Source organism: Pseudomonas sp. GW822-FHT07A10 (assembly GCF_058798795.1).
The window spans coordinates 1-51,487 of record NZ_JBXAKV010000025.1; the positions used below are offsets into that span (position 1 = coordinate 1).

Genomic DNA, 51,487 nt, shown 5'->3' on the forward strand with positions numbered 1-51,487 from the left:
GAGACAACACCGAGGAGCTTAGCTGCTCTCGCCGGGTGTTCGGCCAACATACAAGGAGCGAGGCTTGCCCGCGAAGGCCATCACCCGGTTTCAGGTCGGATCAGAAGAACCCCAGCGGATTGATGTCGTAGCTCACCAGCAGGTTTTTGGTCTGTTGGTAATGGTCGAGCATCATCTTGTGGTTCTCACGGCCGACACCGGACTTCTTGTAGCCACCGAACGCGGCGTGGGCCGGGTACAGGTGGTAGCAGTTGGTCCAGACGCGCCCGGCCTTGATCGCCCGGCCCATGCGGTAGGCGCGGTTGATGTCGCGGGTCCACAGGCCGGCACCGAGGCCGAACTCGCTGTCGTTGGCAATCGCCAGGGCTTCGGCTTCGTCCTTGAAGGTGGTGACACCCACCACCGGGCCGAAGATTTCTTCCTGGAACACGCGCATTTTGTTGTGGCCCTTGAGCAGCGTCGGCTGGATGTAATAGCCGCTGGACAAGTCGCCTTCCAGCCGCTCGGCCGCGCCGCCAGTGAGCAGCTCGGCGCCCTCCTCCTGGGCGATTTTCAGGTACGAGAGGATCTTGTCGTATTGCTGCTCGGACGCCTGGGCGCCGACCATGGTCTCGGTGTCCAGCGGGTTGCCGCGCTTGATCTTGACGATCTTCTTCATCACCTCGGCCATGAACGGCTCGTAGATCGATTCCTGCACCAGCGCCCGCGACGGACAGGTGCAGACTTCGCCTTGGTTGAAGAACGCCAGCACCAGGCCTTCGGCGGCTTTTTCGATGAACTGCGGTTCGGCGTTCATGATGTCTTCGAAGAAGATGTTCGGCGACTTGCCGCCCAGCTCAACGGTGCTTGGAATGATGTTCTCGGCAGCGCAATGCATGATGTGCGCGCCCACCGGGGTGGAGCCGGTGAAGGCGATCTTGGCGATGCGCTTGCTGGTGGCCAGCGCTTCACCGGCTTCGCGACCGAAGCCCTGGACGATGTTCAGCACGCCGGCTGGCAGCAAATCGGCGATCAGCTCGGCGAACACCATGATCGACAGCGGTGTTTGCTCGGCGGGTTTGAGCACGATGCAGTTGCCGGCAGCCAGGGCCGGGGCGAGTTTCCACGCGGCCATCAGCAGCGGGAAGTTCCACGGAATGATCTGCCCGACCACGCCCAGTGGTTCGTGGAAATGATAGGCGGTAGTCAGTTCGTTGATTTCAGCGGCACCGCCCTCTTGAGCGCGGATGCAACCGGCGAAGTAACGGAAGTGGTCGGCGGCCAGCGGCACGTCAGCGTTGAGGGTTTCGCGCACGGCCTTGCCGTTGTCCCAGGTTTCGGTGACGGCGAGGATTTCCAGATTCTGTTCGATGCAGTCAGCGATTTTCAGCAGCACCAGCGAGCGGTCCTGCGCCGAGGTTTTGCCCCAGGCATCAGCGGCGGCATGGGCGGCGTCGAGAGCCTTGTCGATGTCGGCGGCGCTGGAGCGCGGGAATTCGGCGATCACTTCACCGGTGACCGGTGAGGTATTGGTGAAGTACTCGCCATTGACCGGGGCGACGAACTCGCCGCCGATGAAATTGCCGTAGCGCGGTTTGAAGGAAACGATGGCGCCAGGTGTTCCGGGTTGTGCGTAGATCATGATGGGCCTCTGTCTGGGTCGATGCCTGTCAGGCCAACAGGCGATGAACCGATAGTAGAGAGCCCCGCCTGTCAGACGAATGCGCCGTTGGCAGGGGGACTCTCGTTATTTGGTAGTAGATGTCACACAACCCAATGTGGGAGCGGGCTTGCTCGCGAAGGCGGTGGATCAGACAACATCAATGTTGAATGTGAAGGCCTCTCCGCGAGCAAGCCCGCTCCCACAGGGGTTATGCGGTGACTTGGGGTTAGTGCTTGGCAACCAGGTCCTTCGGCAGCTTGAAGGTCCACAGCATGCCGCCCTGGTTGAAGTCCTTGACGCGCTTGGCCACTTCGCCGCCCCACAGCGGTACCGCGCCGCCCCAGCCGGAGAGCACCGATACGTATTGTTCGCCGTCCATTTCCCAGGTGATGGGCGAGCCGAGCACGCCGGAGCCGGTCTGGAATTCCCAGACTTTCTCGCCGGTCTTGGCATTGAACGCCTGCAGGAAGCCTTCAGGGGTACCGGTGAATACCAGGTTGCCCTTGGTGGTCAGCACCCCGCCCCACAACGGCGCGAAGTTCTTGTGGCGCCAGACTTCCTTGCCGGTTTTCGGGTCGATGGCGCGCAGCACGCCGATGTAGTCTTCATTCAATGGCTTGATGGTGAAACCGGCGCCGAGGAACGCCGCGCCTTTTTTATAGGCGATGCCTTCGTTCCAGATGTCCATGCCCCACTCGTTGGACGGCACATAGAACAGGCCGGTGTCGCGGTTGTAGGCCATCGGCATCCAGTTTTTCGCCCCCAGGAACGCCGGCGCTACAAACACCGAACTGCCTTTGGCCTCGGAGCCCGGTGCACCCGGACGGCTGTCTTCGTTGTAGATCGGCCGACCGTTTTTATCCAGGCCACTGGCCCAGGTGATCTTGTCCACGAACGGGAAGCCGCGGATGAATTTGCCGTTGGTGCGATCCAGCACGTAGAAGAAACCGTTACGGTCCGCAGTGGCTGCGGCTTTGATTTCCTTGCCGCCTTCGTTGTAGTTGAACGACACCAGTTCGTTCACGCCGTCATAGTCCCAGCCATCGTGCGGGGTGCTCTGGAAATGCCATTTGATCGTGCCGTCGTCCGGGTTCAGCGCCAGGCGCGAGGACGAATAAAGGTTGTCGCCAGGGCGCAGGTGCGAGTTCCACGGTGCCGGGTTGCCGGTGCCGAACAGCAACAGATTGGTTTCCGGATCGTAGTAGCCGCCCAGCCACGGCGCCGCGCCGCCGGTTTTCCACAGATCGCCCGGCCAGGTCTTGCCCGCTTCGCCGCCGGAAATGCCGTTCTCTACGGCCTTGCCGTCTTTGTAGACGTAACCCATGTGGCCTTCGACCGTTGGCCGGGTCCACAGCAGATCACCGTTTTTCGGGTCGTAGGCTTCGATCTTGCCCACCACCCCGAACTCGCCACCCGCCACGCCAGTGATCAGTTTGCCGTTGATCACCAGAGGCGCGGCGCTGATGGAGTAGCCTTCCTTGTGGTCGGCGACTTTCTTGCTCCATACCACTTTGCCGGTGTCTTTATTCAGGGCCACGAGCTTGGCGTCGAGGGTGCCGAAGATCACCAGGTCGCCGTACAGCGCCACGCCACGGTTGATCACGTCACAGCACGGACGGATGTCATCCGGCAGGCGCGCATCGTATTGCCAAAGCTTGCGGCCGGTGCGCGCATCCACGGCGAACACCCGTGAGTAGGAACCGGTCATGTACATCACGCCGTCCTTGATCATCGGCTGCGCTTGCTGACCGCGCTGTTTTTCACCGCCGAACGAAAAGGCCCAGACCGGGCGCAAGTCTTTTACGTTGTCGACATTGAGGGTGTCCAGCGGGCTGTAGCGCTGACCCTGGACGCCCAGGCCATTGGTGACGACCTGTTCCGGATTCTTCGGATCCTGGAGGATGTCTTGATCGGAGACTGCGGCCATTGCCTGGCCGGACAACAGCATGGCACTGAGCAGCACGCTCAAGACGAAGGGTTGGCGACGTGCGGGTTGGGTCATGACGGCTACCTCTGCGGTTTTTGTTATACCCGGGAAATTTTCCCGGTCTGGTGCAGATTCTTGGGCGCCGCCGCCCTTGCAACAATTGCCCGCAATGCGGAGATTTCTAGTTCCTTGGTAGCGGGTCGGAGGAGATGAACACAGGATTGATCGTTCCCATTGATCGTTCCCACGCTCCGCGTGGGAATGCCTCAACGGACGCTCCGCGTTCGGCTCTGGAAGGGACGCGGAGCGTCCCGGGCTGCATTCCCACGCAGAGCGTGGGAACGATCAGTTACTGATCCTTGCCGGAATCGACTCGGCTCATCTGCGCGCGCTCATAGCGCGGGTACAAATGGCTGACGCTACGGATCAGTTCATAGCGGCTCAGGTTGATCCCGGCGAAACGTTCGGGGATGGGACTGCGGATCATCTCGGCCATGTCGCTGCCGTTCGCCGCACCGTCGCGCATCAGTTGATCGAGCCATGAGAGGTAATCGCGCATCTGCTCGAACGGTTTGTTGTCCGTTGCCACGGGCCCATGCCCGGGCACAATCAGCGTCCACGGCAGCCCCTGAAGCGTGGCGATATCCGCCAGCCACACCGACAACCCCGGGCTATTCGGCGTGGTCAAGGCCCGCTGATAAAACACCAGATCCCCGGCAAACAGCACGCCGGTTTTCTGGTCGAGAATAGCCAGATCCGCGCCGGTGTGCCCACCCAGACTCAGCAGGCGCAAATCGTGGTTCCCAAAACTGTGCACGCCGGGCGTCAGGGTCTGCGTCGGCAACACCACTTCGGTGCCGCGCATCCAGTCGCCCACCAGTCGATACATGTTCTCGGCCATCGCATCACCCTGTTGATGCAACAGCTCGGTGGTGCCGGCCAGTGCAGCTATTGGTACGTCGGTGAAGGCCTGATTGCCCAGCACATGGTCGGGATGGTGATGGGTCAGCAACACCTGGATCACTGGTTTATCGGTGGTTGCGGCAATCGCTTTGCGCAGGGCCTCGCCGTAGCGCTTCGATGGCCCGGTGTCGATTACCACCACCCCTTGCCCGGTGACGATGAACGCGGTGTTGACGATGTTGCCGCCGTTGTTCCTGGCGAAATTATCGGTGCTGCCCTCCAGCAGCCAGGTGTCTTCGGCAATCTGCCGGGGCTTGAGGGCGTAATCGGGATCGGCCAGGGACGGCAGGCTCACACAGATGAACAACAACAGCATCCAGCGCATCACACGCTCCTTGGGTCAGGGTATGGCCGCATCGAATTGATTGCCGCTGTTGTCGCGCAGTATCAGGCGCGTCTGCCCCGCACCTTCGATGTCGAAAGCCAGGTTGGGGTTTTCGCTGACCGCCGGGAACAGCTCCAGACGCGCCAGTACCCGGTCGTCTGAGTCCCGCAGCTCGGCCTGGTTGAGGAAAAATTCCGGGATGCCGCTGACCATGCCGTTGTCCATCGGATGCGCCACTTGCAAACGCACGCGACTGAACTCACCACGGGGATAACGACCGCCGAGCACTTCGCCGATGTGTTCTTCCCAGCCCGGCTGGGTGCGCACCACGCTCGGCGCCGTGCAACCGCCGCCCGCTGCGTCGATCAGGGTCGAACCGACATGCCACAGCCCGTCGCGGGTCAACACCGCCGCGCGCAATGGCGTGGCCTGTTCAACGCGGATGCGGATCGACAGCCAGGGCAGCACACCGGTCAAAGGCTCGAAGTCGACGATTTTCGGCAGCGGGTTGAGTTCGGCCCAGGCAAGGATTCGCACCACTTCGCCCTTGAACGCCCGAGCGTCGATTTCCAACGGCACTTGCCGGGCGTCTTCGGCGAACGGCGGTGCCAGCAGCTTGACCCGCTCGTCGAACACGAACGGTGCGTCGCCAAGCATCTGCTTGTGATAGAACGCCCACATCACCGACGGCACCGGATCGACCTCAACCGCCTGAGCGGCCAAGGGCAACCAGCAGGCCAACAGCCAACGCGCGCGCCAGTTCATTGTTGATACATCTCAGGCACGTCATAGCGCAGGCCGTAATGGGCATAAATGCTTTTGACCGTGCCCTCGCGAATCAACGCCTCCAGTGCCTCTTCCACCGCATAGGCCAGTTGCCGGTTGCTTTCATGCACCGCCATGCCGATCTCCCAGCGTTGCTTGCCCATGTTCGGGTAGGCGTTTTCCGCCAGCGCCACTTGCGGGTCGGCGGCCTGATGCACCTGCCAGTCGATCTCGCCGCGCATCGCCATCACCGCGTCGACTTCACCGACCTTCATCGCGGCAAACGCCTGGGGCACACCGGGGTAATGGTGGGTCTTGGCGGCGAGCATGCCGTTGAACACCGAGGTCAGGTAAAACGAGGGCACGCTGTCGACTTCGACGCCGATCGGGTGCTGCTGGAACACCGCGACGCTGGCCACCGAATCCAGCCGGCGACGGTCATAAGCCACTTGCCATTGTTCGGTCTGGTACGGCCCGAACATCACCACATGGCCGTTTTCCAGTTCGCCCAGTTCATTGCGTTTTTGTGAGTAATCGCGGTCATAGGGCACGCGCATCATCAGGTCGGCCAGTTGCTGATTGTGCAACTGACTGGCCCGCCAGATGTAATCGCGCAAGTCGTCGTCGAGCTTCTCCCCGGCGGGTGCCCAGATCAGTCTCAGGCGTACCCCCATGGCCTTGGCCAGGGCCTCGGCCAATTCGACATCGACCCCGCGAGGCTGGCCGGCGTCTTCGAAACTGTAGGGGGCGAAATCCTTGTAGACCGCGACTTTCAGCTCGGCGGCGGCGATCATTTCGTCATAGGTTCGGACCTGTGCCTGCGCTGTCTGGCAGCACAACCACACAGCGCTGATCAACACCGCGAGCAGGCGCATGGGTCACTCCTCGACGTGCACGCTGTCCAGGTAGGTGCGCACCGCCCACAAAGCTTCCTGACTCAAGTAGTCGGCCATCTTCGGCATGTACACCCGGCCATCACGCACCGCGCCATGGCGCACCCGTTCGACGAACCACTCGTCACCGGCTTCGGCGACGTCGAGCTTGCGCAAGTCAGGGGCGATGCCGCCGGACTTGGCTTCCAGGCCATGACAGGCCGCGCAGTTCTGGTTGTAGGCCGAAGAACCGATTTCCAACGCTTTATCGTGCTCCGGGGAGGAACGATAGGGGTTTACCGCCGCCCAGCCATCGGCATCGACCTGCACACCGGCATCCTTGATCGGGGTCAGTCCCTTGGTTTCGACGGCTTGGGGTACCACGTTGCCGTGGGCCCAGACGGAACCTGTGCTGATGAAGCCGGCCAGTAGTCCAACGAGCAAGGCGTTGCGTTTTGTTGTCATTGTTATGCCCTCAAGATTGCACGCAAAACCTCTTTGAAGAGGCTATGGCAGCCATCTTAGGAACGACTTTGCAGCAACCCCATGCTGCTTTGGTGGCCGCGGCCTACTCCCTTGGTAGTAGCGCTTGTGGCGCAGCCCCCCCCGATACCGGTCGCGCGCCGTGAAGCTTGTCGATGCCGATCAGGGTCAGGATCAGCAACAACGGCAGGAGCAGTGCCTTGAGAATTCGCATGGTCAATCTCCCCCCCTTGAGTGATGGCCGTTGTAACCCATGCTAAAACCGCGCCGCCCGGGGTGAGTTACTACCTTGGTACTGGCCCATCGGTACTTTCTGCATATTTCCCCACCCGTCCAGGGTTCCTATGCTGGCGCTACCTGTGATGGAGTGCCTTATGCGCCAGCTCGCCCCTTATGCCTTGATCTACCTGCTGGCGATTGCCTGCGCCGCCGGGCTGGCGACCCAGAGTCAGGCGGCGGATGCACCGTTGCAGGTGCGGATCGGCTATCTGGGGTATCGCCCCGATCCCGGGCCATTGCTGTCGAACGTTATTCCTGAACCGACCGATGCAGGCCTGCGGGGCGCGGAACTGGCGATCATCGACAGCAACAGCACCGGGCGTTTCCTCAATCACAGCTACAGCCTGGTCAGCGCCTACGTCGACAATCCGGAGGCGCTGATCGAAGCGGCCAAAGCCCAACACGAACAAGGCCTGCGTCTGTTTGTGGTGAATGCACCGGTGCAAACCCTGCGCCGACTCAGCGCCGTGCTACCCGACAGCCTGCTGTTCAATGCCGGCAGCCCCGATGACAGTCTGCGCACTACCGACTGCCTGCCGAACGTGCTGCACAGCCTGCCAAGCCGCGCGATGCTGGCCGATGCGCTGGCGCAATTTCTGGTGCTGCGCAAATGGCAACGGGCGCTGCTGATCGTCGGCCCCACCGCCGACGATCAAGCCTATGCCGCCGCCCTGCGGCGGGCGGCGAAACGCTTCGGCCTGCAACTGGTGGCGGAAAAAACCTGGAGCTTCGATAACGACCAGCGCCGCAGCGCCCAGGCCGACATGCCGCTGTTCACCCAGACCGCCGAATACGACGTGGTGCTGGTCGCCGATGAACGCGGCGACTTTGGCGAGTACGTGCCCTACCAGACCTGGTACCCACGGCCGGTCGCCGGCACCCAGGGCCTGACCCCGGTGGGCTGGCACAAGACCGTGGAAACCTACGGTGCCGCGCAGTTGCAAAAACGCTTCGAAGCCCTGGCCGGGCGCTGGATGAACGATCGGGATTTCGCCGCGTGGATGGCCGTACGAAGCATTGCCAGCGCGGTGGGCAAACTGCGTCAGGTCGATGCGATGGCGATCCGTACGCTTGAAATCAGCGAGCAATTGCCGCTGGACGGCTTCAAGGGTCGCAAGCTCAGTTATCGGCCATGGAACGGTCAGTTGCGCCAACCGATCCCCATCGTGCAACCCCGGGCACTGGTCAGCACTTCGCCGCAAGACGGCTTCCTGCACCCCTTCAACGAAATGGACAGCCTGGGTTACGACAAAGCCGAGGTCAGCTGCCGCTTTCCCTGAAAGCTCTACCACCACAACAATAAGGAATCTGCCATGCGCCGCACCCTGCTTTCATGCGCTCTACTGCTCGCCGCCGGGCCTGCGGCGGCCAGCACTGCCTGGGTCTCCAACGAAAAGGACAACAGCCTGAGCCTGATCGACATGCAGACCCTGCAAGTCACCGACACCCTGCCCGTCGGCCAGCGCCCGCGCGGCCTGTTGCTGTCCCACGACAACAAGCTGCTGTACATCTGCGCCAGCGATTCGGACCGGGTCCAGGTGATGGACGTCGCCACGCGCAAGATCATCAAGGAACTGCCCTCGGGCAAAGACCCCGAACAATTCGCCCTACACCCCAACAATCGCTGGTTGTATGTCTCCAACGAAGACGATGCGCTGGTGACGGTGATCGACACCGAAACCTCCAAGGTGCTCGGGCAGATCAACGTCGGCGTCGAGCCCGAAGGCATGGCCGTCAGCCCCGACGGCAAGTGGGCGGTGAACACCAGCGAAACCACCAACATGCTGCACTGGATCGACACCGGCACCCAGACCCTGGCCGACAACACCCTGGTGGATCAACGACCGCGTTTCGTCGAGTTCAATCCCGATGGCACGCAGCTCTGGGCCTCGGCGGAAATCGGCGGCACGGTGACGATTCTCGATGTCGCCAGCCGCAAGATCCTCAAGACCCTGAGCTTCCAGATCAAAGGCGTGCACCCGGACAAAGTCCAGCCGGTGGGCATCAAGCTCAGCGCCGACGGCAAGTACGGCTTTGTCGCTCTCGGCCCGGCCAACCATGTGGCGGTGATCGACGCCAAGACCTTCGAAATCGTTGATTACCTGCTGGTGGGGCGACGGGTCTGGCAGATGGCGTTCACCCCGGATCAACGGCAATTACTGGCCACCAATGGCGTCAGTGGCGATGTGTCGGTGATCGATGTCGACACCCTCAAGGTCAGCAAATCGGTGAAGGTCGGGCGCTATCCATGGGGCGTGGTGGTGACGCCATGAACGCCCTCGAGGTCAGCGACCTGAGTTTCGCCTACGGCCCGCGCGAGGCCTTGCGTCAGGTGAGTTTCAGCCTGGCACCCGGGCGTTTTGCGGCGCTGCTTGGGCCCAATGGCGCGGGCAAATCCACCCTGATCGCCCTGCTCACCCGCCTCTATGATCTGCAACGCGGTGATATCCGCGTCGGCGGATGCTCGTTGCGCGACGCGGCACGCCCGGCGCTCAAGCAATTAGGGGTGGTGTTTCAGCAAAGCACGCTGGATCTGGATCTCAGCGTCGAGCAGAACCTGCGTTATCACGCCGCGCTGCATGGTCTGTCCCGACGCCAGACCGGGCTGCGGGTCGACGCTGAGCTGGCGCGTCAGGCCCTGACCGAGCGCCGTCGCGAGCGGGTCCGCGAACTCAATGGCGGCCATCGCCGGCGGGTGGAAATCGCCCGCGCGTTGCTGCACGAACCACGCCTGTTGTTGCTTGACGAGGCCAGCGTCGGCCTCGACCCGGCCAGTCGCCTGGCGCTCAATCAGCACATCCGCAGCCTGTGCCGCGAGCAAACCATCAGCGTGCTCTGGACCACTCATTTGCTGGATGAAGTGCAGCTCAGCGACGACTTGCTGATCCTGCATCAAGGCCGTTTGGTCGCCAGCGGACAAGCTGATGCGCTGAGCCTGGAACATGGCGGCGACCTCGATTCGGCCTTCGCTCGCCTGACCACCTCGACCCCTTCAGGAGCAGTCAGCAGATGAACGCTTACTGGCAATGTTTCAGCGGTATCGTGCTGCGCGAATGGCTGCGCTTCGTGTTGCAGCGCACGCGGTTTCTCAGTGCGCTGGTGCGGCCGTTGTTGTGGCTGCTGGTGTTCGCCGCTGGATTCCGCGCGGCACTGGGCATCGCCATCATCGAGCCCTACGACACCTACATTCCCTATGAGGTTTACATCATCCCCGGCCTTGCCTGCATGATCCTGCTGTTCAACGGCATGCAAGGTTCGCTGTCGATGGTGTATGACCGGGAGATGGGCAGCATGCGCGTGCTGCTGACCAGCCCCCTGCCCCGGACCTTTCTGCTGTGCAGCAAATTACTGGCGACGTCGCTGATTTCGTTGTTGCAGGTGTACACCTTCCTCGCGATTGCCTGGCTGTACGGCGTGCAACCGCCGGCCATGGGCCTGTTGCTGGCGCTGCCGGGGTTGCTGCTGGTGGCGTTGATGCTCAGTGCGCTGGGCCTGTTGCTGTCCAACGCCATCCGCCAACTGGAGAACTTTGCCGGGGTGATGAATTTCGTGATCTTCCCGCTGTTTTTCCTGTCGTCGGCGCTGTATCCGCTGTGGAAAATGCGCGAGTCCAGCGAGTGGCTGTATTGGCTGTGCGCCTTGAACCCGTTCACCCATGCGGTGGAACTGGTGCGGTTCGCGCTGTACGAACGCTTCAACCCCTTGGCGCTGGCGGTGTGCGCGGGGCTGACGCTGGTGTTCGCCCTGCTCGCCGTGCTCACCTTCAACCCGCAACATGCGGCCTTGCGCAAAACCGGCTGACTACTCCGGAACGTTCTCACGCAGAGCGTGGGAACGATCAACAGGACAAAATTACTACTTTGGTACTGGTTTACCTGTCTATCGTCGCATTCACAACGCATCGCTACTGGCATGTAATGGGTTCATAACTATAAGGACTGACCCCTATGCCGCGTGCCCGACGTGTTCTGTTGCGCCCTTCTCTCGCTGCGCTGTCGCTGAGCTTGTTGCTGGGCACCGCGCAGGCCGAAACAGCGCTGTTCTCCGCCGACGGCTATCGCATCGGCCTGTACCGCAGCCCGACCCCGACTCAGCTCCAGGGCGCGAGCATCATCGACACGCCCGCCCTGCAGAGCCTGCTCAAGCAGACGCCCCGGCCAGTGCTGATCGACGTCTACCGCCGACAATGGCTACAGGGCCGTTTCATCGAAGACCAGCCCCACGAAAACCTGCCCGGTAGCCATTGGCTGGCCAATACCGGTGACGGCGATCTGACGCCCGACTGGCAAGACTATTTTGCGCGTAACCTGAACACATTGACCGCTGGCGATCCCGCGCAACCGTTGGTCTTTTACTGCCGCTCCGATTGCTGGTTGAGCTGGAACGCGGTAAAACGCGCTGCTTCCATGGGCTATAAAACACTGTATTGGTACCGCGACGGACTGGATGCCTGGCAAGCGGCGAATCTGCCCGTGACGCAGGCGAAGCCCGAGCCTTTTCCCTGACTTGAGCACTTGCGTGTTGTTGCCACACCCTGAAAAAAATAATGAGGTGAAAGGCCATGTACAAAATTCTGATTGCCGACGATCACCCGCTGTTTCGCGAAGCCATTCATAACGTCATCAGCGACGGTTTCCCCGGCAGCGAGGTCATGGAAACCGCCGACCTCGACAGCGCCCTGGCCCTGACCCAGGAACACGACGACCTGGACCTGATCCTGCTCGACCTGAACATGCCCGGCATGCACGGCCTCAATGGCCTGATCAACCTGCGCAACGAGGCGCCGACCATTCCCGTGGTGATCGTCTCGGCCGAACAGGACAAGCAGATCGTGCTGCAAGCCATCACCTATGGCGCGGTGGGATTCATCACCAAGTCCTCGCCACGGGTGCAGATGACCGAGGCCATCCAGCAGATTCTCAATGGCAATGTGTACCTGCCCCCAGACATCATCCGCACGCAAAAAAGTGGCACCAGCCGGCGCATGAGCGAGACCCCGAGCTTCCCGCCGGAGCTGCTCCAGGCGCTGACCCGCAAACAGTTGCTGGTGCTTGAGCGCATGACCAAGGGCGAATCGAACAAACAGATCGCCTACACCCTGGAAATCGCCGAAACCACGGTCAAGGCCCACGTCTCGGCGATCTTGCGCAAACTCAATGTGCACAACCGGGTGCAGGCGATATTGAGTGCCGGGGATATTGATTTCGGGTCGTATCTTCGGCGTTGAGTTCGATCGTTCCCACGCAGAGCGTGGGAACGATCAATGGCGCCAGCGAAGACACCAGAAAGCTCAAGGCCTGCCGAGCAAATGACTCATCGCCGTCTTGAGCTTCATCGGCCGCACCGGTTTGTGCATCAGGGTGTGGCCCAGTTCGCGGATTTGCTGTTTGAGTTCATTGCTGTAGTTGGCGGTGATCATCATCGCCGGGATCGCCGAGGCACGACGGGCGTTGATGCGGGCCACGGCGTCGACACCGTTCTGCTCGTCATCCAGGTGATAGTCGGCGATCAACAGGTCGGCTTCGGCGTGATAATTGTCCACTTGCCGCGCCAGATCCTCCTCCGACAGTGCCGTGACCACCCGGCAGCCCCAACCTTCGAGCAAGGTGCGCATCCCGGCACAAATCGCTGCGTCGTTGTCCAGCACCCACACCCGCGCACCGCGCAGGCGCTCGAGCATCGGTTCACTCATCAACATACTCGGCAACGCCTTCGGCGCCGTGGCGCTCAAAGGCACTTCGACGGAAAACATCGAGCCCTGGCCCGGCCATGAACGTACGTGAATCCGGTGCCCGAGAATACGCGCGATTTTCTCGACGATCGCCAGGCCCAGCCCCAAGCCGCGATCCTGATCGGGGCGCTGCACGTCACCGCGTTTGAACTCCTGGAAAATCTCCTCCAGGCGGTTTTCGGCAATGCCCATGCCGCTGTCCCAGACTTCAATCGTCAACCGCTGGTGATGCCGCCGGCAACCGAGCACCACCCGCCCGCTGTAGGTATAGCGAATGGCGTTGCTCAGCAGGTTGCGCAGGATCCGCGCGAGCAACTGAATGTCGCTGCGCACCAGCGCCGAACACGGGATGAAATGCAGCTCGAGGCCTTCACTGCGGGCCACTTGGGTGTATTCGGCGGCGAGGTTTTCCAGCAATTCGCTGAGGGCGAACGGCGCAATGTCGGCCTTGATCACCCCGGCATCCAGTTTGGAAATATCCACCAGCGTGCCCAGCAGGTTTTCCACGTCTTCCAGGGAATTGCTGACATTGCGCACCAGATTCTCGTTGGCCACCGGTTCCCGGCGCTCCAGCAACGCGCTGGTAAACAATCGCGCGGCGTTGAGCGGTTGCAGCAGGTCATGGCTGACGGCGGCGAGAAATTTGGTCTTCGACAGGTTGGCCTGCTCGGCCTCGAGCTTGGCCTCGCGCAAGCGTGATTCCACGCGGCGGCGCTCGTCGATTTCGCGCAATAGCTGGTCATTGAGGGTGGTCAGTTCGGTGGTGCGTTCGCGTACCCGCAACTCAAGGTTCTGATAGGCCTGATGCAACGCCTCGGCGGTGCGTCGGCGTTCGGTGATGTCGCGGATTAACACGAAAATCCCCACCACTTCCCCGCTGGCCAGGCGATTGGGTACGTAGGAGCGCAGCATGTAGCGCTCCTGATTGTTGATGTTGGTTTCGGCGAACTCGAACGTCACGCTCTCGCCGGCCAGGGCCCGGGCCACATACGCCTCGAGGCGCTGATAATGCTGCTCGCTGTGCACTTCGCGCAGGCTCTGCCCGAGCATCACGCCCCGGGGCCAGCAGTACCATTCTTCATAGACTTTGTTGGTGAATTCGTAGACCAGATCGGCATTCAGGTAGGCGATCAGCGCCGGCACATGGTCGGTGATCAAGCGAATCCAGCGCTCGCTTTCGCTGAGGGCTTCGGCGTGTTGATAGCGTTCGGTGATGTCGGTGAAGGTGTTGACGAAGCCGCCGGTGGGCAACGGATGGGTGCGGATTTCCAGGACCCGGCCATCGTAGAGGCGCTGCTCGCATTCCTGCACGTACCGCCCGTTGGCATCGCGACTGGCCGGGGTCAGCAGGTTCAGTTCACTGTCGGCGATCACCTCGGCGAACGGCCGATGGGCCGCCACCGGAGCCAGGCCGCTGAGTTCCAGGAAGCGCCGGTTCCACAGTTCCAGAATGCCCTCGGCATTGACCATCGCCACCCCTTGGGACAGGTTGTCGACCGCCCGTTGCAACAGGTGCGACTTCTGCGCCACGGCCTGCTCGCGGCGCAGGGTTTCGCTGAGTTTGACGTCGGTAATGTCGGTGAACAGGATCACCCGCCCGCCTTCCTGGGTCGGCCGCTCGCTAACTTGCAGCCAACGGCCATTGTGCAGGCGATAGAGCAGGCTTTCGTCGACATGCGACCGGGGTTCTTCACTGAACAACCCGGTCGAAGTCATCAACCGTTTGACCTCACTCAGGCGCATGCCCGCGTTGATCCGTACCCGGCTGTTACCCCAAAACGCCTTGAAACGGCTGTTGAACAGCACAATCCGCTGCTCGGCATCGAACAGCACAAAGGCGTCGGAGATGCTTTCGATGGCGTCGATCAAGTGTTGATGGGCGGTTTCGGCCCGTAGCCGCGCTTCGCTGAGCAAATGGTTGCCAGCCTTGAGTTCGGCCATGGCCTGGTTCAGGGCGTCGGTGCGCTCACGCACCTGTTCGGCCAGCACCACCGAATGCTGGAACGCCGCATACGGGTCGTTGCCCCGGGTGATTCCGGACTCGATGCGTTCGATCAGCGCGTCATTGATGCGCTGCAATTTTTGGTTTTCGTGCCGCAGGCTGGCGATTTGCGCCTGAAGGTCAGCGCTGTCCAGGGGCGCGTCCTCGGGCAATGGCAACCCCGGTGAAGGTCTGGTTGATGTGCATGCCATTGAACTGTTCTCCGTAGGTGTTGAAACCCATCACCCGCTGGTCCCGCAAAAACGCGCCGATCTGCTCGAGACTGCCGGCGTCCTCCAGTTCCAGGCGCCGGAGAAAACAGTCACAGCCGATGGTCAGCAACAAGTCCCCGAGACGCTCGCGCAAGCCCTCGAACAGGCCTTGCAGATTCGGCAGCATGGGGCCGGGTTTCATGACGGTGAGGACGATGCCGTTTTCCACCGCACAGTAGAAACTCAGGCTCAGGTCTGGATGAACCTGCTGGATCGCCCGCACGTAATACTGATCGTTGATCCGCACCGCCAACGGGTGTGCGGCAAAGGTCCGGTAATCGAGGTCGGCCACCGCCACGCCGATATGCCGGGCGTACTCCTCGGCGGCCGGTTCGGCGTTGAGCTCGAATACCCGGCGCGAAGTGCTGTCGGCAGCGGTGACCACCAGTTTTTCGGCCCTGGGCAGGATGTGGTGGGTGGTGAAGACTTCAAAGTCCAGCCAGGTATTGACCAGCACCACCACCGCCGCGCCGCTGTGAAACTCGCCGCCGAAATAAACATGGGTGTGGGTCAGGTAATTGTCGTCGCCGGCCGAACCGCCGAAATGCGGAATATCGCCCAAAGCCGCGCTCAAGGCAGCAAGCACCATTTCTTCACGACTGGACAAGCCATCGAGCAGGGTCAGGGCAAAGCTGTTGCCCTTGATCGGCGCCAGGGTATTGCTGCGACAACCGCTGACCAGGCGCTCGACCATTTGCTGGGCATCGATCAGGCTGAAATGCTCCATCTCGTCGATCAATTCGGTGGAGATGGAAAAGTGTCGATGATCGAAACCCACGGCCGTCACGCAACTACGGCCATAACCTTGAGGAGTGATTTCGCCGGCACTGGTGCAGCCCACCAGGCGAATGCCGCCGAAGCTCTGTTGCAACGCCTGGCCCAGCGCCTGCAAGTCGTACTCGGCGGAACAGAAGAACAGCACGAAGCCCAAATGCGGGTGCAAGAGTTGTCGCGCCAGATCCTGCGCCGCTTGCTGGGCATCGATGGCCTGGGACATGGCACTGACCACACCGTCACTCTGAACCTGCTGCATCGTCGCCCCTCGCCTGTATGAGGCTCGAGTGTACGAAGCCTGCGGGTGGTGACGAATGCTACTTGGGTAGCGGGTGGGTGGTTCGATGGGATGAGAGGGGGATTTGCACGATTGCGTGGCTGGAGCTTTTGTGGCGAGGGGGCTTGTCGGAACACCGCATCGCCCCGTTGGACTGCGCAGCAGTCCCCGAAACTGGCCGATGCGCGACCAGAATCGGGGCCGCTTCGCGACCCAACGGGGGCAAGCCCCCTCGCCACAGCAAGCTCCCTCGCCACAGGCAAGTCCCCTCTCCACAGAAAGCGCTCTCGCCACAAGGAGTGGTTAGTCAGCCCCTACCAGGTCAACACCGCCCCCACCGCAAACGTATCGGTGTTTTCATTCTGGGCGCTGGTGTCGTGGCCGTTGATTTCGAACTGGTTGTACTCGGCCACCAGCTTGAGGTTGTCGTTGACGTCATGGAACAGCGCAACGCCGCGAGTCTCATAATCGGCGCCGCTGCCGACCACGCCGTTACCGTCGTCCTTGGTCTTACCGTAAGACAAGGCCAGGCGGTTCTTGCCCAGTTTGTAGGAGCCCTGCAACAGGTAACCGTTGCTGTCGACATTACGCAGAGTCGGTTCACCGGCATTGTTGGTGAAGAACGGGTTAATGCCTTTGGCCTGGAAACCGGAGCCGGTCAGCGACAGCCCGCCCATCTTCGCCTGCACACCGTAACCGACACCTTTGGAGGTGACGGACTCGACGTTGGAGTCGGTGTTGTCCGAGGTCTGGTAGCTGCCGTTGAGCCAGCTGTAAATCTTCGCTCCGCCGAGGTCGAACTGATAGGTGATCTCGCTCTCGGTACGCGGGTTCTTCTGGTAGGCCTTGCCGGTTGCGCTGCTGTCGTTGGTATCGACGGGGTCCATGATCCCCACCGCGACCCGCAAGCCGTCCATCATTGGGGTGCGATAGGTAATCTGCGACGTCGGGAACGGGTACGGATAGCCGCTGCCGATATTGCCGAACGACACCCCGCCGCCGTCCACCAGGCCCAACGTATCGCTGACCTGACCGTAACCGGCGAGCAGTTCATCGAGCAGGATGTTGGAGCGGGCAAACAGGCCGAAATCCTTGCCGATCAGCACCTCGCCCCACTCCGGGTTGGCCACCGTACCGTAGAACTGCCGCACGTCGATGGCGGTGTCGGTGCCGTTGGTTTCGCTGTCGTTGATGGTCACCCAGAACGAGGCCCGGGCGCCGAGCTTGAGGTCATCGACCTGCTTGCCCATGTTGAAACCCAGATAGTTAGGTAAAAAGCCCATCTTCACCCGCGCCTGGCGCCGGTCGTACTGATCGCCGGCCCGGTCCACGTTGCTGTTGACGTAGAAGGCGTTGATGTAGCCATCGGTGGAGAATGTGGTCTGGTCCTTGTCGTACAGCATGATCTCGGCCTGGGCCATCGAGCTCAGGCCCAGGGATGACAGACTAACGATGAAAGCCGGCAAGAAACGATGCTTGAAATTCTTATTGTTGTGCATGACGCGCTCCGCTACGGGGACTTGATGTCGGAGGCGATTATCGAAAGCGGACAGGCGGCGTCATACGCTGCCTTGGGGGCGGTTGTCAGGTGCTTTGGGCTGGCCGGTAGCGCGCGGCAAATTCGGCGTAAGACCGCCCGTCGGCCAGGCCCGGAACTTAGGGTGTAAGCCTGCGGGCCACACAGGCGTCCACAGGAACCGGTGCGCGCTAGGCGAGCGCTCTAAACAGCATGTAAACGGCTACCACCACGCAGACGCTGGCAAAGCCGATCTGCAACCCTCGGGCCGGCACCCGCGCGCAGAGTTTTCGGCCAAGGATCATCCCGACGATGCTGGCGACAATGAACGACACGCCCAAACCATCGATCCGCACCCCGGCGTGAAACGCGCCAATCACCCCGATGATCGAGATCAGGCTGATCACCATCAACGACGTGGCGACGATCCCGCGCATCTGTACATCGGTCAGTTGCTTGAACGCAGGCACTATCAGAAAACCGCCACCGACCCCGAGCAACCCCGAGACGACGCCGGTGACCGCGCCGAGCGCGGCAAGGGTCGCGGTGCATTTGGCGGTCCAGGAAAAACGCCCGGTCTGCTGATCGAGCATGCAGTTTTTCTGGCCCCAGTTGGCGTGGCCGTGATCGCTCGGGCCGGCGTCGAGCTTTTCCGGGCGCAGCATCCGCCAGGCCACCATGACCATCAGCAGGCTGAACAGAATCATCAGGATCTTTTCCGGTAACTGATGGGCGAAGTAGATGCCCACCGGCGAAAACACCGCGCCGAGCAAAGCAATCAACAACGCCGCGCGATAGCGCACCAGGCCATGGCGCAAACCGTCGATCGCACCAACCGCCGCCGCACTGCCCACCGCGAACAAGGCGACGGGCGCCGCTTGGGTCATGCTCAGACCCAGCCCGAGTACCAAGGCCGGCACCGCAAGAATACCGCCACCGGCTCCGGTCAAGCCGAGCACCAGGCCCATGACCAGACCAAAAAAACTTGCCAACAACATAGAGTTTTCTCTTCAGTCGTTCCTGTCGACACGGCGCCGGGATCAGCCCCAGCTTTTCAGCACCGCTCCGCAGTACAGCCCGGACAGCGTCTTCATCACCTGAATCACTTCGTGACTGGCTAAACCATAGAATATGTACTTGCCTTCACGACGGGTCGCGACCAATCCCTCGTCGCGCAGGATGCCCAGCTGTTGGGACAGTGTGGGCTGGCGCACGCCGGTCATTTTCTCCAGCTCGCCGACGTTGCGCTCGCCCTGGGTCAGCTGGCAGAGAATCAGTAAGCGGTCCTCGTTGGCCAGGGCCTTGAGCAGCGCGCACGCCTTGGAGGCCGAGGCCCGGAGCTGGGCGACTTCACATTCGGTCAGACTGGATTGCATTTGCAGGATGCCTTCGACGTCACTTAAGCTGCGGACATTATGTTTAAACATAAAGTGTTGCAACCGGTTATTTTCCTCCTGCCCTTTCCACAGGTTCCTGCCCATGTCTGCGCTGATTGAAGCCTTCCTCGACCCTGCATCGTCGACCTACAGCTACGTAATCTACGAGCACGATGGCGGGTACTGCGCGATTGTCGACCCGGTGCTCGATTACAACGCCGCCGCCGGGCGCACTTCGACCGTCCAGGCCGACAAGATCATCGCCTTCGTTCGCCAACACCAGTTGCAGGTGCAATGGCTGCTGGAAACCCATGCCCACGCCGACCACCTGTCGGCCGCGCCTTATCTGCGTCGGGAACTGGGGGGCAAGATTGCGATTGGTCAGTCGATCAGCAAGGTTCAGGGGGTGTTCAAGACGCTGTTCAATCTTGAACCGGGGTTCAGGGTCGACGGTTCGCAGTTCGATCACCTGTTCGCGCCGGACGAGTCATTCCGCATCGGCAACCTCAAGGCCACGGCCCTGCATGTGCCAGGGCATACTCCGGCAGACATGGCTTATTTGATCGACGGCGATGTGATTCTGGTGGGCGACACGTTGTTCATGCCGGACGTCGGCACTGCGCGCTGCGACTTCCCCGGTGGCAACGCCAATCAGATGTTTGCCTCGATCCGCAAACTGCTGGCCTTCCCCGCCAGCGTGCGCCTCTTCGTCTGCCACGATTACCCGCCCGAGGGCCGCGCCCCGCAATGCCAGAGTACGGTTGGCGAGCAGCGCAAAAGCAACATTCATATTCACGACGGCGTCGACGAAGCCTCCTTCGTCGCGATGCGCACTCAGCGTGACGCCGGTTTGTGCATGCCGACGCTGTTGCTGCCGGCGATTCAAGTGAATGTGCGGGCGGGGAATTTGCCGCCCGCGGAAGACAATGGCGTCACTTACCTGAAGATCCCCCTGAACCAACTCTAGCCCCGTAGCAGCTGTCGAGCACCGCGAGGCAGCTGCTACGGCCGCTACAGCCGCTACAGCCGCGATCTTCAATTGGCCAGAGTCAGACCATTCGCCGGCAACGGCAGCGCCGTCTTGTAGCGCACTTGCTTGAGCGCAAAACTCGAACGAATGTTCGCCACCCCCGGCACCTTGGTCAGAAAGTCCATCATGAAGCGCTCCAGCGACTGGATGGTCGGCACCAACACACGGATCAAATAGTCCGGGTCGCCGGCCATCAGATAGCACTCCATCACTTCCGGGCGATCCGAAATCGCCTCTTCGAAATGCTGCAATGCCTCTTCCACCTGCTTCTCCAGGCTGACGTGAATGAACACATTCACATGAAGCCCCAGCAAGTCGGCATCCAGCAACGTCACCTGCTCGCGAATCAACCCTAATTCTTCCATCGCCTTGACCCGATTGAAGCATGGCGTGGGCGACAGGTTCACCGAGCGCGCGAGGTCGGCGTTGGTGATGCGCGCGTTCTCCTGAAGGCTGTTGAGAATGCCGATGTCGGTACGGTCCAGTTTGCGCATGAGACAAAAACACCTGTTTTTTATGTTTATGCAGATTTTTTATCCTCAAATGGCCTCCAGCGCAACGAAACACAGAGAAATATTCTTCTTGGCCCGGCCTATGATTGTTGTAGGACAAGAATTCTTTTACCGAAGAATGACTGCCAGCTCACTACAAGAAATTCACAAGATCGAGCGTAGAAGCCATGAACCAAGCGTACGAACCGCTGCGCCTGCACGTTCCCGAACCTTCGGGCCGTCCCGGCTGCAAAACCGACTTCTCCTACCTGCATCTGACCGATGCCGGCACGGTGCGCAAACCCCCAATCGACGTAGAACCGGCCGATACCGCTGATCTGGCCAGAGGCCTGATTCGCGTGCTCGACGACCAGGGCAATGCCCTCGGCCCATGGGCTGAAGGCGTACCCGTCGAGATCCTGCGCAAAGGCATGCGCGCCATGCTCAAGACGCGGATCTACGACAACCGCATGGTGGTCGCCCAGCGCCAGAAAAAAATGTCGTTCTACATGCAGAGCCTCGGCGAAGAAGCCATCGGCAGCGCCCAGGCCCTGGCCCTGAACATCGACGACATGTGTTTCCCCACCTACCGTCAGCAAAGCATCCTGATGGCCCGCGAAGTGCCGCTGGTGGACCTGATCTGCCAACTGCTGTCCAACGAGCGCGATCCGCTCAAGGGCCGTCAGCTGCCGATCATGTACTCGGTCAAGGAAGCCGGTTTCTTCACCATTTCCGGCAACCTCGCCACCCAATTCGTCCAGGCGGTGGGCTGGGGCATGGCCTCGGCGATCAAGGGCGATACCAAAATCGCCTCGGCCTGGATCGGCGACGGCGCCACCGCTGAATCGGACTTCCACACCGCCCTCACCTTCGCCCACGTGTACCGTGCGCCAGTGATCCTCAATGTGGTCAACAACCAGTGGGCGATCTCGACGTTCCAGGCGATTGCCGGCGGTGAAGCCACCACCTTTGCCGGACGCGGCGTCGGTTGCGGCATCGCCTCCCTGCGGGTCGATGGCAACGATTTCTACGCGGTCTACGCTGCATCCGCCTGGGCTGCCGAACGCGCACGGCGCAACCTCGGCCCGACCATGATCGAATGGGTCACCTACCGTGCCGGCCCGCACTCGACCTCCGATGATCCTTCCAAATACCGTCCTGCCGACGACTGGAGTCACTTCCCGTTGGGTGACCCGATTGCTCGCCTCAAGCAGCACCTGATCAAAATCGGTCAGTGGTCCGAGGAGGAACACGCCGCTGTCAGCGCCGAACTGGAAGCCGAAGTGATCGCCGCGCAGAAAGAAGCCGAGCAGTACGGCACCCTCGCCGGCGGCCAGATTCCGAGCGCCGCGACCATGTTCGAAGACGTCTACAAAGAGATGCCGGAGCACTTGAAGCGCCAGCGTCAGGAGTTGGGGATCTGACATGAACGATCACAACAATAATATTCAGTTGGAAACCGCCATGACCACGACCACCATGACCATGATCCAGGCCCTGCGCTCGGCCATGGATGTGATGCTTGAGCGTGACGACAACGTCGTGGTGTTCGGCCAGGACGTCGGATATTTCGGTGGTGTGTTCCGTTGCACCGAAGGCCTGCAGACCAAGTACGGCACCTCCCGGGTGTTCGATGCGCCGATCTCCGAGAGTGGCATCGTCGGCGTCGCCGTGGGCATGGGTGCTTACGGTTTGCGGCCGGTGGCCGAGATCCAGTTCGCCGACTACGTGTACCCGGCATCGGACCAGATCATTTCCGAAGCGGCGCGCTTGCGTTATCGCTCGGCCGGTGAGTTCACCGCGCCGATGACCCTGCGCATGCCTTGCGGCGGCGGCATCTATGGCGGCCAGACTCACAGCCAGAGCATCGAGGCGATGTTCACCCAGGTCTGCGGCTTGCGCACCGTGATGCCATCCAACCCTTACGACGCCAAAGGCCTGCTGATCGCCTCCATCGAAAACGATGACCCGGTGATCTTCCTCGAGCCAAAACGCCTGTACAACGGCCCGTTCGACGGCCACCACGACCGCCCGGTAACCCCGTGGTCGAAACACCCCGCCGCGCAAGTGCCGGACGGCTACTACACCGTACCGCTGGATGTTGCCGCCATCACCCGTCCGGGCAAGGACGTGACCATCCTGACCTACGGCACCACGGTTTATGTGTCGCAAGTCGCCGCTGAAGAAACCGGCATCGACGCCGAAGTCATCGACCTGCGCAGCCTGTGGCCGCTGGACCTGGAAACCATCGTCAAGTCGGTGAAGAAAACCGGACGCTGCGTAGTTGTTCACGAAGCGACCCGTACCTGCGGATTCGGCGCCGAGCTGGTCGCGCTGGTGCAAGAGCATTGCTTCCACTACCTGGAAGCGCCAATCGAGCGTGTGACCGGTTGGGACACCCCCTACCCGCACGCGCAAGAGTGGGCGTATTTCCCTGGTCCGTCCCGTGTGGGCGCGGCTTTGCATCGGGTTATGGAGGTCTGAATGGGCACGCACGTTATTAAAATGCCGGACATTGGCGAAGGCATTGCAGAAGTTGAGTTGTCTCAGTGGCACGTCAAGGTCGGCGACATGGTCGTCGAAGATCAGGTGCTGGCCGATGTCATGACCGACAAGGCGATGGTCGACATCCCCTCGCCGGTGAACGGCAAGGTGATTGCACTGGGTGGACAGCCGGGCGAAGTCATGGCGGTCGGCAGCGTGCTGATCAGCATTGAAGTCGAAGGCGCAGGCAACGTTAAGGAATCGACTGCGCCAACGGCGGTTATTAAAGAAGCACCTATGGCGGCGCCGAAAGTTGAAGCCGTCGTAGAAAGCACACCGGCTGCAGCGGCCCCGCGTCCGGCTGCCGCTTGCCAAGGACCGATGGTCGCCCGCGAAGCCGACGAACGTCCGCTGGCCTCCCCGGCCGTGCGCAAGCATGCGCTGGACCTTGGCATTCAACTGCGCCTGGTGCGTGGCAGCGGCCCTGCCGGGCGGATTCTGCACGAAGACCTCGAAGCTTATCTGGCTCAGGGTCAGTCGAACGCATCGACGGCCACCGCCGCTTACGCCCAGCGCAACGACGAACAGCAAATCCCGGTGATCGGCATGCGCCGCAAGATCGCCCATCGTATGCAGGACGCCACCCAGCGTGCCGCCCACTTCAGTTACGTCGAAGAAATCGATGTCACCGCCGTCGAAGAATTGCGTGCGCACCTGAACGAAAAACACGGCGCGGCCCGTGGCAAGCTGACCTTGCTGCCGTTCCTGGTGCGCGCCCTGGTCGTGGCCCTGCGCGACTTCCCGCAGATCAACGCCCGTTACGACGACGAGGCCCAGGTCATCACCCGCCTCGGCGCAGTGCATGTGGGCGTCGCCACGCAAGCCGACATCGGTTTGATGGTGCCGGTAGTGCGTCACGCCGAAGCCCGCAGCCTGTGGGACAACGCCGCGGAAATCTCCCGTTTGGCGACGGCTGCACGCACTGGCAAGGCCAGTCGCGATGAGCTGTCCGGCTCGACCATCACCCTGACCAGCCTCGGCGCATTGGGCGGCATCGTCAGCACGCCGGTGCTGAACCTGCCGGAAGTGGCGATCGTCGGCGTGAACAAAATCGTCGAACGGCCAATGGTGATCAAAGGCCAGATCGTGATCCGCAAGATGATGAACCTCTCCAGCTCTTTCGATCACCGCGTGGTCGATGGCATGGACGCGGCGCTCTTCATCCAGGCCATTCGTGGCTTGCTCGAACAACCCGCAACGCTGTTTGTGGAGTAAGAAATGCAAACTCTGAACACCACGCTGCTGATCATCGGCGGCGGCCCTGGCGGTTATGTGACGGCGATCCGTGCCGGTCAGTTGGGCATTTCGACCATTCTGGTGGAAGGCCAATCGTTGGGCGGCACCTGCCTGAACATCGGCTGCATTCCGTCCAAGGCGTTGATCCACGTCGCCGAACAGTTCCACCAGACACAGCACCACAGCCAGTACTCGGCGCTGGGCATCAACGTATCGGCGCCGACCCTGGACATCGGCAAAAGCGTCGAGTGGAAGGACGGCATCGTTGATCGCCTGACCACTGGCGTCTCGGCGCTATTAAAGAAACACAAGGTCCAGGTCATTCACGGCTGGGCGAAAGTGATCGACGGTAAAACCGTTGAAGTCGGCGACACGCGGATTCAGTGCGAACACCTGGTGCTGGCCACCGGTTCGACAAGCGTCAACCTGCCAATGCTGCCAATTGGCGGGCCGATCATCTCCTCCACCGAAGCCCTGGCGCCGAAAAGCGTGCCGAAACGACTGGTCGTGGTCGGTGGCGGTTATATCGGTCTGGAGCTGGGGATTGCTTATCGCAAGCTCGGCGCCGAGGTCAGCGTGGTCGAGGCGCAGGATCGTATTCTGCCGGCTTACGATGCCGAACTGACCCATCCGGTGCACGAAGCACTCAAACAACTCGACGTGAAGCTTTACTTGAAGCACAGCGTTGAAGGCTTTGATTATCAAAGAAATTTACTTCAAGTTCGCGACCCGAACGGCGACATCCTGAATCTTGCAACCGATCAGGTGCTGGTGGCCGTCGGTCGCAAACCCAACACCCAGGGCTGGAACCTCGAAGCCTTGAACCTGGACATGAACGGTTCGGCAATCAAGATCGACAACCGTTGCCAGACCAGCATGCGCAACGTCTACGCCATCGGCGACCTCAGCGGCGAACCGATGCTCGCCCACCGGGCCATGGCCCAGGGCGAGATGGTTGCCGAACTGATCAGCGGCAAACACCGCGAATTCAACCCGACCGCCATTGCCGCCGTGTGTTTCACCGACCCGGAACTGGTGGTGGTCGGCAAGACCCCGGACGAGGCCAAGGCTGCGGGGCTAGACTGCATCGTGTCCAGCTTCCCGTTCGCCGCCAATGGCCGGGCGATGACACTGGAGTCGAAAAGCGGCTTCGTGCGGGTCGTGGCGCGGCGTGACAATCATCTGATTGTTGGCTGGCAGGCGGTGGGTGTGGGTGTTTCGGAGTTGTCGACGGCGTTCGGTCAGAGCCTGGAAATGGGCGCCCGGCTGGAAGACATCGCCGGCACCATCCACGCGCATCCGACGCTCGGCGAGGCAGTGCAGGAAGCGGCGTTGCGTGCGTTGGGGCATGCCCTGCACCTTTAAAGACTAACGCAACCCTTGGTAGCAGCTGTCGAGCACCGCGAGGCAGCTGCTACAACGAGGTGCATCGATGGTCGCGGAGTTCGTAATCCGGGCTGCGATTTAGGCCCGGAATGAAGTATTGTTGTCCCCATCCAGAAAAATGTCAGAAGCCTTGAACCGTTTCGACGGTTGTTAAGTGATAGAGGGTGTCATGGGTAACGAAAGCATCAATTGGGACAAGCTGGGTTTTGACTACATCAAGACAGACAAGCGCTATCTGTCGCACTGGCGTAATGGCGAGTGGGACAAAGGCACCCTGACCGAAGATAACGTGCTGCACATCAGCGAAGGCTCGACTGCCCTTCACTATGGCCAGCAGTGCTTCGAAGGCCTGAAGGCCTACCGTTGCAAGGACGGTTCGATCAACCTGTTCCGCCCGGACCAGAACGCCGCCCGCATGCAACGCAGCTGCGCGCGCCTGCTGATGCCGCAGGTGTCCACCGAACAGTTCATCGAAGCGTGCAAGGACGTGGTCCGCGCCAACGAGCGTTTCATCCCGCCTTACGGCACCGGCGGCGCGCTGTACCTGCGCCCATTCGTGATCGGCGTGGGTGACAACATCGGCGTGCGTACCGCACCCGAGTTCATCTTCTCGATCTTCTGCATCCCGGTCGGCGCCTACTTCAAGGGCGGCCTGACCCCGCACAACTTCCTGATCTCCAGCTACGACCGTGCCGCCCCACAAGGCACCGGCGCGGCCAAGGTCGGTGGCAACTACGCCGCCAGCCTGATGCCAGGCTCCCAGGCCAAGAAGGCGCACTTCGCCGACGCCATCTACCTGGACCCGATGACCCACACCAAAATCGAAGAAGTCGGCTCGGCCAACTTCTTCGGGATCACCCACGACAACAAGTTCGTCACCCCGAACTCCCCTTCGGTGTTGCCGGGCATCACCCGTCTGTCGTTGATCGAACTGGCCAAGACCCGTCTGGGCCTGGAAGTGGTTGAAGGTGACGTGTTCATCGACAAGCTGTCCGACTTCAAGGAAGCCGGTGCATGCGGTACTGCCGCGGTGATCACCCCGATCGGTGGCATCAGCTACAAGGACAAGCTGCACGTGTTCCACAGCGAAACCGAAGTCGGCCCGGTCACCCAGAAGCTCTACAAAGAGCTGACCGGTGTACAGACCGGCGACATCGAAGCGCCAGCGGGCTGGATCGTCAAGGTTTGATCTGACCGGACCTGCTCTAAGCGGCACATAGCCCATCCATCGCTTTGGCGGTGGGTGGGTTTTTTATTGCGCAAAGTATGACTCTCCGGGATCGATATATACCCATTTCCATATCTCAATTGCTACACTAACCAATTTTTCAGAACCATACGGCTAGGGGCGGCGCTGTGAATTTAGAAACGTTAACGATGCATTGGAGAACGGAAGTTTCAAACAAGAAAAAACCGGGAAGCCGCATCGGTCTGATAACCAATATTTTCAAACGAACCAGAAAAAACAACACACTTAGATACTTATTTTTATATCGATTTGCGCAGTATTTAAATGCTCGAAAAGGGTTGGCACGCGCTTATGCGAAACGAATGGAGAGGAAGATCAATCTTAAGTACGGGGTTGATATAAGTATTGATGCCCAAATAGGGCTAGGTTTTCGTATTGGCCATTTGCCTGGAGTCGTCATCACCGGCCATGTTCGTATCGGCCGAAATTTCTTTATCCGTCAAAATACCACCATTGGAATAAAGACTATGGGACTACCTAAGTATGACCTCATGATCGGAGACAATGTCAGTATTGGAGCAAATAGTTGCATCATCGCAGACACCCTCTCAATTGGTGATAACGTCACTATCGGCGCCATGTCATTCGTCAATAAAAACATCCCTGAAGGCGCCATTTTTTATAACGCTCGATAATCGTGAGGCTTCCAGTTGGTATCCCGGTCTATCTGAGCGAACATCCAGTCAATAAAGACTTGGGGTATCCGGCGCCGCATCCTGCGAGATGCCTGTCAAGAGAAGGCACAGGTCGGACAGCGCTCAGATCGGGTACCCGTGCAATAGATCTTTTCCCTGCAACGAAGCTGATACGTCACTAGACTTGCCACGTGCAACCGCCATCAACAGGTGCCACCAAAACCATGAGTAAATTCTGGCGAAAGTATCTGGCCTTGCTGGAAACAGACTTCACCACGCAAGTGTTCGACAACATCAAGAACCTGCTGGTGTGCGCCCTGCTATTCGCGGCGGGCACCAACGCGTTGCACGGCGGTCATCAACTGTTTATGGGAATGCTCGCCTCAAACCTCGCCGGCTGGGGATTGATTGCAACGTCAGCACTGCTGATGCTGCTCAGTGTCAGCGATGGCTTGCGTCGGCTGTCCAGGTTGCCGTATCACATGGCGTTCCAGATCATCCTGGGTCTGGTTTACCTGGTGCTCGCGGTGCGGGTGGTGGAGATCGTCTGGGACTTCAGGGCGTAGCGGTCACGGCACGAGGTGTCTGCCAACTCAGCTCATCCTGAGCGATCCGGGCAAACAACCACTCCACAAAGATCCGCGTGTGCGCCGTCACGTCCGGCGCAACACCGTAGTAATAACGCGGCAACGGCATGCGCAACTCGGGTAACGGGCAGGTCAGGCGTCCGCTCGAGATGTGGCTGCCCAGTAAAGAGGTCGGGCACAGGGCAATGCCCTGTCCATCCACAGCGGCCTGAAGCACCAGGTGCATGTGATCAAACTGCCGGGTTACCTGAGTGGCTGACTGGGATTGACCGAAGTGCATGGCCCAATTGTGCCAGTCTTCGCGACGTGCCTTGGCGGTCAGTAATGTATGCCGACTCAGGGACGTGAGGTCTTCAAGTGGCAGGCGCTCGATCAGCGATGGCGCCGCGACCAGCAACAGTTCGTCTTCGAACAGCGCTCGCGCCTCAATCGCCGGAGCCCAATCGTCACGACCACGGCGAATGACGATATCGAACCCGTCGCGTGCCTGATCGGGGGCCTGGGTCTGGGTGATCACCTGCGGCTCGATGCCCGGGTGCTGCGCAACGAAATCCGCCAGCCTGGGCGTCAGCCAAAGCATGGCGAAGGACGGACGCACATTGATCTTCACGGTAGGTTGCGAGGCATGTTGCTTGAGCGCAGCGGCGGCGTTGGCGATCTGCGACAGCCCGGCGCTGACCTGTTCATAGAAGCGCTGGCCGGCCGGCGTCAGCACCGATTGACGGATACGCCGCTCAAACAGCAGCACCCCCAGGTATTCCTCGAGCAATTTGATGTGCCGGCTGACGGCACTGTGGCTGACATGCAGCTCTTCGGCCGCCAGGCTGAAGCTCTGATGACGAGCGGCAACGGCGAAGGCGCGAACGGCATTAAGGGGCGGTAATAGATTTATCATGTGTCTAATTTAGTCACCTATGCGCTGCAATTAAAGCGTTTGTCACACTCTCGCCGCCACGCCAATCTGCCAACACGCAGCCAACGCCACTGACGGAGCAAGCCATGAACAGTTACGGACTCTTTGTACTCTTCGCCACCCTGACCATTTTGAGCCCGGGGCCGGGCGTGGTCCTGACCCTGTCCAACGCGGTGCGCCACGGTTGGAGGGGCGCCGTGCCGGGCATTCTGGGGATCGCGTCGGGGGCATTTGTCGTCGCTGCCATCAGCGCCACCAGTGTTGGCCTGATACTCAGCACCTCCGCGAATGCCTTTACCGCATTGAAATACGCAGGGGCTGCCTATTTGTTGTACCTGGGCTACAAAAGCTGGCGCTCGGATCGTTTCAGCACGCTGCTTGAAACGCGCCCCTCAAGCCCGGGTTATCGCTTCCTTGAAGCGGCTTCGATGCAGCTTCTGAACCCCAAGGCGGTGTTTTTCTTTTTGGCGGTGTTCCCGCAATTCATCGACACTTCGGCGCACTTCTACAGCCAGTTCATCAAGCTGGTCGCCTCCTACGGCGTACTGGTAATCCTGGTGCACGGCAGCTATGCCTTGCTCGCCAATTCCGCCAAAGGCTGGTTGTCGAGCCCGAAAGGTTCATGGCTGACCGCGAAAGTTTCGGGTGTGACCTTCGCCGGTTTTGGCGTACTCATGGCCTCGACCAGTCGCTAAGTCGCAGGACTGGCAATCACGCGGCGCCTGTTCTCGGTGGATGTGAGTGGCGCTGTCGCTCCCTGAATCGGCAGTTCAACGGCGAACCGGCGACCGAGTTCCTTTCGCCCCACTGCCGTCAACGCCAACGCCCGACTGTCCAGATCCTGCGTCACCCATTGGCGTTTGATCGCCGTTTGCAGCAACGCCGCGCCCAAGGCACCGCCCAGGTGCGGCCGACGCATGCTCCAGTCCAGGCACGGGCAGGCAAAGCGGCGGCGCAAAGTACCGAGGTCTATGACGTCGATGCCCAATCCTTCGAACAACGCTTCACCGCTGTCGCTCAATCGATAAGCCTCATCGGTTTGCAGCAACCACCCTGCGTCGATCATCCGGTCATGCAGCACCACCGCCAGCGTGCCGGCCATGTGGTCGTAGCAGGTGCGGGCGAATTGCAGGCGGTCCGGGGTGCGCGGGTTGAACGTCGGTGCGGCGTTCTGGCCGATCACCATCAGTGCTTCGAGTGCCTGGGCCACGCGTTTGTCCGCGAGGCTGTAATAGCGGTGGCGGCCCTGAACATGCAAACGCACCAGCGCCAGCTCCTTGAGCTTGGCCAGGTGTGCGCTGGCGGTCGAGGCGCTGACTTCGGCAACCGCCGCCAGCTCGGTGCTGGTGCGGGCGTGGCCGTCCATCAACGAACAGAGGATTTTCGTCCGCGCAGGCTCTGCAATCGCTGCGGCCACTTGAGAGACGCCAACGTCATGTTGTTCTGCGTTCATATTTCGCTCCCGGACGAATCAAGGCCCTTTCGGACTGGTGATAGTAGCAACACTTTTCAACCATCGATAAGGCTGCGACCCATGGACCCGATCATCGCTGCGACTCACGCCGATCCTTACCCCTACTACGCGCAACTGCGTGCCGAGGGTGGATTGGTTTTTCATCAGGGACTGAAACTGTGGGTGGCCAGCAGCGCCCGAGCGGTTGCTGCCGTGCTGGCGCATCCGGATTGCCATGTGCGGCCGGCGCATGAGCCGGTGCCCAAGGCAATTGCTCAAGGCATGGCCGGCAAGGTGTTCGGTCAGCTGATGCGGATGAACGAGGGTGAGCGGCAGCGTTGTCCGAGGGCGGCGATTGAGCCGGAGCTGGCGCTGATTGATGTGAACGACGTCAACTCACGGGTCAGCGCTCGGTTGATTACCCCTGGAGCCGATGGGTTGTACACGGCGATGTTTCGCGGGCCGGTCTGTGTAGTGGCGGCGTTGCTGGGCTTTTCTCCGGCTCAGGGCCGGGCCATCAGCGAGCTGACCGCTGACTTCGTCGCCTGCCTGTCACCCCTCAGCGACCAGGCCCAACTGGACGCTGCCCATGTTGCGGCAGAACAGCTGAAGGGATATTTCATCGAGCTTCTGGCTGATCCGAACAATCGAAGCACCCTGCTCGCCGGTATCCGGCAGCGCTTCACGGCCACCGCGACCGACCCGCAAACCTTGATCGCCAACCTGATCGGCCTGTTCTCCCAGACCTACGACGCCACCGCCGGGCTGATCGGCAATGCGCTACTGGCGTTGAGCCGAAACCCGCAGATCGACTCGACTCAAGTCAACGACCTGATCGCAGAAGTGCAGCGCTTCGATCCTCCGGTGCAGAACACCCGCCGCTTCGTCGCCGCACCGTGCGAAATCGACGGCGTGAACCTGAACCCCGGCGACGTGATTCTGGTGCTGCTGGCCTCGGCCAATCGTGATCCGCAGCTTAATGACGATCCCGATACGTTCCTGCTCGAGCGCCCAAACCGCCGCAGCTTCACCTTCGGCGCCGGCCGTCATCAGTGCCCGGGGCAGGTGCTGGCCTTGAGCATCGCCCGCGCGACGCTGACTCAGATCCTGATGATGAAACCGGCTTTGGATCGGTTGACCTGGCACTACCGCCCTTCCCTTAACGGGCGCATTCCGCTCTTTGCCTGAAAAACACCTCAAGCGTTGCGATATTCGACCGTCAGGTGAGACAACTCATGAACCGGCGCCAGACGTTCGCGGATGGCGTCTGTACTGACGCTCGCCGTAGCCACGACACTGACAATTGCGGCTCGCGCCTGGGGCCCGACTTGCCAGACATGAAGGTCACTGATGCGAACATCATCCGTCGATTCAAGCAGCTCACGAATTTCGGCGGCGACGTGCTCGTCAGTGGTGTCGAGCAATACCGCGGCGCTGTCGCGCATCAAGCCATAGGCCCATTTCGCGATAACAAGGGCTCCGACGACGCCTATCACCGGGTCCAGCCAGACCCAACCCAAATAGCGCCCGGCCAACAATGCCACGATAGCCAGTACCGACGTCAATGCATCGGCCAGCACATGGACATACGCCGAGCGCAGGTTGTTATCGTGATGATGGTGACCGTGGTTATGGTTGTGATGATCATGGCCGTTATCCCCATGGTTGCCCGCCAGCAGCAATGCGCTGACGACATTCACCACCAGCCCCACCACCGCAATCACCGTCGCTTCGGTGAAAGCCACGGTGATAGGTTGAAACAGCCGCAGGATCGATTCGCCGGCGATGCCGATCGACACCAGGCCCAGCACCATGGCAGAAGCAAAAGCCGCCAGATCCCCGACCTTGCCGGTACCGAAGCTGAAGCGCGAATTGTTGGCGTGTCGCCTGGCAAAACTGTAGGCCGCCGCGGCAATGCCCAAGGCCACGGCGTGGGTCGCCATATGAAAGCCGTCCGCCAGTAACGCCATGGAGCCGGTGATATAACCAGCGGCAATCTCGCCAATCATCATCACGAACGTCAGCGCCACCACCCACAACGTGCGGCGAGCATTTTCATCGTGGGCGGCACCCAGAAACAGATGGTCGTGGGTAAAGCGCGAAGCCTGAGGTGTCAGTGTCATGGGGCAGGCCTCTATTTCGAGTAACGGCGGATGGCTTGCAACAAGTCTTCCACGCCTTCGGCGCGTGCTTCGTCGCTGAGGCCGGGACGTGCCACATGTTCACGGGCGTGGGCGTCGATGAACTGGTCCATCAGACCATTGACCGCACCGCGAATTGCCGCAACCAGGTGCAGGGTTTTGGCGCAATCGGCATCGGACTCCAACGCCCGCTCCACCGCCTGGACCTGACCGGCAATGCGCCGGACGCGATTGAGCAAATCGTCTTTGTGTTCGTGGATGTGCGACATACCTATACCCCCTACCCCTATATAGGCGGGCATAGTTACCGATATTGCCAGGGCTGGCAAGTCGGGTTGACTGCGTCATGGCTCAACAAAATAAAAAAACGCCATATCTGTGAGAAGTGATGGCGGTTTTTTCCGACTGAGCCAAGTGCATAGCGACAAGCAGCTTTTGTAACAACGGCCAGAATTTCAGACCGGTCCTACATCTATCAAATGCCCTTTGATATAGCGTCCGCATCGCTTTCAAAAAATGAAACAGGGACGCTCATGGCTCGCAAAACAGACATACCTCGGGTTCAAAACCCACCGTCGGGCGACGGACACCTCATCACCAGCCGCTACATGACCGCCACTGAACTGGCAGAGCGCGAAGCCAGACAAAAATCCTATGACGACATGTTGGCCCGACAGCAGGCATATGAAGACCGCTTTATCAGACAGCCTCAACAGCTGGGCCAATCCAACTCCATAGGTTGTGTGTTCGCCAAAAGCTGCAACCTCCCCGACGGCGTAATCAACCGCGACAGCCCAGCCGGTTTTGTCCCTGTCGAGAAACTGACCGACTACGGAAAATTCTCCCTGCTGGGTGGCCGCGAAAGGGATGCAGCGGGAAACATTCCGCTCAAAAAAATCAGTGCCGGGGCGTTACCTGCTGCGCTGGGGACGCTACTTCTAGGTGGAGTTGGCACTACTGGCACTGGAACGGGTGCGGCTGGTGGTGCAGGTGTCGTGACGGCTGGTGTTGCTGCTGGCGCATTGGTCGGAATGGTCGCATTGCTGTGGCCGTCGAGCTTGGGCGACAGCTCCCTGTACACAGAAGAACAGCTCAAATCGCTCAAGGAAGGTAGAACACGGGTTCGACTGCATGTCGAGCAACAAGCTGATGGCACCTTGAAGGGTTATGGCTACAACACCCAGAAGCGCCGCGATTGGGAAATGATTCCTGTCGTCCGGTTCAAGAGTCAGGGTTCTCAGCAGGTGGCTGACTTTGGTGATGGGATAACTCTGATATGGACGCCAGCGGTTGACCTATCCAGCACCTCAGGGATTCCCCCGCTAGAGGCGGCACCACAAGCGCCTCAGATCTGGATTTATCCGCCTACCGAACAGGCAGATAACATCATCGTCAACCCGATCTACCCGCCTGAGTACAAGGACTTCATTCTTGTATTTCCGGCCGACTCCGGCATTAAACCTCTCTATATAGTTTTGACCCTGGAGTTCGACGCAGCCAGTTACCATGGCAAGACTGACACACCGGTAAAAAGTAAGGGGCCTGTTAACGGACAGGAGGCACTGGATAATTCAGTACAGGTAAAACCTACCTCACCACGTCGAATCGGTGTCGACCCGGACACAAAAGAGATCGTTGTCTTCGATCGTACCGGAGGGGACGTTTACCATGGACATGTCAGACCATGGGATAAACTCCATCAAGATATGAAAAATGCTCTGATCAAGGCAGGAAAAACCGATCACAAAGGCAACATTCAGGGAGTTAAAAAGTGAGCCTTCTCTACCAAGATCCAACAATGAGCCACGAGGAAGCGACGAGACTTCTAGCTAGCAACGTAGAAACCAGCGTTGTTGCTGCATTGATTTCTATTGGCCTGAATGAACAAGACAAGACCTGGGCTCGGAACACCTGTCTGAAGTACCTCGAGAGTGAGTCCGAATCGGTTGCAGCAGCTGCCATCACCGCGCTCGGTCACATAGCCCGCAGACATGCTGATCTGGACGTGGGTGCTGTCATCCCGGCCCTTGAGAAGGTGAAGGAAAAATTTCCATCCCTGGAAGGGATTGTGGCGGACACCCTTGACGATATTGAGACATTCACCTGATTCGCCGTTTAGGCAAAAGAACATTTTTTCCGCGAACCGAACACTGAATTGTGGCGAGGGAGCTTGCTCCCGCTCGGGTGCGCAGCAGCCGCAAAACTGGCGAGTGGAGATTCCCTGAAACGCCGCATGCACAGGTTTCAGGGTCGCTGCGCAACCCAACGGGGGCAAGCCCCCTCGCCACAGCAAGCTCCCTCACCACAGATAGCAAAAACCCCGCTCTCTCCTCTCAGAAACAGCGGGGTTAATCATTTCAATTCACTCGCCCATCAATCATCCCGCGTCAGCACTTCCAGCAATTCAATCTCGAAAATCAGATTCGAATTCGGCGTAATCGCCCCCATCGAGCGCTCGCCGTAGGCCAGGTGCGCCGGCACCAGCAGCTTGCGCTTACCGCCGACCTGCATGCCCATGATTCCCTGGTCCCAGCCCTTGATTACCCGCCCGGTGCCAATCACGCACTGAAACGGTTTGCCCCGGCTGTAGGAAGAATCGAATTCGGTGCCGTCTTCCAACCACCCGCGATATTGGGTAGTGATCAGCGCGCCTTTGACGGCGGCTTTGCCGTCGCCCACTTCAAGGTCGATTACCTGCAATTCATCATTCATTACATTCACTCTATCTGTGCGCTTGCCCGAGCGGGCTTGATGGGCGCCGTTTTCCCAGAAATGCAGGCTATTGGCAACCATTTCGCTCTGCATCCGGCAGTGGTCGTGAACTGGGCACTGTACGAAAACTGCCTGATCGCAACTCGGCGACTTTTCGTACAGACCCTAATTTACACAACAGGACTTATGTAACCCGACAATACGCCGATACCGTGCAGCGGCACGGAAGCACCGAAGCAGCACTTACTCCATAGAAGGCAGGAGCCTGAACAATGTTTGAACACATCTGGCGCAGCATCCATTCCCCGGGCTACTTCCCCAACGTACTGGAGTGGATGATCAATATTCTCCTCAACCCGTTCATGGTGATTATGTGCCTGATGGTCGGAGCGCTGGCCGGTAAATGGTGGAGAGCCATCCCCTACGGCAGCCTCATTTGTTATGTGGTGTTCCTGAGCCGGTCGTCATTCTATCGGTGGGGAAGCATTTTCCCCGAAGCCGGCCTGCCTGCGCTGTTGATTGACGGCGCACTGCTGGCCCTCCTCGGCTTCTATTTGAAAGGCGTACTCAGAACCCGCTCAGAAGCAAAACCCGAAGGCCATTGGTTGCGCTGGCTTTATCAAAGCCTGAAGGTCGTCATGCTGACAGTCATGGTGATGTTCTGGGTACTCGTCGTGCTGGTTGTCGTGACCTTCACCGTCTCGGTCGCGACGCAACCGTCAGTGGTGAACTGACCCACCTCCTGCTTGCCAGGGTCTGTACGAAAAGTCGCCGAGTGTCGATCAGGCAAGGCAAATACAGGCGAAGAAGCGGAGTTTACGGGTTGTAAATGAGCATTCCGAGCCTGTTTTTAACGCATCATGATCGACACGCAGGCAGTTTTTCGTACAGAGCCTTAATATACCCGCCACCTCCCCCACGGTTCGATACGCCATGAGCGCAATTCCTCAATGAGTCAGCTCTGGACCGACGTCACCATCGGCTCGCTGACCCTTGCCCTGATCGTCGCGCTGATTTGGCGCGATCGTTCGCTGCAAAAGCAGTTGGCCGAGTGCCGTGCGCTGATCGATAGCCTCACCGAGGGACAAAGTATCCACCAGGAAGGCGACGCCGAGCGCTTCAAACGCAGCCAATACTTCGCCCGCATCGGCACCTGGGACTGGGAGGTTGATACCGACAAACTCTATTGGTCGGATGCAATCTACGGGATGTTCGGATTCAAGATCGGCGAGGTGACGCCCTCCTACGCCCTGTTCTGTTCCTGTGTGCACCCGGACGACCGGGTCAAGGTCCGCGCCGGTGAATTGCGTTGCCTGGAAACCGGCGAAAACCACGACGAGGAATACCGCGTGGTCTGGCCGGACGGCAGCATCCGCTGGCTGCGGGAGACCGGCAATGTGGTCAAGAATGAGCATGACGCAACGATCAAGATGATGGGCGTGGTCCGCGACATCACCGAGGAAAAAGCCTCCGCCAGCTACCTGCAACACCTGGCCCATTACGACCCGCTGACCGGCCTGCCCAATCGCCTGGTGCTCGAAGAGCGCCTGTCCGCTGCCCTGGAACACGCCCGCCTCAGCGCCACGCGGGTGGCACTGGTATTTGTCGACCTCAATGGTTTCAAGGCGATCAACGACCACTATGGCCATGCGGCCGGCGACCGCGTGCTGATCACCACCGCGACACGCCTGAAGAAGATCCTGCGTTCAACCGACACCGTTGCCCGGATCGGCGGCGACGAGTTCGTGGTCATCCTCCAAGGCCTTCCCCAAGGCAACAGCCTGCAAGACGAAGCCCGCAGCATCTGCCAGAAAATCTTCATCGAACTCGCACCGCCGGTGACCATCGGCAACGACCAGCGCCACATCGGCAGCAGCCTTGGGGTTGCGGTGTTCCCGGACCATGCGCCGAGCATGGACCGGTTGATTCACATTGCCGACCTGGCGATGTATGAGGCCAAGCGCAGCGGGAATAATCAGTATCGGTTGGGGAACATCAGCCCGATACGCGTACACAGCGAATAGCCTTGGGTAAACGCCGCGTCTCTGGGTCGGCAGCATTGATCCGCTTCATGCATCAATACATACCAACTATGCAATTAACATATCGATGTCCCTGCTCCACTATCCACCCCAATAAGAACCGTGCACCGCGTCCAGGCAGTGCACGTCATAAAAGCGGTGGAGTACACGTCAATGACAGCATCAATCCATTCCGGTCGCTCCCGGACCAGTGCGATTTTCCGAGTGACCTCGGGCAACTTCCTCGAGCAATTCGATTTCTTCCTTTTCGGCTTCTATGCCACGCAGATCGCTGCCGTATTTTTCCCTGCCAGCAGCGAGTTTGCGTCCCTGATGATGACGTTCGCGGTGTTCGGCGCCGGCTTCCTGATGCGTCCGTTGGGCGCCGTGATACTGGGCGCATACATCGATGATGTGGGGCGCCGCAAAGGGCTGATCGTCACCCTGTCGATCATGGCCAGCGGTACGATTCTGATTGTGCTGGTGCCCGGATACGAAACCATCGGGCTGTTCGCCCCGGCCATCGTGCTGATCGGCCGATTGCTGCAAGGCTTCTCGGCCGGTGCGGAACTGGGCGGTGTATCGGTGTACCTCGCGGAGATCGCCACTCCCGGCAACAAAGGTTTCTTCACCAGTTGGCAATCCGCGAGCCAGCAAGTGGCGATCATCGTCGCGGCGGCTTTGGGCTATGGTCTGAACCAATGGATGGCGCCGACGATGATTGCCGATTGGGGATGGCGGATTCCGTTTTTCGTCGGCTGCATGATCGTGCCTTTCATCTTCTTCCTGCGCCGTAACCTGGAAGAAACCGAAGAGTTCACCGCCCGTAAACACCGGCCAAGCATGGGCGACGTGTTCCGCACCCTGGGACAGAACTGGGTCATCGTGTTCGCCGGGATGATGATGGTCGCCCTGACCACTACCGCGTTCTATCTGATCACTGTGTACGCGCCGACCTTCGGCAAAACCGTGCTGCACCTGAATACCTCCGATGCGCTGTTGGTGACCTTGCTGGTGGGCGTTTCGAATTTTTTCTGGTTGCCGATTGGCGGCGCGCTTTCAGATCGCATCGGTCGTCGCCCGGTACTGATCGCCATGGCGTTACTGACGTTGGCCACGGCCTACCCAGCGCTGACCTATCTGGTGCAAGCACCGAGTTTCATCAACATGCTGTTGGTGCTGCTGTGGCTGTCGTTCATTTATGGCTTGTACAACGGCGCAATGATCGCCGCACTGACGGAAATCATGCCGGTCGAGGTTCGGGTCGCAGGTTTCTCTTTGGCATATAGCCTGGCGACGGCGGTGTTCGGCGGTTTCACACCGGCCATATCGACCTTCCTGATCCAGTACACCGGCGATAAGGCCGCACCCGGTTACTGGATGAGTTTCGCCGCGTTCTGTGCCCTGTGCGCGACGCTGTTTCTCTATCGCCGTGCCTCTGGCCGCCTGCAACCGGCCGTGTCGTGAACCACCCAACCTCTAACTGCGAGAGCTATTTGATGAAAAGGTTTTTCAACTTTACCGCCCTGGCCCTGGTGGCCAGTCTCGGTCTGAGTTCGATCGCCCAGGCTGAAGAAATCCGTGTAATGACGTCCGGTGGTTTCACGGCGGCCTACAAAATCCTCGGTCCGAAATTCGCCGAGTCTAGCGGCAACACCCTGGACACCGCCCTCGGTCCATCCATGGGGAAAGCCCCGGAAGCGATTCCCAATCGTCTGGCCCGCGGTGAGAAAGCCGACGTGGTCATCATGGTCGGCTATGCCCTCGACGACCTGATCAAGCAAGGCAAAGTCGATCCCGCTTCACGGGTCGAACTGGCGGATTCGCGGATCGGCATGGTGGTGCGTGAAGGTGCGCCGAAACCGGACATCAGCTCGGTGGAAGGCCTGAAAAAAACCTTGCTCGATGCCAAGTCAGTCGCCTACTCCGACAGTGCCAGCGGCGTGTATATCGAGGATCAACTGTTCAAACGTCTGGGCATCGAAAACCAGCTCAAACCCAAATCGAAGATGATCCCGAAAATCCCGGTGGGCTCGGTGGTTGCCACCGGCGATTATCAACTGGGCTTCCAGCAGGTCAGCGAATTGCTACCGGTGCCTGGGGTGAGTTTCGTGGCGAAAATTCCGGAATCGGTGCAATCGGTCACCCGTTTCGCCGCCGGTATTCCAGTCGATGCGCAACACCCGGCCGAGGCCAAGGCGCTGCTTGAGTACCTGGCCTCCACCGCAGCCCAGCCGGACGTAAAAGCTACAGGGCTGGACTCAGTCAGTCACTGACCGAAGGTTGCTGGACTTTCATTTCCACTACAAGACGCTCCAACGCCAATGCCGCCGGGGTTAACGTACGACCCCGGCGCTTGATCAACCCAACATTGCGCATCACCTGCGGATCGGTCAACGGTACCCGCGTCAGAATCGGGTGGTCCGCCGCCGGCATCGCCATCAACGGCACGGCAGCCACGCCCAACCCGGCCTCCACCAGACCGATCATGGTCGTCACATGACGGGTTTCGCAGATGCTCGGCCGCTGCGGCACCACGCCAGCCAGCGCTTGATCCAGCAAAAAGCGATTGCCCGAAGTCTTGTCCAGCGAGATGTAATCCTGCTGATAAAACTCATCCCATGTCACGCTGCTGCGTCCTGCAAGGGGGTGATCTCGTCTGCACGCCACCACATAACCTTCCTGCACCAGCGGCTCGAATTCGACTTCGGCCTCCAGGGTGCCCATGAAGCTCAGGCCAAAGTCCGCTTCACCGTTGACCACGGCACTCAATACCTCGTGAGCACTGGAGTCGAGCACCTTGACCTTGATCCGCGGAAATTGCCGATGGTAGTGGGCGATCACACGCGGCATGAAGTAGTACGCCGCCGACGGCACACAGGCGACGGTGACATGCCCGAGCCGGGTCGAGGCGACTTCGCTGATGCCCAGTAGCGCCACGTCCAGGTCATCCAGCAGGCGTTCGACGCTGGGCATGAAACCACGCCCGGCCTGAGTCAGGCTGACCCGGCGAGTCGTGCGTTCGAACAATTTCACGCCCAGAGCGTCTTCGAGCTTTTCGATCCGCCGGCTGAGGGCTGGTTGGGAGATGCGTACGGTGTCCGCAGCCTTGCGAAAGCTGCCCTGCTCCACCACGGCACGAAAGGCTTGCAGATCGTTAAGGTCGAAGTTGATGGTCATGGTGCGCACTCGGGAACGAACAGTTTGATCAGCTTATCCTATGAATGTCACTAATTGATGCTAAATGTAACGACATCTTGGGTGCCTGCAAAATTGCCATCGCGAGGCCCAAACATTTTCGTTCATGGCTGACGCATCCGGCTCCAGCCTTTATCCTTATCGCCCCCGCCGTATCGAGTTTTTGGAGTTTCACATGCCCCATGAAGGCAACCTGTTACAAGCCGCAGTCGTCTTTTTGTTCGCGGCGGTGCTCGCCGTTCCCTTGGCCAAGCGCCTGCAACTGGGGGCGGTGCTCGGCTATCTGTTTGCCGGGGTGATCATCGGGCCGTCGGTGCTGGGTTTGATCGGTAATCCACAAAGCGTCAGCCACATCTCCGAACTCGGGGTGGTGTTGTTGCTGTTCATCATCGGCCTCGAGCTGTCGCCGCGACGTTTGTGGGTGATGCGCAAATCGGTGTTCGGCGTGGGCCTGGCACAGGTGCTGCTGACCGGTTCGGTGATTGGCGTGCTGGCGTTGTTCGTGTTCGGCCAGTCCCTGAACAGCGCCATCGTGTTGGGCCTGGGTCTGGCGTTGTCGTCCACCGCGTTTGGTTTGCAGAGCCTGGCCGAGCGCAAGGAATTGACCAGCCCCCATGGGCGGTTGGCGTTCGCGATTTTGCTGTTCCAGGACATCGCCGCGATCCCGTTGATCGCGATGGTGCCGTTGCTGGCCGGCGGTGATCACACCAGCAGCGCGGCCGAAGATTTGAACCATGGCTTGCGGGTGCTGGGCAGCATCGCGGTGGTGGTGATCGGCGGGCGTTATCTGTTGCGCCCGGTGTTTCGCGTGGTGGCCAAGACCGGTCTGCCGGAGGTGTCCACCGCCACCGCATTGCTGGTAGTGATCGGCACGGCGTGGCTGATGGACCTGGTCGGCGTGTCCATGGCACTCGGCGCGTTCCTCGCCGGTTTGCTGCTGGCGGACTCCGAATACCGTCACGAACTGGAAGCGCAGATCGAACCGTTCAAGGGCCTGCTGCTGGGGCTGTTTTTCATCAGCGTCGGCATGGGCGCCAACTTGAGTCTGCTGCTCAGTGCGCCGGTCGTGGTGCTGGGGCTGACCGTGCTGCTGATCGCCATCAAGCTGCCGCTGCTGTTTGTGGTCGGTCGACTGGCCGGAGGGTTGGGCAAGGTTAATGCGATTCGTCTGGGGATCGTGCTGGCGGCCGGTGGTGAATTTGCTTTTGTGGTGTTCAAGATCGGCCGGGATCAGGGCTTGTTCGAACCGCGCCTGTACGACCTGCTGGTGCTGACCATCACCCTGTCGATGGCGCTGACGCCGCTGTTGCTGCTGGCCTGCGCAAGACTGGTCAAACCCAAGGTGCAACCGGTGGAGGTGCCGCAGAAGTTCCGTGAAATCGACGCCGACACGCCCCGCGTGGTCATTGCCGGCATGGGTCGTATGGGGCAGATCGTGGCGCGGATTCTGCGGGCGCAGAACATCAAGTTCATCGCCCTCGACACCTCGGTGGAAACCATCGAACTGTCCCGCAGCTTCGGTGGCGTTCCGGTGTTCTACGGCGACCCGATGCGCCCGGAAATCCTCAGCGCCGCCAAGGTCGAGCAAGCGGAGTTCTTTGTGATCGCCACCGATGATCCGGACACCAACATCAAGACGGCCGAGGTGGTGCACAAGCTTTATCCGCACATCAAAATCATCGCCCGCGCCCGTAACCGTCAGCATGTGCACCGCTTGGTGGATGTCGGGGCGCAGGCGGTGCGGGAGACCTATTACTCCAGCCTGGAAATGACCCGGCGCACCCTGGTTGGACTGGGGCTGACACAAGCCCAGGCGGATGCGCGGATCAAGCGCTTTACCCATCACGACGAACAAGTGCTGGAGGCTCAGCACGCGGTGTATGACGATGCCGCCAAGGTAATGCAAACGGCGCAGGAAGCGCGGGCGGAACTGGCGAAGTTGTTTGAGTCAGATCAGCTGGAGGAGCAAGCAGGTAAGGTTTGAGGTGACAGTGATGGCTTCATCGCGAGCAAGCTCGCGATGAATGATGACGCAGCGTTCGAGGCAACCCTAACGTCCAGGGAAACTTATCGCTGACGCTCGTTGACACCCGCACTAAATCCCTTGGGCAACATGCGCGTGAGCGTGTTGTCGCGAACCCAGTAGTGATGGACCAACCCCGCCGCCGCGTGCAAACCGATCAGCCAGTAACCGGCACTGCCGAGCCACTCATGCCAATGCTTGAATTGCTTGGCCAGCACGGGATCAACCGCCACGGGCGCCGGCAGGAAAAACTCGAAATACGGCATCGGCTTGCCACCGGCGGCCAGCATCAACCAGGCCAATAGCGGCGTTGCAATCATCAGCACATACAGCGCCAGGTGCATGAGGTGCGAGACGCCGGTCTGCCAGGTTGACAGGGCCGGGGTAATCGGTGGCCGGGGCGTGAGGCGCCCGAGCAGGCGGACCCAGACCAACGCAAAAATGCTCAATCCGAATAAGCCGTGAAGCCCCAGGAAAAGGCCCCTCGAATCACTTCCACGGGGCAGTAGCCCTTTGATCTCGATGCAGCCATAAACGCCGACGAACAGCGCCAACATCAGCCAGTGCAAGGTGATCGAGAGTTTTCCATACCGGTGTACTGCTGAATCTGGGGTCATACAGAACCTCGTGTAGATCGGTGGCGGCTGCCGACTCATTTCGTGCAGCCTGGATCCGGTTTCGTCGAACCGACCGGCGCCACCCTGCCTGTCCAGTCTTAAGACAATCTGAAGATAACCTTCAGACTTCGTTAAGAATCGCCTTTGATACTCCCCCCAAACTGACTCGGGGAGGCGTTCTTGCCCATGCACGATTTTGACTGGAACATCCCTCTGCCCCTGCACTTCGGTCAAGCCGAAACCTCGCAGATGAGTCTGGCCAGGGCCTTGCCGGACGATACCCAGCGACCCGTCTTCGAAGCTTTTATCCAGCAGCGTTTTCGCAAGGCCCATGGCGCCGATATCCGCCATTTCATGCCGCAACTGTTCGGCCTGAGCGATGAGTCCGACACGCTGTGTGCGGTGGCCGGCCTACGACTGGCCAGTACCGAACCCTTGTTTCTGGAGCGTTACCTGGACGAGGCGATCGATCCGCTGATCAGCGCCGCTGCCGGCCAACCGGTGGACCGGGCCGGGATTGTCGAGGTCGGTAACCTCGCCGCCAGCGATACCGGCAGCGCGCGGCTGAGCATCGTCGCCATCACCTATCTGTTGGCCATGGGCGGGCTGGAATGGGTGGCGTTCACCGGCAACATCGGGCTGGTAAACAGTTTTCATCGCCTGGGTTTGAAGCCGGTGACGCTGTGCGCCGCCGATCCCGAGCGGTTGGGCGACGACCGTCACCACTGGGGCAGTTATTACGAGAGCCAGCCATGGGTGCATGTCGGCAACATCCGCGCCGGTTTCATTCATCTGCGCAACATCGGCCTGTTCAATCGCCTGGGGCTGCCAACCTCCCTTGAGGAGTCCAGCCATGTCGCCTGAAATGGAGCGTTTCAAACAAACCCTGCGTCATCACGCCGAACATAAAAGCAGCGCGATTGCCTTGTGGGGCGATCAGTTGAAATTGGACTACGCCACGCTGTATGCCGAGGTCATGGATCGCCAACAGCGACTGCGCGATGAGCACGTCAAGGTGGTCGCGCTGGCTCTGGACAACGGCACCGAGGCAATGCTCTGGGACCTGGCCATCCTGTTCGAAGGCCTGATCTGCCTGACATTGCCGCCCTTCTTCAGCCCGGCACAACGCATCCATTGCCTGGAACAGAGCCAGGCCGAACGGGTGATTGCCGAACCGGAACTGGAAGCCGAGCTTCAAGGAGCAGGCTATGAGCACAGTGGTGAATTCTGGCGTCGTCCCTTCAGCGACCCGAACCTCATACCTGAAGGCACCGCCAAACTCACCTTCACTTCCGGCACCACCGGCACGCCCAAAGGCGTGTGCCTGAGCGCCGAAAGCCTTTTGCGGGTGGCCCGTGAGCTGGATCAGGCGAGCAAGCCCACCCACCCGCGACATCACCTGGCACTGCTGCCCCTGGCGATCCTGCTGGAAAACCTCGGCTGTTATGCCGCGCTGTATGCCGGCGCGACCCTCAGCGTGCCGAGCCAGAAAACCCTGGGCATTCAGGGCGCCAGCGGTGTCGATGTGCCGCGCTTGTTGGGGTGTCTGGCCTCCCGCGCGCCCGAGAGTTTGATCCTGGTGCCACAGTTGTTACTGATGCTGGTCAGCGCCGCCGAGCAAAAAGCGTTCAACCCCCAATCGTTGCGTTTTGCCGCCGTGGGCGGTGCGCGGGTTTCCGAAGAGCTGCTGCACCGTGCCCAACGCATCGGCATGCCGGTGTACGAGGGTTACGGGTTGTCGGAATGCGCGTCGGTGGTGTGCCTCAATCGCCCGGGAGCACACCGCCCCGGCAGCGTCGGCCGGCCCCTGCCCCATGTCGAAATTCGCCTGGCCGACGACGGCGAAGTGCTGGTCAAGGGCTCGACCCTGCTTGGTTATCTGGGGCAAGCGCCCCACCACGATGAATGGTGGCCGACCGGTGATCTCGGCGAATTCGACCCGGAAGGTTTTCTCTACCTCAACGGGCGCAAGAAACATCAGTTCATCACCAGTTTCGGCCGCAACGTCAACCCGGAATGGGTCGAGGCCGAACTCACCCAGCGTCGCCATATCGCTCAGGCGTTCGTCTACGGCGAAGCGATGCCGAGCAACCACGCCCTGCTCTGGCCCCATCGACCGGACTGCACCGATGAAGAGCTGGCCACCGCCGTAGCCGAGGCCAATGAGGCCTTGCCCGATTACGCCCAGGTTCATCACTGGACCCGTCTCGATCAACCCTTCACCCCCGCCAACGGCTTGCTGACCGCCAATGGCCGACCGCGCCGCGACGCCATCGTCGAGCGTTACCGGGCGCAGCTCACTGAATCCGTTTTCCCCGAGGTATCTGCACCATGAGTTTTTTCGACACCCTGCAAGAAGCCACTCATCAGGAACGCCACGAGCTGTTCAATCTGCCGATCATCCGCGATGCCCTTCAGGGCAACGTGAGCCTGGACAGCTACCGCGCCTTCCTCACCCAGGCCTACTACCATGTGCGCCATACCGTGCCGTTGATGATGGCGTGCGGCGCACGTCTGCCGCAGCGTCTGGAATGGTTGCGCAAAGCGGTGTGCGAGTACATCGAAGACGAATACGGTCACGAACAGTGGGTGCTCGACGATATCGCGGCCTGTGGCGGTGACAAAGACGCCGTGCGTGATGGTCGTCCATCGCTGCCGATCGAGTTGATGGTCAGCTTTCTTTACGACCTGATTGCCCGGGACAACCCGGTGGGCCTGTTCGGCATGGTCAACGTGCTGGAAGGCACCAGCATCGCCCTGGCCACCCACGCGGCCGCCAGCATCCGCGAACGCCTGGCGCTGCCAGAAAGCGCCTTCAGCTATCTGAGTTCCCACGGCTCACTGGATATCGAACACATGCAGACCTACCGCCGCTTGATGAACCTGCTCGAAGACCCGGCCGATCAAGCCGCGGTGATTCATGCCTCGAAGGTCGTGTACACGCTCTACACCGACATGTTCCGCGGCCTGCCGCGTGATGGGGAGAATCTGCATGCGCCCGTCTGAGACGCGCGTGGTATTGACCGGCGCCAGCGGCGGCATCGGCCTGGCCATCGCCGGCACCCTGTGTGCCAGTGGTGCACACGTATTGGCCGTAGCCCGACATCGAGAGTCGCTGGAGCCCTTGCTCGAGCGCTACCCGGAGCAGTTGCGCTGGGTCGGGGCGGACCTGACCCTGCCCGATGACCGGCGCAAAGTGCTGGCGGCGGCCGAGGCCATCGGCGGCATCAACCTGCTGATCAATGCCGCGGGCGTCAATCACTTCGCCATGCTCGAACAGCTCGATGACAGCGAGATCAACGCCATGCTCGCAGTGAACGTCAGCGCGCCAATCTGCCTGACCAGGCTATTGCTGCCGCTGCTCAAGCAGGTCGAGAGTGCCATGGTGGTGAACGTCGGTTCGACCTATGGTTCCATCGGCTACCCCGGCTACGCCAGCTATTGCGCCACCAAGTTCGCCCTGCGCGGTTTCTCCGAAGCCCTGCGCCGGGAACTGGCCGATACCCGGATCAACGTGCTCTATGTCGCTCCCCGGGCAACCCATACCAGCATGAACAGCGCGGCGGCCCAAGCGCTGAACGATGCGCTCAAAGCCAATGTCGACGACCCGCAAACCGTCGCTTCGGCGGTCATCCACGCCATTGCCGGCGACCGTCGCGACTTGTACCTGGGCTGGCCTGAACGCTTTTTCGTGCGCCTGAACAGTCTGTTGCCGCATCTGGTGGACCGTGGCTTGCGCAAGCAATTGCCGCTGATCCGTCGCCTGAGTCAGAAGCCCGATAAGGAGAGCCTCAAACCATGAAGAAAATCCTCACCTGCTTGTTGCTCGCCGTGCTGAGCCAAAGCGTCTGGGCGCTGGAAGCCGCCGATCAGCAGCGCCTCAACGCCATTCAACAAAGCTGGGCGCACATCCAGTACGAATTGCCCGCCGAACAGCGCAGCGCCGCCTTCGAAAAACTTGCAGCCCAGGCTTCCGCGTTTACCCGGGAACGCCAGTCCCTGGCTGAAGCGTGGATCTGGTCCGGTATCGTCACCAGCAGTTGGGCCGGCGCCCAGGGTGGCCTCGGTGCCCTGAGCAAGGCCAAGGCAGCCAAAGTCGATCTGGAAAAAGCCTTGGCCATCGATCCCAAGGCCCTGCAAGGCTCGGCCTATACCAGCCTCGCGGCACTGTATGATCGGGTGCCCGGCTGGCCTATCGGTTTCGGCGATGCCGACAAGGCCGAACAGCTGTTGAAGCAGGCCCTGGAACTGAACCCGACCGGCATCGACAGTCTGTACTTCTGGGGTGATCACCTTTACCGTCAAAAGCGCTATGGTGAAGCTCGGGATGCGCTGCAAAAAGCCCTGCATGCCGCGCCCCGTCCTGGCCGGGAAAGCGCCGACGCCGGGCGTCGCAAAGAGATCGAAGCATTACTGGGTGACGTAAACAAGAAACTCGACTGACAGGAGTCCCGTGTGCGCTTATTACTGATCGAGGATGACGTGGCCCTTGGCGAGGGCATTCATCAGGCGCTGGGCCGTGAGGGTTACACCGTCGACTGGCTGCAGGACGGCAGCAACGCCTTGCATTCACTGCTCAGCGAAACCTTCGATGTGGCCGTGCTCGACCTCGGCCTGCCGCGCATGGACGGTCTGGAAGTGCTACGCCGCTTGCGTGACAGCGGCTCGAACCTGCCGGTGCTGATCCTTACCTCCCGGGATGCCACTGAAGACCGCATCGCCGGGCTGGATGCCGGCGCCGACGATTACCTGGTTAAACCCTTCGATCTGGCCGAACTCAAGGCTCGCCTGCGAGCTTTGTTGCGCCGCAGTGCCGGTCGCGCGCAAGTGCTGATCGAACACGCCGGCATCTGCCTGAACCCCGGCACCCAGCAAGTCAGTTATCAGGGCGAACCGGTAGCGCTGACGCCCAAGGAATATCAACTGCTCCATGAATTGCTCTCGCCTCCGGGCCGGGTCATGACCCGCGATCACCTGATGCAACTGCTTTACGGCTGGAACGAAGAAGCCGAAAGCAACACCCTGGAAGTGCACATCCATCACCTGCGCAAGAAGTTCTCCACCGATCTGATCCGCACCATTCGTGGGGTGGGTTATCTGGTGGAGGAACGTCGATGACCTCGATCCGACGTCGCACCCTGACGCTGATCATCGGCCTGATGCTGACGGGGTTGGCAATCATCAGTGTGTTCAACCTGCACGACAGCAATCACGAAATTGCCGAAGTCTACGACGCCCAACTGGCACAGAACGCCCGACTGCTGCAGGGTGTGATGCGCATGCCGCTGGCCAGCCATGAACACGCCGAACTGTATCAAGCATTCAACAAGGCCTTGAGTGAAGCGGCGCCGGGAGTCGATGGTCACCCCTATGAAAGCAAAATTGCCTTTCAGGTGTGGAATCGCAAGGGAGAAGTGCTGGTGCACACCGCCAGCGCCCCCTCCTTCACCGTGCCGCCGACGACACATGGTTTCAGCGATGTGGTGGATTTGAACAACCGTCATTGGCGGGTGTTCGTGCTCGAAGACAAACAGAATGACCTGCGCATCTGGGTCGGTGAACGGGATGATGTGCGTGCGGACCTGGTCGACCGGATCGTGCGTCACACCCTATGGCCCAATGTGCTTGGCAGCCTGATACTGGCGGCCATGGTCTGGCTGGCCATTGGCTGGGGGCTCAAACCCCTGGCCGATATGGCGGCAACCTTGCGGGCACGGCACAGCGGTTCTCTGGAGCCGTTGCAACTGACGCCGTTGCCCAGCGAACTGGAACCGATGCAAGCGGCGCTCAATCGCATGCTCGCGCAAATTCAAGAGGTGCTGGGCCGTGAGCGACGCTTCATCGCCGACGCCGCCCACGAATTGCGCACGCCACTGGCTGTGTTGCGGGTGCATGCGCAAAACCTGCTGGAGGCCGGCACGGAACAGGAACGTCGTGAGTCCCTGGCGTTTCTGATTGCCGGGGTCGACCGCGCCAGTCGTCTGGTCAATCAGTTGCTGACCATGGCCCGTCTCGAACCCAAGGCCGTGACGCCGGTGCTGCACAGCATCGACCTGAGTGAAACCGTGCGCGCCAGCCTGGCCCAGCTCACACCCTGGCTGCTGAGCAGGAACCTGGAATTGGCTTTCGACGCCGAGGACCGGCCTTTCAAAGTCCTCGCCGACGCCGGCACCATCGACATCGCCCTGAACAACCTGGTCAGCAACGCGGCGAATTTTTCGCCGGAGCATGGCGTCATCACCGTGCAACTGAGCCAGGACGACGGGTTCTACAACTTGAGCGTCCAGGACCAGGGACCGGGCATCGACGAAGCGGATCGCGCACGATTGTTCGAACGCTTTTACAGCCGTGGAAACACCGGCGGCGCAGGCTTGGGACTGGCCATCGTCAACACCATCGCGACGCAGCTGGGTGGGCGGATTACCCTGGTCAACCCACCGGAAGGCGGGTTGCGGGCGACGCTGTCGATTCCTGTTGACCGGCACCATTGAACACTCTGTGGCGAAGGAGCTTGCTCCCGCTGGGGCGCGAAGCGGCCCAAAAAAAGGGACCGCTGCACAGCCCAACGTCAGTTACCCACTCACCACAGCAGAGCGCATCTATTTGGGCAGATCAATCTTATCCAGCACCCGGTTCGCGGTGATCTCCGCCACCATGATGCTGTTTGAAATGCCCAGCAGGGCGTAGCGCGACTCACCCTCCAGATGATCCACCAACTGATGGACCATCACATCGACCGAGGCCAGTGTCTCGACCAAAAAAATCGCCAGGGTTTCGGTCGTGGCCTCTGGGGCCACAGCAAACAGCCTGCTGGGTTTACGCGCGGTGGCTTTGATGTCGGCATTCGACGGAAAGTGGAAGTTCAGAGCCCGCTCGGCGGCCTCGTTGAGCTTCTTTGAATCGGGTTCGTACGGGGAGACCGGATCGGCGTCCGGCGGATTGGGTGTGACCTTGAACATATTCTGAGTTTCCTATTGGGTGCCACCCCTCTTGCGACTAAACGAGAGGGGAGGCAGCTGCACGCAGGTTAGTCGACCGGGAAACTCAGAAATCCGGCGCGCCCGAAGGCGCCCTACGTACAGCTACCATCAAGTACAGGAATGAAAGACCTGCATGACAGATGCACGCACAACTGAGTTAACGCGGGCGACTAAACCCGATCACTGATGGGCAGTGACGGGAATCAAGTTACCGAGCGGGCCCAAGGCGCACAAGCCGGCGGATTCTGTCTTACGTGTAGGGGGTGGCGCAAGGCGTTGTAGCCTTTGGATGGTAACGGCAAGCTTCATTTAAACGATCGCGATTGTTCTTGTTTAAGCGCAAGAAAGCTCGCCGTTAACAAGCAACGATTAGAACTATTGCGAAGAGATCTAATGAACTGTCAGTTCTAACAGGTCACTTTCAGTTTGGCCGGGGCTAAGCTGCGTCCACTGGAATGAGTTGAGGTGTTCATCATGTCTCGCAATCGTTACCTGTTGCCGCTGGGCGTTCTCTTGTTGGCGACGCTGCCGGTGTTCCGCGATGTCCAAGGCGGCCAGTGGACGCCCTTACAATCCGAAGTGAACTTCCAATGCGACAACGGCGTCACGACGCTGGGCTACAGTGTTTATGTTGTCGGCAACCGTCCAGAGTTAGGGAATTGGGATCCGACCAAGGCCGTAAAGCTTGCCCCTACTGCCTATCCAACATGGACCGGCAAGGTACTTTTCCCAGGCACGGACGATGGCAAAGATGTGGAGTGGAAGTGTGTCGTGCGCAACGAGACCATACCGACCGACGTGCAGAAGTGGCAGAGCAATCCCAACAACATAGTGAAGGTGACTTTCAAAACAGCGAGTGTCGGCACGTTCTGAGGCGTGAGTGAACATATGGGAAAGTGAATCTGTCATTCTTCCGAGATCAAAAAATCGCAGCCTTCGGCAGCTCCACACTTATCCCCGGAGCGAGGCTTGCCCGCGAAGGCATCAGGTCTGGCACACTGCGTTATCGTTCTTCGCGGGCAAGCCTCGCTCCTTGTATGTTGGCCGAACACCCGGCGAGAGCAGCTAAGCTCCTCGGTGTTGTCTCA

At 60.3% G+C, this 51,487-nt stretch carries 52 protein-coding genes; 31 read left to right on the plus strand and 21 right to left on the minus strand.

Annotation, left to right across the window (positions count from 1 at the left end):
- Nucleotides 1-100: 100 nt before the first annotated feature.
- From exaC to AC1RL4_RS28065, 7 genes are all read right to left on the minus strand, one after another.
- A complete protein-coding gene (exaC, locus tag AC1RL4_RS28035; RefSeq protein WP_230172496.1) occupies nucleotides 101-1,621 on the minus strand; it encodes an acetaldehyde dehydrogenase ExaC in 1,521 nt (506 codons plus the stop codon).
- A gap of 247 nt (nucleotides 1,622-1,868) precedes the next feature.
- A complete protein-coding gene (locus tag AC1RL4_RS28040) occupies nucleotides 1,869-3,644 on the minus strand; it encodes a PQQ-dependent methanol/ethanol family dehydrogenase (protein ID WP_230172494.1) in 1,776 nt (591 codons plus the stop codon).
- 274 nt (nucleotides 3,645-3,918) lie between these two features.
- Entirely contained in the window at nucleotides 3,919-4,857 is a 939-nt protein-coding gene (locus AC1RL4_RS28045; protein ID WP_230172492.1) for a quinoprotein relay system zinc metallohydrolase 1, read from the minus strand.
- A 15-nt stretch (nucleotides 4,858-4,872) separates the two neighbouring features.
- The gene (locus tag AC1RL4_RS28050) at nucleotides 4,873-5,622 is read right to left on the minus strand and encodes a quinoprotein dehydrogenase-associated SoxYZ-like carrier (protein ID WP_086946233.1); all 750 of its coding nucleotides are present in this window, start codon (nucleotides 5,620-5,622) and stop codon (nucleotides 4,873-4,875) included.
- Nucleotides 5,619-6,497, minus strand: a complete 879-nt coding sequence (locus tag AC1RL4_RS28055; RefSeq protein ID WP_230172490.1) for a substrate-binding periplasmic protein — start codon at nucleotides 6,495-6,497, stop codon at nucleotides 5,619-5,621. The genes AC1RL4_RS28050 and AC1RL4_RS28055 overlap by 4 nt, the downstream gene beginning before the upstream one ends.
- A 3-nt stretch (nucleotides 6,498-6,500) precedes the next feature.
- Nucleotides 6,501-6,959: a cytochrome c-550 PedF gene (gene pedF / locus AC1RL4_RS28060; RefSeq protein WP_105345547.1), complete on the minus strand. Its 459-nt coding sequence runs from the start codon at nucleotides 6,957-6,959 to the stop codon at nucleotides 6,501-6,503.
- Between the two features lie 103 nt (nucleotides 6,960-7,062).
- Nucleotides 7,063-7,191, minus strand: a complete 129-nt coding sequence (locus AC1RL4_RS28065) for a hypothetical protein (protein WP_493120627.1) — start codon at nucleotides 7,189-7,191, stop codon at nucleotides 7,063-7,065.
- Nucleotides 7,192-7,351: 160 nt separating this feature from the next.
- Between AC1RL4_RS28065 and AC1RL4_RS28070 the strand changes: the two genes are divergently transcribed.
- The 6 genes from AC1RL4_RS28070 (at nucleotide 7,352) to AC1RL4_RS28095 (ending at nucleotide 12,483) form a co-directional block, all read left to right on the plus strand.
- Complete coding sequence (locus AC1RL4_RS28070) at nucleotides 7,352-8,536, plus strand: ABC transporter substrate-binding protein (RefSeq protein ID WP_230172489.1); 1,185 nt, start codon at nucleotides 7,352-7,354, stop codon at nucleotides 8,534-8,536.
- Nucleotides 8,537-8,569: 33 nt separating this feature from the next.
- The gene (locus AC1RL4_RS28075) at nucleotides 8,570-9,529 is read left to right on the plus strand and encodes a YVTN family beta-propeller repeat protein (protein ID WP_230172487.1); all 960 of its coding nucleotides are present in this window, start codon (nucleotides 8,570-8,572) and stop codon (nucleotides 9,527-9,529) included.
- Nucleotides 9,526-10,269: an ATP-binding cassette domain-containing protein gene (locus tag AC1RL4_RS28080; protein WP_230172485.1), complete on the plus strand. Its 744-nt coding sequence runs from the start codon at nucleotides 9,526-9,528 to the stop codon at nucleotides 10,267-10,269. The genes AC1RL4_RS28075 and AC1RL4_RS28080 overlap by 4 nt, the downstream gene beginning before the upstream one ends.
- Nucleotides 10,266-11,057 (plus strand): ABC transporter permease, encoded by a 792-nt coding sequence (locus AC1RL4_RS28085; RefSeq protein WP_230172481.1) that lies wholly within the window; start codon nucleotides 10,266-10,268, stop codon nucleotides 11,055-11,057. Before AC1RL4_RS28080 ends, AC1RL4_RS28085 begins: the two co-directional genes overlap by 4 nt.
- 146 nt (nucleotides 11,058-11,203) lie before the next feature.
- A complete protein-coding gene (locus tag AC1RL4_RS28090) occupies nucleotides 11,204-11,761 on the plus strand; it encodes a PQQ-dependent catabolism-associated CXXCW motif protein (protein ID WP_230172480.1) in 558 nt (185 codons plus the stop codon).
- Between the two features lie 56 nt (nucleotides 11,762-11,817).
- Nucleotides 11,818-12,483 (plus strand): response regulator transcription factor, encoded by a 666-nt coding sequence (locus AC1RL4_RS28095; RefSeq protein WP_230172477.1) that lies wholly within the window; start codon nucleotides 11,818-11,820, stop codon nucleotides 12,481-12,483.
- Between the two features lie 63 nt (nucleotides 12,484-12,546).
- Here AC1RL4_RS28095 and nahK read toward each other — a convergent pair whose 3' ends face one another.
- The 5 genes from nahK to AC1RL4_RS28120 all read right to left on the minus strand — a co-directional run bounded on the left by nahK (nucleotide 12,547) and on the right by AC1RL4_RS28120 (nucleotide 19,183).
- A complete protein-coding gene (nahK, locus tag AC1RL4_RS28100; RefSeq protein ID WP_230172707.1) occupies nucleotides 12,547-15,141 on the minus strand; it encodes a hybrid sensor histidine kinase/response regulator NahK/ErcS' in 2,595 nt (864 codons plus the stop codon).
- A complete protein-coding gene (gene nosP, locus AC1RL4_RS28105) occupies nucleotides 15,110-16,273 on the minus strand; it encodes a nitric oxide-sensing protein NosP (RefSeq protein WP_096480056.1) in 1,164 nt (387 codons plus the stop codon). The genes nahK and nosP overlap by 32 nt, the downstream gene beginning before the upstream one ends.
- A 332-nt stretch (nucleotides 16,274-16,605) precedes the next feature.
- Nucleotides 16,606-17,790, minus strand: coding sequence for a porin (locus tag AC1RL4_RS28110; protein ID WP_230172475.1), 1,185 nt, complete (start codon nucleotides 17,788-17,790; stop codon nucleotides 16,606-16,608).
- 208 nt (nucleotides 17,791-17,998) lie between these two features.
- Nucleotides 17,999-18,805: a sulfite exporter TauE/SafE family protein gene (locus AC1RL4_RS28115; protein ID WP_028940249.1), complete on the minus strand. Its 807-nt coding sequence runs from the start codon at nucleotides 18,803-18,805 to the stop codon at nucleotides 17,999-18,001.
- A gap of 42 nt (nucleotides 18,806-18,847) precedes the next feature.
- The gene (locus AC1RL4_RS28120) at nucleotides 18,848-19,183 is read right to left on the minus strand and encodes an ArsR/SmtB family transcription factor (protein ID WP_026331709.1); all 336 of its coding nucleotides are present in this window, start codon (nucleotides 19,181-19,183) and stop codon (nucleotides 18,848-18,850) included.
- A 103-nt stretch (nucleotides 19,184-19,286) separates the two neighbouring features.
- Between AC1RL4_RS28120 and AC1RL4_RS28125 the strand changes: the two genes are divergently transcribed.
- Nucleotides 19,287-20,150 (plus strand): MBL fold metallo-hydrolase, encoded by an 864-nt coding sequence (locus AC1RL4_RS28125; RefSeq protein WP_230172473.1) that lies wholly within the window; start codon nucleotides 19,287-19,289, stop codon nucleotides 20,148-20,150.
- Between the two features lie 68 nt (nucleotides 20,151-20,218).
- On the opposite strand, the gene bkdR is transcribed toward AC1RL4_RS28125, so the two are convergent.
- Nucleotides 20,219-20,707 carry a Bkd operon transcriptional regulator BkdR gene (gene bkdR / locus AC1RL4_RS28130; protein ID WP_017339472.1) on the minus strand — a complete coding sequence of 163 codons (489 nt, stop codon included), beginning with the start codon at nucleotides 20,705-20,707 and terminating at the stop codon, nucleotides 20,219-20,221.
- A gap of 185 nt (nucleotides 20,708-20,892) precedes the next feature.
- On the opposite strand from bkdR, the gene AC1RL4_RS28135 reads away from it, so the two are divergent.
- From AC1RL4_RS28135 to AC1RL4_RS28165, 7 genes are all read left to right on the plus strand, one after another.
- Nucleotides 20,893-22,128 (plus strand): 3-methyl-2-oxobutanoate dehydrogenase (2-methylpropanoyl-transferring) subunit alpha, encoded by a 1,236-nt coding sequence (locus tag AC1RL4_RS28135; RefSeq protein WP_019579413.1) that lies wholly within the window; start codon nucleotides 20,893-20,895, stop codon nucleotides 22,126-22,128.
- A 1-nt stretch (nucleotide 22,129) separates the two neighbouring features.
- Entirely contained in the window at nucleotides 22,130-23,188 is a 1,059-nt protein-coding gene (locus AC1RL4_RS28140) for an alpha-ketoacid dehydrogenase subunit beta (RefSeq protein ID WP_230172465.1), read from the plus strand.
- Nucleotides 23,189-24,463, plus strand: coding sequence for a dihydrolipoamide acetyltransferase family protein (locus tag AC1RL4_RS28145; protein WP_230172464.1), 1,275 nt, complete (start codon nucleotides 23,189-23,191; stop codon nucleotides 24,461-24,463).
- Between the two features lie 3 nt (nucleotides 24,464-24,466).
- On the plus strand, nucleotides 24,467-25,849 hold the full coding sequence (lpdA, locus tag AC1RL4_RS28150) for a dihydrolipoyl dehydrogenase (protein WP_230172463.1): 1,383 nt from the start codon (nucleotides 24,467-24,469) through the stop codon (nucleotides 25,847-25,849).
- A gap of 190 nt (nucleotides 25,850-26,039) precedes the next feature.
- Nucleotides 26,040-27,059: a branched-chain amino acid aminotransferase gene (locus AC1RL4_RS28155; RefSeq protein ID WP_019579417.1), complete on the plus strand. Its 1,020-nt coding sequence runs from the start codon at nucleotides 26,040-26,042 to the stop codon at nucleotides 27,057-27,059.
- 167 nt (nucleotides 27,060-27,226) lie between these two features.
- Nucleotides 27,227-27,754, plus strand: a complete 528-nt coding sequence (locus tag AC1RL4_RS28160; protein WP_096480051.1) for a serine acetyltransferase — start codon at nucleotides 27,227-27,229, stop codon at nucleotides 27,752-27,754.
- 224 nt (nucleotides 27,755-27,978) lie between these two features.
- On the plus strand, nucleotides 27,979-28,320 hold the full coding sequence (locus tag AC1RL4_RS28165) for a hypothetical protein (protein WP_028940245.1): 342 nt from the start codon (nucleotides 27,979-27,981) through the stop codon (nucleotides 28,318-28,320).
- On the opposite strand, the gene AC1RL4_RS28170 is transcribed toward AC1RL4_RS28165, so the two are convergent.
- A complete protein-coding gene (locus AC1RL4_RS28170; protein WP_019579420.1) occupies nucleotides 28,310-29,236 on the minus strand; it encodes a LysR substrate-binding domain-containing protein in 927 nt (308 codons plus the stop codon). The two genes, AC1RL4_RS28165 and AC1RL4_RS28170, sit on opposite strands and share 11 nt — an antisense overlap.
- Nucleotides 29,237-29,340: 104 nt before the next feature.
- Between AC1RL4_RS28170 and AC1RL4_RS28175 the strand changes: the two genes are divergently transcribed.
- Nucleotides 29,341-29,949 (plus strand): LysE family translocator, encoded by a 609-nt coding sequence (locus AC1RL4_RS28175; protein ID WP_028940243.1) that lies wholly within the window; start codon nucleotides 29,341-29,343, stop codon nucleotides 29,947-29,949.
- Here AC1RL4_RS28175 and AC1RL4_RS28180 read toward each other — a convergent pair.
- The gene (locus tag AC1RL4_RS28180; RefSeq protein ID WP_096480049.1) at nucleotides 29,946-30,707 is read right to left on the minus strand and encodes an ArsR/SmtB family transcription factor; all 762 of its coding nucleotides are present in this window, start codon (nucleotides 30,705-30,707) and stop codon (nucleotides 29,946-29,948) included. The two genes, AC1RL4_RS28175 and AC1RL4_RS28180, sit on opposite strands and share 4 nt — an antisense overlap.
- Nucleotides 30,708-30,788: 81 nt before the next feature.
- On the opposite strand from AC1RL4_RS28180, the gene AC1RL4_RS28185 reads away from it, so the two are divergent.
- Nucleotides 30,789-31,895, plus strand: a complete 1,107-nt coding sequence (locus tag AC1RL4_RS28185) for a cytochrome P450 (protein ID WP_230172462.1) — start codon at nucleotides 30,789-30,791, stop codon at nucleotides 31,893-31,895.
- Between the two features lie 8 nt (nucleotides 31,896-31,903).
- On the opposite strand, the gene dmeF is transcribed toward AC1RL4_RS28185, so the two are convergent.
- Both dmeF and AC1RL4_RS28195 read right to left on the minus strand, forming a co-directional pair.
- Nucleotides 31,904-32,830, minus strand: coding sequence for a CDF family Co(II)/Ni(II) efflux transporter DmeF (gene dmeF, locus AC1RL4_RS28190; RefSeq protein WP_230172459.1), 927 nt, complete (start codon nucleotides 32,828-32,830; stop codon nucleotides 31,904-31,906).
- 11 nt (nucleotides 32,831-32,841) lie between these two features.
- Nucleotides 32,842-33,117: a metal/formaldehyde-sensitive transcriptional repressor gene (locus AC1RL4_RS28195; RefSeq protein WP_230172454.1), complete on the minus strand. Its 276-nt coding sequence runs from the start codon at nucleotides 33,115-33,117 to the stop codon at nucleotides 32,842-32,844.
- Between the two features lie 264 nt (nucleotides 33,118-33,381).
- On the opposite strand from AC1RL4_RS28195, the gene AC1RL4_RS28200 reads away from it, so the two are divergent.
- Both AC1RL4_RS28200 and AC1RL4_RS28205 read left to right on the plus strand, forming a co-directional pair.
- The gene (locus AC1RL4_RS28200; RefSeq protein ID WP_028940238.1) at nucleotides 33,382-34,623 is read left to right on the plus strand and encodes an S-type pyocin domain-containing protein; all 1,242 of its coding nucleotides are present in this window, start codon (nucleotides 33,382-33,384) and stop codon (nucleotides 34,621-34,623) included.
- The gene (locus tag AC1RL4_RS28205; RefSeq protein WP_028940237.1) at nucleotides 34,620-34,955 is read left to right on the plus strand and encodes a hypothetical protein; all 336 of its coding nucleotides are present in this window, start codon (nucleotides 34,620-34,622) and stop codon (nucleotides 34,953-34,955) included. Before AC1RL4_RS28200 ends, AC1RL4_RS28205 begins: the two co-directional genes overlap by 4 nt.
- 266 nt (nucleotides 34,956-35,221) lie before the next feature.
- On the opposite strand, the gene AC1RL4_RS28210 is transcribed toward AC1RL4_RS28205, so the two are convergent.
- On the minus strand, nucleotides 35,222-35,560 hold the full coding sequence (locus AC1RL4_RS28210; protein ID WP_018929733.1) for an FKBP-type peptidyl-prolyl cis-trans isomerase: 339 nt from the start codon (nucleotides 35,558-35,560) through the stop codon (nucleotides 35,222-35,224).
- Nucleotides 35,561-35,832: 272 nt separating this feature from the next.
- Between AC1RL4_RS28210 and AC1RL4_RS28215 the strand changes: the two genes are divergently transcribed.
- The 4 genes from AC1RL4_RS28215 to AC1RL4_RS28230 all read left to right on the plus strand — a co-directional run bounded on the left by AC1RL4_RS28215 (nucleotide 35,833) and on the right by AC1RL4_RS28230 (nucleotide 39,857).
- Nucleotides 35,833-36,294 (plus strand): hypothetical protein, encoded by a 462-nt coding sequence (locus AC1RL4_RS28215; protein ID WP_019579425.1) that lies wholly within the window; start codon nucleotides 35,833-35,835, stop codon nucleotides 36,292-36,294.
- Between the two features lie 216 nt (nucleotides 36,295-36,510).
- Nucleotides 36,511-37,584: a sensor domain-containing diguanylate cyclase gene (locus AC1RL4_RS28220; protein ID WP_018929735.1), complete on the plus strand. Its 1,074-nt coding sequence runs from the start codon at nucleotides 36,511-36,513 to the stop codon at nucleotides 37,582-37,584.
- 171 nt (nucleotides 37,585-37,755) lie between these two features.
- Entirely contained in the window at nucleotides 37,756-39,048 is a 1,293-nt protein-coding gene (locus AC1RL4_RS28225) for an MFS transporter (RefSeq protein WP_018929736.1), read from the plus strand.
- Between the two features lie 32 nt (nucleotides 39,049-39,080).
- Entirely contained in the window at nucleotides 39,081-39,857 is a 777-nt protein-coding gene (locus AC1RL4_RS28230) for a substrate-binding domain-containing protein (RefSeq protein ID WP_230172453.1), read from the plus strand.
- Here the strand turns inward: AC1RL4_RS28230 and AC1RL4_RS28235 are convergent.
- Nucleotides 39,847-40,761 carry a LysR family transcriptional regulator gene (locus tag AC1RL4_RS28235; protein ID WP_230172452.1) on the minus strand — a complete coding sequence of 305 codons (915 nt, stop codon included), beginning with the start codon at nucleotides 40,759-40,761 and terminating at the stop codon, nucleotides 39,847-39,849. The genes AC1RL4_RS28230 and AC1RL4_RS28235 overlap by 11 nt on opposite strands.
- A 193-nt stretch (nucleotides 40,762-40,954) precedes the next feature.
- Between AC1RL4_RS28235 and AC1RL4_RS28240 the strand changes: the two genes are divergently transcribed.
- Nucleotides 40,955-42,763: a monovalent cation:proton antiporter-2 (CPA2) family protein gene (locus tag AC1RL4_RS28240; protein WP_019579430.1), complete on the plus strand. Its 1,809-nt coding sequence runs from the start codon at nucleotides 40,955-40,957 to the stop codon at nucleotides 42,761-42,763.
- Nucleotides 42,764-42,846: 83 nt separating this feature from the next.
- Here the strand turns inward: AC1RL4_RS28240 and AC1RL4_RS28245 are convergent, their stop codons facing one another.
- Nucleotides 42,847-43,419 (minus strand): cytochrome b, encoded by a 573-nt coding sequence (locus AC1RL4_RS28245; RefSeq protein ID WP_019579431.1) that lies wholly within the window; start codon nucleotides 43,417-43,419, stop codon nucleotides 42,847-42,849.
- Between the two features lie 186 nt (nucleotides 43,420-43,605).
- Here AC1RL4_RS28245 and AC1RL4_RS28250 point away from each other — a divergent pair, with 186 nt between their 5' ends.
- From AC1RL4_RS28250 to AC1RL4_RS28280, 7 genes are read left to right on the plus strand one after another with little or no spacing between them, the layout of a single operon-like run.
- Nucleotides 43,606-44,283 (plus strand): thermostable hemolysin, encoded by a 678-nt coding sequence (locus tag AC1RL4_RS28250; protein WP_230172451.1) that lies wholly within the window; start codon nucleotides 43,606-43,608, stop codon nucleotides 44,281-44,283.
- A complete protein-coding gene (locus AC1RL4_RS28255; RefSeq protein ID WP_230172450.1) occupies nucleotides 44,273-45,754 on the plus strand; it encodes an AMP-binding protein in 1,482 nt (493 codons plus the stop codon). The genes AC1RL4_RS28250 and AC1RL4_RS28255 overlap by 11 nt, the downstream gene beginning before the upstream one ends.
- Nucleotides 45,751-46,425 carry an iron-containing redox enzyme family protein gene (locus AC1RL4_RS28260; protein ID WP_028940235.1) on the plus strand — a complete coding sequence of 225 codons (675 nt, stop codon included), beginning with the start codon at nucleotides 45,751-45,753 and terminating at the stop codon, nucleotides 46,423-46,425. The genes AC1RL4_RS28255 and AC1RL4_RS28260 overlap by 4 nt, the downstream gene beginning before the upstream one ends.
- Nucleotides 46,412-47,221, plus strand: a complete 810-nt coding sequence (locus AC1RL4_RS28265) for an SDR family oxidoreductase (RefSeq protein WP_028940234.1) — start codon at nucleotides 46,412-46,414, stop codon at nucleotides 47,219-47,221. Before AC1RL4_RS28260 ends, AC1RL4_RS28265 begins: the two co-directional genes overlap by 14 nt.
- Nucleotides 47,218-47,862, plus strand: coding sequence for a tetratricopeptide repeat protein (locus AC1RL4_RS28270; RefSeq protein ID WP_019579435.1), 645 nt, complete (start codon nucleotides 47,218-47,220; stop codon nucleotides 47,860-47,862). Before AC1RL4_RS28265 ends, AC1RL4_RS28270 begins: the two co-directional genes overlap by 4 nt.
- 12 nt (nucleotides 47,863-47,874) lie before the next feature.
- Complete coding sequence (locus AC1RL4_RS28275) at nucleotides 47,875-48,537, plus strand: response regulator (protein WP_018929746.1); 663 nt, start codon at nucleotides 47,875-47,877, stop codon at nucleotides 48,535-48,537.
- Nucleotides 48,534-49,910, plus strand: coding sequence for an ATP-binding protein (locus AC1RL4_RS28280; protein ID WP_230172449.1), 1,377 nt, complete (start codon nucleotides 48,534-48,536; stop codon nucleotides 49,908-49,910). Before AC1RL4_RS28275 ends, AC1RL4_RS28280 begins: the two co-directional genes overlap by 4 nt.
- A gap of 108 nt (nucleotides 49,911-50,018) precedes the next feature.
- Here the strand turns inward: AC1RL4_RS28280 and AC1RL4_RS28285 are convergent, their stop codons facing one another.
- Nucleotides 50,019-50,378 (minus strand): DUF6124 family protein, encoded by a 360-nt coding sequence (locus tag AC1RL4_RS28285; RefSeq protein ID WP_019579437.1) that lies wholly within the window; start codon nucleotides 50,376-50,378, stop codon nucleotides 50,019-50,021.
- A gap of 495 nt (nucleotides 50,379-50,873) precedes the next feature.
- Between AC1RL4_RS28285 and AC1RL4_RS28290 the strand changes: the two genes are divergently transcribed.
- Entirely contained in the window at nucleotides 50,874-51,272 is a 399-nt protein-coding gene (locus tag AC1RL4_RS28290) for a carbohydrate-binding module family 20 domain-containing protein (RefSeq protein WP_230172445.1), read from the plus strand.
- Nucleotides 51,273-51,487: the final 215 nt, after the last annotated feature.

What these genes read in the sequence shown, in the direction of transcription:
- AC1RL4_RS28125 (WP_230172473.1), top strand. Translation starts at nt 19,287, where the DNA reads ATGTCTGCGCTGATTGAAGCCTTCCTCGACCCTGCATCGTCGACCTAC.
- AC1RL4_RS28220 (WP_018929735.1), top strand. Translation starts at nt 36,511, where the DNA reads ATGAGTCAGCTCTGGACCGACGTCACCATCGGCTCGCTGACCCTTGCC.
- AC1RL4_RS28110 (WP_230172475.1), bottom strand. Translation starts at nt 17,790, where the DNA reads ATGCACAACAATAAGAATTTCAAGCATCGTTTCTTGCCGGCTTTCATC.
- AC1RL4_RS28230 (WP_230172453.1), top strand. Translation starts at nt 39,081, where the DNA reads ATGAAAAGGTTTTTCAACTTTACCGCCCTGGCCCTGGTGGCCAGTCTC.
- AC1RL4_RS28090 (WP_230172480.1), top strand. Translation starts at nt 11,204, where the DNA reads ATGCCGCGTGCCCGACGTGTTCTGTTGCGCCCTTCTCTCGCTGCGCTG.
- AC1RL4_RS28250 (WP_230172451.1), top strand. Translation starts at nt 43,606, where the DNA reads ATGCACGATTTTGACTGGAACATCCCTCTGCCCCTGCACTTCGGTCAA.
- AC1RL4_RS28070 (WP_230172489.1), top strand. Translation starts at nt 7,352, where the DNA reads ATGCGCCAGCTCGCCCCTTATGCCTTGATCTACCTGCTGGCGATTGCC.
- AC1RL4_RS28225 (WP_018929736.1), top strand. Translation starts at nt 37,756, where the DNA reads ATGACAGCATCAATCCATTCCGGTCGCTCCCGGACCAGTGCGATTTTC.
- AC1RL4_RS28170 (WP_019579420.1), bottom strand. Translation starts at nt 29,236, where the DNA reads ATGATAAATCTATTACCGCCCCTTAATGCCGTTCGCGCCTTCGCCGTT.
- AC1RL4_RS28260 (WP_028940235.1), top strand. Translation starts at nt 45,751, where the DNA reads ATGAGTTTTTTCGACACCCTGCAAGAAGCCACTCATCAGGAACGCCAC.
- AC1RL4_RS28235 (WP_230172452.1), bottom strand. Translation starts at nt 40,761, where the DNA reads ATGACCATCAACTTCGACCTTAACGATCTGCAAGCCTTTCGTGCCGTG.
- AC1RL4_RS28145 (WP_230172464.1), top strand. Translation starts at nt 23,189, where the DNA reads ATGGGCACGCACGTTATTAAAATGCCGGACATTGGCGAAGGCATTGCA.
- AC1RL4_RS28115 (WP_028940249.1), bottom strand. Translation starts at nt 18,805, where the DNA reads ATGTTGTTGGCAAGTTTTTTTGGTCTGGTCATGGGCCTGGTGCTCGGC.
- AC1RL4_RS28290 (WP_230172445.1), top strand. Translation starts at nt 50,874, where the DNA reads ATGTCTCGCAATCGTTACCTGTTGCCGCTGGGCGTTCTCTTGTTGGCG.
- AC1RL4_RS28040 (WP_230172494.1), bottom strand. Translation starts at nt 3,644, where the DNA reads ATGACCCAACCCGCACGTCGCCAACCCTTCGTCTTGAGCGTGCTGCTC.
- AC1RL4_RS28165 (WP_028940245.1), top strand. Translation starts at nt 27,979, where the DNA reads ATGAGTAAATTCTGGCGAAAGTATCTGGCCTTGCTGGAAACAGACTTC.
- AC1RL4_RS28140 (WP_230172465.1), top strand. Translation starts at nt 22,130, where the DNA reads ATGAACGATCACAACAATAATATTCAGTTGGAAACCGCCATGACCACG.
- AC1RL4_RS28255 (WP_230172450.1), top strand. Translation starts at nt 44,273, where the DNA reads ATGTCGCCTGAAATGGAGCGTTTCAAACAAACCCTGCGTCATCACGCC.
- lpdA (WP_230172463.1), top strand. Translation starts at nt 24,467, where the DNA reads ATGCAAACTCTGAACACCACGCTGCTGATCATCGGCGGCGGCCCTGGC.
- AC1RL4_RS28265 (WP_028940234.1), top strand. Translation starts at nt 46,412, where the DNA reads ATGCGCCCGTCTGAGACGCGCGTGGTATTGACCGGCGCCAGCGGCGGC.
- AC1RL4_RS28135 (WP_019579413.1), top strand. Translation starts at nt 20,893, where the DNA reads ATGAACCAAGCGTACGAACCGCTGCGCCTGCACGTTCCCGAACCTTCG.
- AC1RL4_RS28045 (WP_230172492.1), bottom strand. Translation starts at nt 4,857, where the DNA reads ATGCGCTGGATGCTGTTGTTGTTCATCTGTGTGAGCCTGCCGTCCCTG.
- AC1RL4_RS28155 (WP_019579417.1), top strand. Translation starts at nt 26,040, where the DNA reads ATGGGTAACGAAAGCATCAATTGGGACAAGCTGGGTTTTGACTACATC.
- AC1RL4_RS28075 (WP_230172487.1), top strand. Translation starts at nt 8,570, where the DNA reads ATGCGCCGCACCCTGCTTTCATGCGCTCTACTGCTCGCCGCCGGGCCT.
- AC1RL4_RS28175 (WP_028940243.1), top strand. Translation starts at nt 29,341, where the DNA reads ATGAACAGTTACGGACTCTTTGTACTCTTCGCCACCCTGACCATTTTG.
- AC1RL4_RS28065 (WP_493120627.1), bottom strand. Translation starts at nt 7,191, where the DNA reads ATGCGAATTCTCAAGGCACTGCTCCTGCCGTTGTTGCTGATCCTGACC.
- AC1RL4_RS28195 (WP_230172454.1), bottom strand. Translation starts at nt 33,117, where the DNA reads ATGTCGCACATCCACGAACACAAAGACGATTTGCTCAATCGCGTCCGG.
- AC1RL4_RS28080 (WP_230172485.1), top strand. Translation starts at nt 9,526, where the DNA reads ATGAACGCCCTCGAGGTCAGCGACCTGAGTTTCGCCTACGGCCCGCGC.
- AC1RL4_RS28270 (WP_019579435.1), top strand. Translation starts at nt 47,218, where the DNA reads ATGAAGAAAATCCTCACCTGCTTGTTGCTCGCCGTGCTGAGCCAAAGC.
- bkdR (WP_017339472.1), bottom strand. Translation starts at nt 20,707, where the DNA reads ATGCGCAAACTGGACCGTACCGACATCGGCATTCTCAACAGCCTTCAG.
- AC1RL4_RS28280 (WP_230172449.1), top strand. Translation starts at nt 48,534, where the DNA reads ATGACCTCGATCCGACGTCGCACCCTGACGCTGATCATCGGCCTGATG.
- AC1RL4_RS28055 (WP_230172490.1), bottom strand. Translation starts at nt 6,497, where the DNA reads ATGCGCCTGCTCGCGGTGTTGATCAGCGCTGTGTGGTTGTGCTGCCAG.
- nosP (WP_096480056.1), bottom strand. Translation starts at nt 16,273, where the DNA reads ATGCAGCAGGTTCAGAGTGACGGTGTGGTCAGTGCCATGTCCCAGGCC.
- AC1RL4_RS28285 (WP_019579437.1), bottom strand. Translation starts at nt 50,378, where the DNA reads ATGTTCAAGGTCACACCCAATCCGCCGGACGCCGATCCGGTCTCCCCG.
- AC1RL4_RS28050 (WP_086946233.1), bottom strand. Translation starts at nt 5,622, where the DNA reads ATGAACTGGCGCGCGCGTTGGCTGTTGGCCTGCTGGTTGCCCTTGGCC.
- AC1RL4_RS28185 (WP_230172462.1), top strand. Translation starts at nt 30,789, where the DNA reads ATGGACCCGATCATCGCTGCGACTCACGCCGATCCTTACCCCTACTAC.
- AC1RL4_RS28210 (WP_018929733.1), bottom strand. Translation starts at nt 35,560, where the DNA reads ATGAATGATGAATTGCAGGTAATCGACCTTGAAGTGGGCGACGGCAAA.
- pedF (WP_105345547.1), bottom strand. Translation starts at nt 6,959, where the DNA reads ATGACAACAAAACGCAACGCCTTGCTCGTTGGACTACTGGCCGGCTTC.
- AC1RL4_RS28085 (WP_230172481.1), top strand. Translation starts at nt 10,266, where the DNA reads ATGAACGCTTACTGGCAATGTTTCAGCGGTATCGTGCTGCGCGAATGG.
- AC1RL4_RS28120 (WP_026331709.1), bottom strand. Translation starts at nt 19,183, where the DNA reads ATGCAATCCAGTCTGACCGAATGTGAAGTCGCCCAGCTCCGGGCCTCG.
- AC1RL4_RS28180 (WP_096480049.1), bottom strand. Translation starts at nt 30,707, where the DNA reads ATGAACGCAGAACAACATGACGTTGGCGTCTCTCAAGTGGCCGCAGCG.
- dmeF (WP_230172459.1), bottom strand. Translation starts at nt 32,830, where the DNA reads ATGACACTGACACCTCAGGCTTCGCGCTTTACCCACGACCATCTGTTT.
- AC1RL4_RS28240 (WP_019579430.1), top strand. Translation starts at nt 40,955, where the DNA reads ATGCCCCATGAAGGCAACCTGTTACAAGCCGCAGTCGTCTTTTTGTTC.
- AC1RL4_RS28200 (WP_028940238.1), top strand. Translation starts at nt 33,382, where the DNA reads ATGGCTCGCAAAACAGACATACCTCGGGTTCAAAACCCACCGTCGGGC.
- AC1RL4_RS28245 (WP_019579431.1), bottom strand. Translation starts at nt 43,419, where the DNA reads ATGACCCCAGATTCAGCAGTACACCGGTATGGAAAACTCTCGATCACC.
- AC1RL4_RS28095 (WP_230172477.1), top strand. Translation starts at nt 11,818, where the DNA reads ATGTACAAAATTCTGATTGCCGACGATCACCCGCTGTTTCGCGAAGCC.
- AC1RL4_RS28215 (WP_019579425.1), top strand. Translation starts at nt 35,833, where the DNA reads ATGTTTGAACACATCTGGCGCAGCATCCATTCCCCGGGCTACTTCCCC.
- exaC (WP_230172496.1), bottom strand. Translation starts at nt 1,621, where the DNA reads ATGATCTACGCACAACCCGGAACACCTGGCGCCATCGTTTCCTTCAAA.